Genomic DNA, 56,528 nt, shown 5'->3' on the forward strand with positions numbered 1-56,528 from the left:
AGGGCTTATCCAATTAGCAAGTTGTAAATCGCATGTTTCGTTTCGAATCTAGTTTTCAGAGAACAACCACTCTGAAATGTAAGCACAGCTATGCGTTTGGTGGCGATGGCGGAGGGGTTCCACACGTACCCATCCCGAACACGACCGTTAAGCCCTCTAGCGCCGATGGTACTTGGACCGCAGGGTCCTGGGAGAGTAGGACGCCGCCAAGCGAAGAACCACTGCCGATGTTATTCGGTGGTGGTTTTTATTTGTTTATTTAAGGAGATGCGTAAGCATCTCTTATTTGACTTTGTAGGAATCCTCTGACACACTCAAAGGGGTACATATATCAGATATCAGGCCATGATTTGGATTGATAATAACTCTAGCGAATGGGGTGTAGGACGACATGGAAATTCAGAAATTGACGGTAGATGATTTTGAACCGGCGATGGCACTCTCCGAATATGCTTTTCAAGTGGTAATGAGTGAAGAACAAAAAGAAAAACGGCGGAGTCAATTTTCTTCACAGGATATATGGGGTGTATATGAAGACGGGCAGCTAGGAGCCAAACTTCACATTATTCCTTTTCAAACCTATATTCATGGCAGATCGTTCGAGATGGGCGGTATTGCGGGTGTAGCCACCTGGCCAGAGTATAGACGCAAAGGCTGGGTAGCGGGTCTGCTGAAGCATGCGTTGGAAGAAATGAATCGTAACAAACAGAGCATATCATTCTTGCATCCATTCTCTTTTGGCTTCTATCGGAAGTATGGATGGGAGACGTATGTTGAATTTAAACGTTATAAAGTACCTACAGCTCATTTGCCTATGAAAAAAGCGACACCTGGAACGATTCGGCGTGGGGATCCGGGCCTCAGCATATTAAAGGAAGTTTACAGTGCTTATGCTGAGCGTTATAACGGAACTCTGGTTCGGGATGATGCAAGGTGGGAGAATTCAGTTCTTGTTAATGGGACCAGCCAGAAGGCTGTATATTACGATGAAGCTGATGCAGCACAAGGTTATCTTTTATATGAGGTTAAGGAAAATAAGTTTACCATTAAAGAGATCATCTATCTCAATGAAGAGGCTAGGCAAGGACTGTGGACCTTCATTGCCAACCATGATTCCATGATCCAGGAAGTTACGTTGCAGGCGCCTGCCAGTGATACGCTTGCCTTCCAATTGGATAACCCACGGATTCAGCAGGAGATTGTACCTTATTTTATGGCACGTATCGTTAGTGTAGAGCAGTTTATATCCCAGTATCCTTTTGCAAGCCAGGACTCACCGGTGCAGATTGCTCTACAGGTAGAGGATACCCACGCTCCGTGGAATGAAGGATTATGGCAATTAAACGTAGCGATGAACGGAACAGCGTCCATATGGAAAACTTCGGAGCCAATTAATGATGATCAGATCATTAAGTTGGATATTCAATCCCTTACCGCGGTGCTGATGGGATATCGCAGACCAACGGAAATGGCACGAATCGGAAGAATTCACGGACCGAACACAGCAATCCATGCTTTGGAACAAGCGATTCCTGAACGGGAAACCTATTTACTCGATTTCTTTTGATGACTATTCCCATTGCTCCATTTAACTTGATTAGCTTATATAGAAATACGGCGTGATTGAAAGACGAATGAACTTCTCCAGCAATTTTGGAGAGGTTTTTTTGTATCTGGGGAATATTTCGTGTAAAATCGTAAAAAATGAATAGTGACCCCACTTGGCAAAACCACAAAATATGCTATAATGGTTATAAAGTCAAAGAAAGTCAAAGTCAACTAAAGGTTTAATACTTAAGTAGCTTTCTTTCAACAATCTGATGCATGATCGCCAATATGCGGGATTCATTTCATCGGAGGATCAAGGTAATATTAAAGGACCTTCGTGCTTCCTTCGCTCTCCTGATGACACCTGTGGAAGCAAGATTCGCTGTTTCCCTGATTGGTTAAATGGGTAGAGAAGGTGTACTCTGTGGGGGCGTGTGGGTCCTTATTGACTTAACGTTTCAGACAGTGGAGGATGATTGGATGCGTAATATCTCTGATATTATCGAACGATATCTGAAGAGTATTTTGCATGAAAGTCCCGAAGGAATGGTTGAAATTCAGCGTAATGATCTGGCAGATCAATTCTCATGTGTACCTTCCCAGATCAATTATGTCATCAGCACACGTTTTACACTCGAGAAGGGATACCTGGTTGAGAGTAAACGTGGCGGTGGTGGTTATGTTCGCATACAGCGCATTGAATTACCGGCCCAATCAGCTCTGCATAACCATTTGCACCATAGTATTGGTGATGAGATTGGGCAGACAGCTGCCGAAGGTCTGATCTATCAATTGGAAGAAGCACGTTTCTTGAGCAAACGTGAAGCCGGGTTGATGCGAGCTGCTGTATCTAGAGAGGTTATTATGGTCAAACTTCCTTACCGGGATCAAATTCGTGCCAGAATGTTAAAGGCGATGTTAATATCTTTGCTCGGTAAATGAAAACTATCGGGGTCAAAGGAGGTACATCAATATGCTGTGCCAAGAATGCAATAAACGTCCGGCGACACTTCATTTTACGAAGATTGTAAATGGAGAGAAGACGGAATTCCATATTTGTGAGTCATGTGCCCGTGAAAAAGGGGAAATGATCCCTGGAACAGCAGGTGGGTTTTCCATTCACAACTTGTTGTCCGGGTTGCTCGATTTTGATCCAGCTGGGAAAAGTGGATCTGCAGGATCACCGCCTGCAAAAGCACTTCAATGTGAAGAGTGCGGTATGACGTACTCACAATTTAGCAAGATAGGCCGATTCGGCTGCAGTTCATGTTATAAATATTTTGACAGCCGTCTGGATCCTTTGTTCAAGCGGGTTCATGGCAATACGTCCCATGTAGGCAAAGTGCCTGCACGAGCTGGTGGTCGCATCAAGGTGAAACGGCAAATCGCCGATCTGAAGCGTGAGCTTCAGGAGAGTATCGCGCAAGAGGAATTTGAAGAGGCGGCTCAGATCCGTGACCAGATTAGAGGACTTGAAAAAGGAATAGCTGAGGAGTAAAGTTTGTCATGAGTAGGAGGGATTCGTAATGCCTAATCTGCGCTTTACAGAGAAGGCGCTCAGCGACTGGATGCGCAGTGATGCGGTTGATTCCGAAATCGTCATTAGCAGCCGTGTCCGGATCGCACGCAACCTTCAGCATGTTCCTTTTCCGATGCTGGCTTCCAATGAGCAATCGGAAGAGGTGCTGAATAAGCTGAGCGAAGTACTTCAATACGATGACGTTCATGCCTTTGGGGATTTTCATACGCTGGATCTGCTCGATATTGACGAACTCGACAAACGGGTGCTGGTTGAGAAACATCTCATCAGTCCAAGTCTTGCGAACGAATCGAGGAATGGTGCGGTTATTCTCAGTGAGGATGAGTCTGTCAGTATTATGATCAATGAAGAGGATCATCTTCGTATCCAGTGCCTCTATCCGGGGTTCCAGGTGAAAGAAGCCTGGGAGAAAGCTTCCGCAATAGATGATGCTTTTGAAGCGCATGTGGATTATGCTTTTGATGATCGCAGAGGATACTTAACCAGCTGTCCTACCAATGTAGGTACAGGTGTCAGAGCATCGGTTATGATGCACTTGCCTGCCCTGGTGATGACACAACAGATTGGCCGCATTTTAACCGCAGTTTCCCAAGTGGGATTGACGGTAAGAGGAATATACGGTGAAGGTAGCGAGGCGATGGGGAACCTGTTCCAGATCTCGAACCAGATTACATTGGGACAGACCGAACAGGAAGTCATCGAGAACCTGCACGGTGTTGTGTTACAGATGATTGGTCATGAACGTACAGCTAGAGAACGGTTGATTACCGACTCCAGACTTCGGATTACGGATCGTGTCATGCGTTCTTACGGCATATTGTCTCATGCAGCTATTGTTGATTCCAAGGAAGCTGCACAGCGCTTATCGGATGTACGCCTTGGCGTGGATCTCGGCTTGTTGGATGGACTGTCCATTACGGTAATGAATGAGTTGAATGTGATGACACAGCCGGGATTTTTGCAGAAAACATTCGGGGAAGATATGCGCACAGATGAACGTGACATTTACCGTGCCCAGTTGATTCGTGATACGATCAATGCAGCGAAGCAGCCCTAGCTTAGCCTGATATTGTATTGAATTATGGTTTCATGCCGCATTGCGGCTTTTATATAATAAGGCATGTACGAATGCCAAATGACTTTATTCGCAGCATGGCTGCAAACAGAAATGATATGAAGAATACGACGGGAGTTGTTTGAACTCGCTCGTTTTATCCAAAACCATGGAGGTGCAGGAGATATGATGTTTGGAAGATTTACGGAACGGGCCCAAAAGGTGCTCGCACTCGCGCAGGAAGAAGCTGTCCGTCTCGGTCATAATAACATCGGTACTGAGCATATTCTGCTCGGCCTCATTCGTGAAGGCGAAGGCATCGCAGCCAAAGCACTGATCGGCTTGGGACTCGGATTGGAAAAAATTCAGGATGAAGTAGAAACGCTGATTGGCCGTGGCCAGGAGCAACCTACCAACATTGCATATACGCCACGTGCGAAAAAAGTAATTGAACTGTCTATGGACGAAGCTCGTAAATTGGGCCACACCTATGTAGGCACAGAACATATCCTGCTCGGATTGATTCGTGAAGGCGAGGGTGTTGCAGCACGTGTGCTCAATAACCTGGGTATTAGCCTGAACAAAGCACGTCAACAAGTGTTGCAATTGCTTGGCAGCAGTGAAGCTGTATCCAGTCATAATGGCACACCTGCCAATGTCAGCACACCAACGCTGGACAGTCTGGCACGTGACCTCACAGCATACGCCAGAGAGAATAACCTTGACCCAGTCATTGGACGTAGTAAAGAAATTGAACGTGTCATCCAGGTGCTCAGCCGTCGTACCAAGAACAACCCGGTATTAATCGGTGAGCCAGGTGTAGGTAAAACAGCGATTGCTGAAGGTCTTGCACAAAAAATCATTGCAAATGAGATTCCGGAAACATTGCGCGACAAACGTGTAATGACCTTGGATATGGGTTCAGTAGTCGCTGGAACCAAATATCGTGGTGAGTTCGAAGATCGTCTGAAAAAAATCATGGATGAGATTCGCCAAGCAGGTAACATTGTCCTGTTTATCGACGAATTGCATACCTTGATTGGGGCAGGCGGAGCTGAAGGTGCCATCGATGCTTCTAACATTTTGAAACCGGCTCTGGCCCGTGGAGAATTGCAATGTATCGGTGCGACAACACTGGATGAATATCGTAAATACATCGAGAAGGATGCAGCGCTTGAGCGTCGTTTCCAACCGATTACTGTAGATCAACCTTCTCCGGAAGAAGCGATTCAAATCTTACACGGCTTGCGTGACCGTTATGAGGCGCATCACCGCGTGAAAATTACGGATGAAGCAATTGTGCAGGCGGTTAAACTGTCTGACCGTTACATCACAGACCGTTTCCTGCCAGACAAAGCGATTGACCTGATTGACGAGGCGGGCTCCAAAGTAAGATTGAACTCTTACACGATCCCACCAAACCTGAAACAACTGGAAAGCCGTCTGGAAGATATCCGTAAGGAAAAAGACGCAGCAGTTCAAAGTCAGGAGTTCGAAAAAGCAGCAGCGCTTCGTGATACGGAACAAAAAATCCGTGAAGAGCTGGATGTAACGAAGAATCAATGGAAAGAAAAACAAGGCCGCACGGATTCCGAAGTAACACCTGAGGATATCGCACAAGTGGTAGCCAACTGGACAGGAATTCCGGTGAACAAGCTAAAAGAAGAAGAGACACAGCGCCTAATGAATCTGGAATCCATTCTGCATGAACGTGTTATCGGCCAGGATGAGGCTGTGAAATCTGTCAGTCGTGCAGTTCGTCGTGCTCGTGCGGGACTTAAAGATCCAAAACGTCCGATGGGTTCATTTATTTTCCTCGGTCCTACAGGGGTAGGTAAAACAGAACTTGCTCGTGCTCTGGCTGAAGCGATGTTTGGCGATGAAAATGCAGTGATCCGTATCGATATGTCCGAGTATGGTGAGAAGCATTCGACTTCCCGACTCGTCGGAGCGCCTCCAGGATATGTTGGATATGAAGAAGGTGGCCAGCTGACAGAGAAAGTTCGTCGCAAACCATATTCTGTTGTCCTGCTCGATGAAATCGAGAAAGCACATCCGGAAGTATTCAATATCTTGCTGCAAGTGCTTGAGGATGGTCGTCTGACGGATTCCAAAGGTCGCGTTGTTGACTTCCGGAATACGCTGATTATCCTGACATCCAACGTGGGTGCTGAAGCGATCAAACGTAACTCAACACTCGGCTTCACAGCGGTTGTGGATGCAGGTGCGGATTACGATAACATGAAGGGTAAAGTCATGGATGAGCTGAAGAAAAGCTTCCGTCCAGAGTTCCTTAACCGGATTGATGAAATTATCGTATTCCACTCTCTGGAACAGAAACACATTGCAGAGATTGTTACCCTCATGAGTGAGGAGCTTCGCAAACGGCTGCGTGAATACGAGGTTGACTTCGAACTCACCGACAATGCCAAGGATTTCCTTGCCAAAGCCGGCTTTGATCCAGCTTACGGTGCGCGTCCGCTTCGTCGGGCAATCCAGAAGCATATCGAAGACAAATTGTCTGAGGAGTTACTCACAGGTAATGTAATCAAAGGAGATTCGTTGCTCATTGACGAAGAGAACGGTGCACTGTCTGTAACGAAAAAAGACGTGGTAGTTCCTTCTAATGAGGAAATCGAAACCAAATAATATATAGTAACCTTTGGAGCTAAACTCCAGCTTGTATTGATCCTTAATAAACCTTCTCGGCTTCGGCCGAGAAGGTTTGTTTGCATTTTGGACAGAAGACGGACATGATTATGGCGTGAACATGTGTAAAGTTTGCGATAATCCTTTACGAAAAATCTCAAACAATGGTAAACTTTTAGTAACCCTGCACGTCAGAGAGTTTGGGTGAAATTCGTCGAATAATGCAATATGCTGTTATAAAACTAAATTATAGGAGTGCTGAAGTGGCCAAAGTTAAAACCAAGTTTCAATGTACGGAATGCGGCTATGAAGCCCCCAAGTGGTACGGTAAGTGTCCGGGTTGTCAGTCATGGAATTCAATGGTGGAAGAGACAGAGACGGTGGTCAAAACACAAGGGAGAAATTCTCCTCTATTTGACAGTAAAGATAAACCGCTTCCTATCATAGATATAGATAGCGGTCAGGAACCGCGTGTACAGACTGGAATCGGAGAGTTGAACCGGGTATTGGGTGGCGGAATCGTTCCGGGTTCACTCGTTCTGGTGGGCGGAGATCCGGGTATCGGTAAATCAACGTTGATGTTGCAGACGTCCCATGCTTTAACGCACTCGGGTTTACGTGTGTTATATGTTTCCGGTGAGGAATCAGTCAAGCAAACCAAACTGAGGGCGGACCGTCTCGGGGCACTGTCTGCCGAGTTGTATGTGCTGTGTGAAACCAATATGGAACGTGTAGAGGAAGCGGTGGATCAGATCCAGCCGCATTTTCTTGTCATCGACTCCATTCAGACGGTATATCTTCCCGAAGTTACCAGTGCGCCTGGTAGTGTTGCACAGGTAAGGGAATGTACGTCAAGATTCATGCGGATTGCCAAAGGCAGAGGCATTGCAACGGTTCTTGTGGGGCATGTTACCAAAGAAGGTGCCATTGCCGGTCCACGTATGTTAGAACATATGGTGGATTGCGTGCTTTATTTTGAAGGAGAACGGCACCATACGTATCGCCTGCTGCGTGCGGTGAAGAACCGTTTTGGTTCCACCAATGAGATTGGCATTTTTGAAATGGGCGAGGATGGACTTCGTGAGGTGGGCAATCCGTCCGAACTCTTTTTGTCAGAACGTCCACTGGGTGTAGCAGGTTCAACGGTAGTTGCCAGTATGGAGGGGACTCGTCCTCTGCTCGTGGAATTGCAGGCGTTGATCTCGACTACCCATTTTCCTTCTCCCCGCCGCATGGCAACAGGGGTAGATCTGCATCGATTAAATCTGATCATTGCAGTGCTGGAGAAACGGATGGGCATGTTTTTACAGACCCAGGATGCATATCTGAACGTGGCTGGTGGAGTACGGTTGGATGAGCCCGCTGTAGATTTGGCGGTTGCTGTCAGCATTGCATCTAGTTTGAGAGATGTACCGACCAAGCCGGACGACGTCATCTTCGGCGAGATCGGTCTCACAGGTGAAGTTCGAGCCGTATCACGAGCCGAACAACGAGTGAAGGAAGCCGCGAAGCTGGGCTTCAAGCGAGTCATTTTACCGGAAAAAAGCTTAAAGGGCTGGAAACATCCTCGCGGGATACAACTGATCGGTGTGAATACCGTGGCAGATGCACTAGCGGTTGCTTTAGATTAGGGGGCATAACAAGATGAAAGATTCGAGCCAACTGGATAATATGAATGAATTGTTAAGGCTGACTGCACCAGGTACACCTTTCCGCGAAGGTCTGGAAAATGTGCTGCGCGCCAAGACGGGCGCACTGCTTGTTGTAGGATACAGCCCTGAAGTAATGGAAGTGGTGGATGGGGGATTCTCGATTAACTGTGATTTCTCCCCCAACTATCTGTACGAACTCGCCAAGATGGATGGAGCCATTATTCTTAGCGAGGATTTGAAGCGTATTCTTTACGCCAATACCCAGTTAATCCCGGACTCTTCGATCTCTTCATCAGAGACGGGGATTCGTCACCGGACGGCAGAGCGTGTAGCAAAGCAAACGGGTAAACTGGTCGTATCCATATCACAGCGCCGGAATATCATTACCTTGTATCAGGGAACACTTCGTTATTCCCTCAAGGAAATCGGGGTTATTTTGACCAAAGCGAATCAAGCGATTCAAACCCTGGAGAAATACAAAGCGGTATTAACACAGTCCCTTACGAATCTGAGTGCCTCTGAATTTGAGGAACTGGTGACGATTCCTGAAGTGGTTAATGTGATTCAGCGGACCGAAATGGTGATGCGGATTAAAACGGAAATCAAACGATACATTCATGAACTCGGGAATGAGGGACGACTCATTTCCATGCAAATGGAAGAGCTTGTGGGTACAACGGAAGAAGAAGCCTGGTTATTGTATAAGGACTATGCCCGTGACGACAGTGATGACAAAATCCGTGAAATTATCGTGGGACTGAAAAGATTGTCGGATGATGAGTTGCTGGATGCACATCATATTGTCCGTCTTCTCGGCTATCCTTCATCAGCAGCTACTTCAGAGGATTCGGTTGCCCCTCGTGGATTCCGGGTATTAAATAAGATCCCCCGCCTGCCCAATGTCATTATCCATAATCTGGTGGATCAATTCGAACACTTGCCTCATGTTATTATGGCTACAATTGAAGAACTGGACGAAGTGGACGGTATTGGTGAAGTTCGTGCCCGGACCATTAAGGAAGGCCTCAAACGTTTGCAGGAGCAGATGTTTATCGACAGACAGATGTAAGGGTTTGCCTATATAAAGGCTTGAAATGGATGAGGTGAAACAACAATGCTAACCAGATTCATTCCGAATCTCTTTACCCTGGGTAATCTGTTTCTTGGAATGATGGCAATTTTGCTTGCGATTGATGGAAATTACAGTTTGGCTGCCATTATGGTCATTGTAGCGATGCTGCTGGATGGTCTGGATGGCCGAGTGGCACGTGCACTCAATGCTCAAAGTGAATTCGGCAAGGAACTGGATTCCTTGTCTGACATGGTTTCCTTTGGTGCAGCACCAGCCCTGATCATATTTATGGTGTCGTTTCAAGATTCGATGCCGATCCTCGCCTGGATCGCAACAGCGGCTTTTCCGATCTGTGGATCCATTCGTCTTGCACGGTTTAACGTTCGTCCGGGTATTCCCGGATACTTCACAGGTCTGCCGATTCCGGCAGCTGGCGGGGTGCTGGCTACACTGTCCTTGTTCAATAAGGATATTGGGCCGGTTAGCATGATGATTGCTACGTTGCTGTTATCGTATCTGATGGTGAGTTCGCTTAAATACCCCAATCTCAAAAAGGTCGGTTTGCCACGCAAGGCAATCTGGATTGCTCCTTGGGTTGTGTTATTTGCAATAGCTGTAGCCGTTATTTTCCCGGAGCAGTTATCCAAATTGATCTTTATTCCGCTGGTGTTATACGCCTTGTATGGAATGAAGCATAATGTGCGAACAGCGGCCTCACGTAGTCGGGCGAAAAAGCGCAAGGATGAGAAATCTTCCCGTCCTTCCGATCGTTAAGTCGCCTTGGGGACAGACACTATACAAAGAAAGCACGTACTCTCCTCAACTGGAGAATGCGTGCTTTTTGTATATTCAGATCTATTTACGGTAAAAGAAACCCTTACGGACGATATACATATCTTCTTACGACAGATTAAACATCCCTAACGTTGAACACTTCTGTGATTCGTGATTCACGACCTCTTCCATGTTAATGTCCAGCAGATTACAGAGAGCCGACATGTAGAACAGGTTCCGCCCTAACTCAGAGCTGATGACCTCCCTGCAGTTCTCACACAACGCACCTTCCACATGCGTTTCTAGCAGGCCCTTGGTTTGAGCAATATCGCTCTCCGGGGCATATTTCTGCTTGGTGGCGTGCAGCTCGATGCAACCGCATTCGGTAATGGCTTTGGACACCGCACGGTTAACAGACGCTCCGGCTTGTCCTGTTTTGGATAGTACATCAATCAGACTGCGATGACGCAGCAACAGTTCAGAAACTTGATCCTGGAAAGCCTGTAAACTTAGCGTACTCATTTTGCCACTCACCTCGGGATATGAATTGAATTCATTATATGCCAATAATTTACCTACTTTCAACTGACGATTGCAACATTTCCAAAAAGTTCTTCCAGATGGGATTAGCAATTTAGAAATTGGATCATACTGGATATAAAGATCAAGATACATTGAAGGAGGTGCAGGGACTAATGTGGAAAAAAGGCATTTTAACTTTTACAGGATTGTGCGGTGCATGGTTCGGCTACACGGCATATCATCTGGCAGGAAAATCGGTCCCATGGATGGCGGAGTGGATTCAGTCAGCAGGATTACTGGGAGCTGGTATATCGACGTTGCTGGGAGCTGTAATGTTTATGGCTGTATGTAATATTGGTGGAACATTGATGGCAGACAGGCTGCATAGTGGAATCAATTCATTGGCAAAAGTGCCTATGAACGAACTGGCGGCAGGTGCCGCAGGTGCCGTTGCCGGGTTACTGGTGGCCTTGTTGCTCTACCCTGTTGTGGGATGGATGGGGACGGCAGGAGAAGTGCTGCAAGTGGCGCTGACGGTGATTAGTGCTTATTCTGGTTATACCCTTGCCATGGCGAAGAAAGACGATCTGGGGGCCTTCTGGATGTCTGGACGATGGGGTCATCCCGAGGTGGACGAGGATAGACGGATGGAAGAACATAAGATTCTGGATACCAGTGTTATTATCGATGGGCGCATTGCTGATATATGCAAAACCGGATTCATTGAAGGCACGATCGTAATTCCGGAATTTGTTCTGGAGGAGCTGCAGCATATTGCCGATTCATCGGATCTTCTCAAGCGGAACAGAGGACGGCGTGGACTGGACATATTGAACAAAATCCAGAAGGAACTCGATGTAAAAGTTCTGATCTACGAGGGGGATTTCGAGGAAATCTCCGAGGTCGACAGCAAACTGGTTAAACTGGCTAAAGTGCTTCAGGGCAAAGTGGTCACCAATGACTTTAACCTGAACAAAGTGTGCGAACTCCAGGGTGTATCTGTGTTGAACATTAATGATCTCGCCAATGCGGTTAAGCCAGTTGTTCTGCCAGGTGAGGAGATCATGGTGCAGATCATCAAGGATGGCAAGGAACATGGTCAAGGTGTAGCCTATCTGGATGATGGCACAATGATCGTTGTGGAGGGCGGACGCGAGTATATCGGCATGATGATGGAAGTGTTGGTAACCAGTGTGTTACAGACTTCAGCGGGACGAATGATTTTTGCCAAGCCGAAACTGTTGGAAAAAGCCCAATAAAGCGGTATGATGGGTAGTGTATCGTTGAATGATATTGTATATCTTTGGACGATAAACTGACAGACAAGGCAGGGATTGCGGCATGGATAAAGGGTGGGGCGTTGTCATTGTGGCAGCAGGTCGCGGAACCCGGATGGGGACGACCGAGAGCAAACAGTATCTGTTGCTGCAGGACAAGCCCGTTTTCATACATACGCTTGAGGTATTTGCTGCGCTGGACGAGATCCGCGAGATGGTGCTGGTCACAGGAGTTGCAGATGTTGAACGCTGCCAGGATTGGGTAAAAGAATACCAACTGGATTCACGTGTCCGTGTTATCCCCGGAGGGAAAGAGAGACAACATTCTGTCCATAAAGGCCTTGAGGCACTTGGGACGGATTGGGTTCTCGTTCACGACGGGGTACGTCCTTTTGTGAACCATGAGCAGATCAAGGGATGCATGGCGGCCGCCATATCCGGTGGTGGAGCAGCTGTACTGGCGGTTCCCGTGAAGGATACGATCAAACAAGTGAATGCGGAGGGAGTCGTTACGGCGACACCAGACCGCAGCAGTCTGTGGAGCATTCAAACCCCGCAGGCTTTTCGTCTTTCTTCCCTGCTCTCCGCCTACGAATCAGCCGAGCAGGACGGATTTCTGGGGACAGATGATGCCATGCTGGCTGAACGTCAGGGAATGTCGGTCAAGGTTGTGGAAGGCAATTATACCAATATCAAATTAACAACGCCGGAAGATTTGCAATACGCTGCGTTTTTGCTGGGGGGAGAGAAGAAGCGATGATACGTGTAGGACAGGGATTTGATGTACATCAGCTGGTAGAGGGACGCCCGTGTATTATTGGCGGAGTAACGATTCCTTATGAAAAAGGACTGCTGGGTCACTCGGACGCAGACGTGCTGTTGCACGCGATCAGTGATGCCATTTTGGGTGCGCTGGCACTAGGGGATATTGGCAAGCACTTCCCGGATACCGATCCGGAATTCAAAGATGCCGACAGCCTGAAATTGCTGGAGCATGTATGGCAGCTTGTGAAAGATCGCGGGTATAAGCTAGGGAATATCGATTCAACGATTATTGCCCAGAAGCCAAAGATGGCTCCTTATATCCCACAGATGGCTGAGGTTATTGCCAAGGCATTAGAAGCGGATGTAACACAGGTGAACGTGAAAGCAACAACGACAGAGCAACTGGGATTCCCGGGACGGGGAGAGGGCATTGCCGCTCAATCCGTTGTTTGCCTTGTACGTGTGTGATATCATCAATCAATTAGTGACGGAGGGGATCATATGAGCACGGATATTCGTGTGCGTTACGCGCCGAGCCCAACGGGACACCTGCATATCGGGAATGCCCGTACGGCGTTGTTTAACTATTTATATGCCAAACATAATAACGGTAAATTCATTATTCGTATTGAAGATACGGACGTGAAACGGAATATTGCCGGTGGTGAAGAAAGCCAACTGAAATACCTGAAATGGCTCGGAATTGAGTGGGACGAAAGTATTGACGTGGGCGGAGAATACGGACCATACCGTCAAACGGAACGCCTGGACCTCTATCGTAAATATACGCAGGAATTGCTGGATAAAGGTCTGGCTTACCGTTGCTTCTGCACGGAAGAAGAATTGGAGCAAGAGCGTGAGGAACAGTCCGCACGTGGAGAAACACCGCGTTATTCGGGCAAACACCGTGATCTGACTCCAGAGCAGATTAGTGCGTTTGAAGCGGAAGGCCGCGTAGCGAGTATTCGTTTCCGTGTGCCGGAAGAGCGCACATATACGTTTGATGATATGGTTAAAGGCACAATCTCGTTCAACAGCAAGGAATCCGGTGACTTCGTCATTGTGAAAAAAGATGGCATTCCCACGTACAACTATGCCGTTGCTGTGGATGATCACTTGATGAAGATCTCCCACGTCCTGCGCGGGGAAGATCACATCTCGAACACGCCGCGTCAACTGATGATCTATGAAGCGCTCGGCTGGGAGCCGCCGCAATTCGGTCATATGACGCTGATCGTGAATGAAAATCACAAGAAGCTGAGTAAACGGGATGAGTCCGTTATTCAGTTTATTGAGCAGTATGATCAGCTCGGCTATTTGCCTGAAGCGATGTTTAACTTCATTTCCTTGCTTGGCTGGTCGCCGGAAGGGGAAGAAGAGATCTTCTCGCAAGAGCAGTTGATCTCCATTTTTGATACGAAACGTCTGTCCAAGAGCCCGGCGGTATTTGATACACACAAGCTGGCTCACTTGAACAACCACTATATCAAACATGCTGACCCGGAACGTATTGCTGAAATGGCCATTCCGCATCTGCAAAAGGCTGGACTTATCTCTTCCGAGCTGTCTGCTGAACAAAAAGAATGGGCGTATACTCTGGTACACCTGTACCAGGAGCAGATGAATTCTGCCTCCGATATTGTCGAATTGTCCGAAGTGTTCTTCCGTTCGGAGATTGAGCTGGAAACTGAAGGTGCCGCAGTTCTCGCTGAAGAGCAAGTACCAACCGTGCTGAAGGCATTTGCTGATAAAGTGCAGGCAAGTGAAGAGTTCACGCCAAGCAAAATGGCTGCTTTGATCAAGGAAGTACAGAAAGAAACCGGCTTTAAGGGCAAACAGCTCTTTATGCCAATTCGTGTAGCCTTGACTGGACAGACGCATGGACGGGATCTGAACCAAACGATCGTGCTTCTTGGTCGTGATACGGTGATCGAGCGTTTGCTTGCGCGAGTAAATAAGCTTATTCAATGACATTCCGTTTATTTGGAATTCGAACACAGTCTTATGATGGATGGATTACGTAGGAGGCTGTTGTCAGTCTGAGGCCTTTTCGCTATAATAACAACACAACGATTAAATGATATGATTTATCTAATAGAACAGCAAAGATCGGGAGGAGTAGACTGACCCGGACAGATTCAGAGAGGATGGTCCCGCAGCAAAGAGAGATCTCTTTGGTTGCGGTGGCTGCGAACCATCCACTGTCCAGCAGTCGAAATGCGCCCGTGAGCTGCACAGCCGAATCCAGCCCCGCCTTTGTCAGCATGACATGGGAAAACGTTAGGATAGGTTGCGACGATTGGTTTCCGTTACCAAACCGCTTGAGGGCTCATTCTATCTGAGAATGAACCGAGCAGAGTGGGACCGCGATAAACGCCTCTGCAGCTAAATGCTGCAGGGGCGTTTTTTGTTTTAGGCGAGTGTGCAGTACACTACCAAGGAACGCGCCGTCCGGTAAGCCGGAGGACGGGAACCTGAACAAGAGGGGAACGAGCATGTTCAAGAAGATCAGATCAGATATCCAGGCGGTGTTCGAAAACGATCCGGCAGCTCGGGGATGGTTTGAAGTGGTATTTACCTACTCAGGGCTGCATGCGATATGGGCACACCGGATCGCTCACTTTTTATACAAGCGAAGATGGTTCTCGTTTGCCCGGTTCATTTCGCAGGTTAGTCGTTTTATGACAGGAATTGAGATACACCCTGGAGCTACGATCGGAAATCGGTTGTTTATTGACCATGGAATGGGCGTCGTTATTGGAGAAACATGTGAGATTGGCGATGATGTTGTCATCTATCAGGGGGTTACCCTTGGCGGAACAGGGAAAGAAAAAGGAAAGAGACATCCGACCATTGGTAATAATGTGGTTATCTCGTCTGGAGCCAAAGTGTTGGGCTCATTTAGCGTGGGGGATCAATGTAACATTGGTGCCAACTCCGTTGTGCTTAAGGAAGTGCCTTCCAATAGTACCGTGGTAGGTATACCGGGCAGAATTGTTAAACAGGATGGCCGACGGGTAGATCGCCTCAGTCAACAATTGCCCGATCCGGTCATTGACTCCTTGCGCAGTATGCAACAAGAACTCGAACGATTGCAGGAAGAAGTACGTACACTGCAGAATGCCCGTGCCAATGAGACTGTGCATGATACGTGATACAATAAATAAAGGCAGTATAGGATGAAAGGATAAGTGACCATGACGCTTCAGATTTATAATACGATGAGTCGTACCAAAGAGGAATTTGTTCCCCAGGAGCCAGGGAAAGTGAAAATGTATGTCTGCGGACCAACGGTATATGACTACATTCATATCGGGAATGCCCGCCCGGTTATCTTTTTCGACACGGTTCGTGGATACCTGGAACAGACAGGACATGATGTGAACTATGTGGTGAACTTCACGGATGTGGACGATAAGCTGATTCGCAAAGCAGAACAACTTGGAACAGATGTTCCTCACGTGGCTGAGAAATTTATTGCTGCCTATTATGAAGACCTTGAGGGATTGGGTATTCCCAAGGCAAGCAGCAATCCGAGAGTAACGGAAAACATGCCGCTGATCATTGATTTTATCCGTGAGCTGGTTGAAAAAGGATTTGCGTATGAAAATGGCGGTGACGTCTATTACCGTACAGGCAAATTCAGCGAGTATGGCAAGCTGTCGAAGCAAAATTTACAGGAGCTGCAATTCGGAATCCGTGTGGGTGTGGACGAGCGCAAAGAGCATCCCGAAGATTTCGTGCTCTGGAAGGCTGCCAAACCAGGTGAGATCTATTGGTCCAGTCCTTGGGGTGATGGTCGACCAGGTTGGCATATCGAATGCTCCGCCATGGCTAGGGAGTACCTTGGGGATACGCTGGACATTCATGGGGGTGGACAGGATCTGCAGTTCCCGCACCATGAGTGCGAATGCGCCCAATCCGAGGTATTAACAGGTAAACCGCTTGCCAACTACTGGATGCATAATGGTTTTATCCGAATCGATAACGAGAAGATGTCGAAATCACTCGGTAATGGTGTTCTTGTTAAAGATTTGCGGAATCAATATAAACGCGAAGCGATTCGTTATTTCATGTTGTCTACCCACTATCGCAACCCATTGAACTTCACGGATGATACGATGGAGCAGGCACAGAACAGTGTGGACCGGATTGCGAATGCGGTAGGTAACCTGAACCATCGTCTGAATGCAGTAACTGTTGATCGGGATATCACAGCAGAGTTTACGGCAAGACTCGACCAAATTCGTCAGCAGTATCACGAGAAGATGCAGGATGATTTCAATACTCCTGATGCAATTACTGCTATGTTTGAGTGGGCAGGGGAAGCCAACCAACTGTTGCAACAAGAGGTAGTTAATGCGGCAGACATTCGCGCGCTCCTCGAGTTGTTCAGTGAATTGAATGCTGTGCTGCGCATTTATACTGACGCAGAGCCAGAACTTCTGGATGAGGAAGTAGAACGTCTGATTGAAGAGCGTGTAGAAGCGCGCAAGTCCAAAAACTGGACAAGAGCGGACGAAATTCGCGATGAATTGTCTGCACGTGGCATTCTGCTTGAAGATACGGCCCAGGGCATGAGATGGCGGCGCAAATGAACGAAGGACATCCAAATACACCCAAACAACAGGAACAGGTCACAGAGGGAGGATGGTTCCCGTATCCTCCTTCCAGACCTGCCAGGTTGATTCCACCTATTGCACTGGCCTATATTGGTGATGCGGTATATGAGGTAGCTGTTCGTCAATATCTGTTGTCGAAGGCAAACATGCGTCCCAATTATTTGCACCGTAGTGCAACCGGGTTGGTATCAGCGAAGGCACAGAGCCGCATACTTACAACGATTGAGGCTGAACTGACAGAGGAAGAACGTGATATCGTCCGGCAAGGGCGGAATGCCAAGTCGGGTAGTGTACCCAAAAATGCAGATGTGTTGGAATATAGACATGCCACGGCTTTTGAATGTCTCATTGGTTACCTCTACAGCAGTGGTCATCATGATCGCATGATTGAACTGATCGGGCTTGGTATTGAGCACTCGGAACAACAATCGCCATCGCCGACAAAAAGATAGAAATTTCAACAAAACAACGCATTACAGAGAGGATCGAACAACGATGGAAGAAGAATGGATCGCCGGTAAACACTCCGTGACGGAGGCGCTGCGTTCAGGCCGGACCATTAATAAAATATGGATTGCCGATACAGCACAGAAACATCTGACTCAACCTATTATCTCGGAAGCTAAAAAGCTAGGTATTGTTATTCAACACGTAGACAAGCGTAAGCTGGATCAAACGGTACCAGGCATTCAGCATCAGGGGGTAGTTGCTCAAGCGGCACCTTATGCTTATGTGGAGGTAGAAGACATTCTTGCTGCAGCAAAAGCGAAGAATGAGCATCCTTTCTTGATCCTGCTGGATGAGATTGAAGATCCTCATAACCTGGGGTCGATTTTGCGGACAGCAGATTGCACGGGTGCGCATGGCGTCATTGTACCCAAACGTCGCTCGGCAGCGGTAACCGTGACAGTATCCAAAACATCAGCAGGCGCTGTGGAGTACGTGCCAGTGGCTCGGGTAAGTAATCTTGGCCAGACCATCGATCGCCTCAAAGAGGAAGGTGTATGGGTTGTAGGGACAGATGTAACGGCACATGAAGGTGTCTTTGGTAATGGAGTCTTTACTGGCCCTGTGGCATTGGTAATCGGAAATGAGAATAAGGGAATGGGACGACTTATTCGTGAGAAATGCGATGTGCTGATCAAATTACCAATGCAAGGTCAGATTAATTCCCTGAATGCTTCCGTGGCAGCCGGGGTTGTCATGTACGAAGTGCTCCGCTCGCGTCAAGCGCAGGAATAGAAGGTATGGCTGATTCCCGTGATGTGCTTCTGGTAGACGGGTACAACATGATTGGCGACTGGCCGGAATTAACCAAACTTGCGGAAAGTGGGCTGGAAGAGGCGCGCAACAGGCTTCTCTTTCGTCTTGCAGATTACCAGGCTTTCTCCGGCCGGCGAGTCATTGTTGTGTTTGACGCCTACCTCGTGCCTGGACTCGGTAAATCCTTTACTCAGAGCAAAGTGCAGATCTATTTTACAAAGGAAAAAGAGACGGCAGACGAATGCATTGAGAGACTCGTTCGGGAACTAAGCATGCGAAGACGCCAAATCTATGTGGCTACGAGCGATATGGTAGAGCAACATGTCATATTCGGACAGGGGGCGCTGCGCATATCTGCAAGGGAGTTGCTGATTGAAGTAGAGCAGAACGAAAAAGAGTTAAAGAAACGACTGGAAGAAGATCAGGCGAAGACCACGCGTAACACACTCGGGGGCAAGTTGAGTCCGGATGTATTAAAAGAGTTTGAGCGATGGCGCCGGGAATAACAGTGAGTTTTACAAAATTTAGAATATTGAAACTCTTGACATTTATGTTATTGATGTTCTTTTTTAGGCAGAGCGTGGTTGACGGTGTGAGGTACCATCATATATACTGATCCTATATTTCATAGAGTAGAGTAACGGGGTACCTTGCGTTGCAGCCGGAGGGATTGTCTGTGAGTGTCGACCTCAAAGATATCATGTTATCCAAGTATGATTACCAAAGTGACGAAGACATTGTCGAAGCTTTCCGTGAAGGCGAAAGCGAAGCGTTAGAGTTTTTGATTAACAAATATCGTAACTTTGTACGCGCCAAGGCAAGATCTTATTTTCTGATTGGGGCAGACCGGGAAGATATTATTCAAGAAGGAATGATTGGCCTCTACAAATCCATTCGAGATTTCAAAGGGGACAAACTGGCTTCGTTCAAGGCTTTTGCCGAACTGTGTATTACAAGACAGATCATCACGGCGATTAAGACAGCGACACGTCAGAAGCATATTCCGCTTAATTCTTATGTATCTCTGGACAAGCCTATTTATGACGAAGAGTCTGATCGTACGTTACTCGATGTGATTTGTGGAACCCAGGTCAGTGATCCGGAAGAACTTATCATCAATCAGGAAGAGTTCGTGGGCCTGGAAGATAAAATGTCCGAGATTCTGAGTGATCTGGAACGTAAAGTATTGATGTTGTATCTGGACGGGAGATCTTATCAAGAGATTGCAGTAGATTTGGACAGACATGTGAAGTCCATTGATAATGCACTTCAGCGCGTCAAGCGCAAACTTGAAAAGTACCTGGAAGTTCGAGATAATTAAACACATGTTGTCGTTGACGGAAAAGGCTCGGTATTTGAGTCTTTTTTTAGTGTCTCAAGTTTATAAAATCTAAGAATGTTTATACTAGTAATCGCTCGGTCCATGCAGGAGAAGAGAAAAAACAGAGATGAGAAACGAATGTACGTTGTACGGAAGTAATACCCAATGAATGAAAGGCTATTCTTTCATTGACATGGTTATACCCTTGTGATAAAGTGTTTTAGGTAGGCCTAAATTTGTGGCTTTTTTTCAGGATCAATTTAGAGACTCTGCTTGAATGTGGAAGTCTTCGGGAGGTGTACATCATGCGGGTAATTATTACTTTGGCTTGTACTAACTGCAAACAAAGAAATTACACTACGACAAAAAACAAGCGTAATCACCCCGACCGCATGGAGATGAAGAAATTTTGCAAGTTTTGTAACGAGCAGACTTCTCATCGCGAAACCAGATAGTTTTTGGAGGTGTCGGCGTGAAACGAAGTTTCAAATCTCTGATTTCCTTTTTCTCAGAAAGCTGGGCTGAACTTAAAAAAGTTCGCTGGCCTAATCGTAAAGAGCTGACCAACTACACATTGATCGTACTTGGTACTGTTGTGGTTATGACGCTGTTTTTTTGGGTCATTGACATTGGCATCTCCTTTGTGATCGAAGCGATTATTTAAGAAGGGTTCCGGTGGCTTGATATGGAAAAAAGATGGTACGTCGTTCATACCTATTCAGGGTATGAGAACAAGGTCAAAGCCAATTTGGAAAAACGCGTAGAGTCTATGGGCATGGAAGACAAGATATTCCGCGTGCTTGTTCCTATGGAAGAAGAAGTGGTAAACAAGGACGGTAAGAAAAAAACCGTTATGCGTAAAGTTTACCCCGGTTATGTCTTGGTGGAAATGGTACAGACGGATGATTCTTGGTATGTTGTTCGCAACACACCGGGTGTTACAGGATTTGTCGGTTCGACAGGTTCTGGGTCCAAACCAACTGCTTTGTTGCCTGAAGAAGTGGAACAAATTCTTAAGCACATGGGAATGGTTGAACCTAAGCCGAAAATTGAGTTCGATATTAAGGAATCCGTACGTATTAAAGTCGGTCCTTTTGCGAATTTCGTAGGCTCCGTGGAAGAAATTTTGGTAGACAAAAGCAAGTTGAAAGTGCACGTGAACATGTTTGGACGGGAAACGCCGCTTGAGTTGGAATACACGCAAGTGGAGAAGATATAGTCTCTTCGAGTTTCTTGTGGGAGGGTTGAAAAACCCGTTAACCACTATTTTGCAAGGAGGTGTCAATCATGGCGAAAAAAGTTATTAAAATGGTAAAACTGCAGATTCCAGCAGGTAAAGCAAACCCAGCACCACCAGTAGGTCCAGCTTTGGGTCAAGCAGGTGTCAACATCATGGCATTCTGTAAAGAATTCAACGCTCGTACAGCTGATCAAGCGGGATTGATTATTCCAGTTGAAATTTCTGTATTCGAGGACCGTTCCTTTACTTTCATCACTAAAACTCCACCGGCAGCAGTTCTGTTGAAAGTGGCAGCTAAAGTTGAAAAAGGATCCGGCGAACCGAACAAGAAAAAAGTTGCTACTGTTAAACGTGATGCGGTTCGTCAAATCGCAGAAACAAAAATGCCTGACCTGAATGCAGCAGACGTTGAGTCCGCTATGCGTATGGTCGAAGGTACTGCCCGCAGCATGGGTATCACCATCGAAGACTAATTTTCATAAGAAACATGGCTTCGTAAAACCGGTCGATTCGCGACCGGTTGATGTGGGAGGTATATCCGCTAACACCACAAAGGAGGAATAAAACATGGCTAAACACGGTAAAAAATACCTGGAAGCTGCTAAGCTGATTGACAGCGAAGCAACTTACGAGCCTTCAGAAGCTGTAGAGCTTGTGAAAAAGGCAGCTACTGCAAAATTCGATGAAACAATCGAAGCAGCGGTTCGTTTGGGTGTAGACCCTCGTAAGCAAGACCAGGCTGTACGTGGTGTTGTTGTCTTGCCACACGGCACAGGTAAAACACAACGCGTATTGGTATTTGCAAAAGGTGACAAAGCGAAAGAAGCGGAAGCGGCTGGCGCGGACTATGTTGGTGATGCAGACATGATCAACAAAATCCAACAAGGCTGGTTCGAATTCGACGTCTGCGTAGCGACACCAGATATGATGAGTGAAGTAGGTAAATTGGGCCGACTGCTCGGCGGTAAAGGTCTGATGCCTAACCCTAAAGCCGGAACGGTAACTTTCGATGTAACTAAGGCTGTTCAAGAAATCAAAGCTGGTAAAATCGAATATCGTCTGGATCGTGCAGGTCAAATTCATGCACCGATTGGTAAAGCTTCTTTCTCTTCTGAGCAACTTAATGAGAACTTCAAAGCTCTCATGGAAGCTCTGAATCGTGCTAAACCAGCGGCAGCAAAAGGTGTTTATCTGAAGAATGTTAGTCTTTCTTCCACGATGGGCCCTGGCGCACGCGTGAACGCAGCAGCTTTTAGATAATATCTCTTGACAGGCTTGTCCTGTTATTGATATACTTTGAAAGTTGTGAGTCCGAGTGACTGACCGTTGACATTTGAATATGCTTACCGTAGACAGTAGGTGCCATTTGGCTTAATTTCCTGCCGAGGTGTGATTATAGAACTTAGAACGATGCAAATCGATGATGAGTATATATCAAGCCTTCGTGATTCTACGGAGGCTTTTCTTAATGGGATAAATTTGATCAGGAGGTGTACAGATTGGCAAACGCAAAAGTGATTCAAGCAAAACAAGAATCCGTTGATGCAGTAACAGCAAAATTGCGCGAGAGCGTTACAACTGTTGTTGTTGACTATCGTGGATTGAACGTTGCCCAAGTAACTGAGTTGCGAAAGCAACTTCGTGAAGCGGGGATCGAATTCCAAGTGCTGAAAAACTCGTTGCTTCGCCGTGCAGCTGCAGCAGCAGAACTGACAGAACTCGATAGTGTTCTTACAGGTCCTACTGCAATTGCATTCAGCGTAGATGACGTTGTGGCTCCAGCTAAAATTCTGAACGACTTCGCGAAAAAGAACGATGCACTGGAATTGAAAGGTGCAGTTGTAGAAGGTCGCGTAATCGGAGTAGAAGAAGTTAAGGCATTGGCAGAACTGCCATCCCGCGATGGACTCCTCTCCATGCTCCTCAGCGTGCTTCAAGCGCCAGTGCGCAACTTCGCGCTTGCGGTTAAAGCAGTTGCAGAAAAAGAAGAACAAGGCGCGTAAACAACTTGATCTGAATGCTGCTTAGGCGGCAAATGAATTAAAAAAAATAATATTATATATGGAGGTTCACTCATGAGTAAAGAGCAAATCTTGGAAGCAATCAAAGGCATGACTGTACTGGAATTGAACGATCTTGTTAAAGCAATCGAAGAAGAATTCGGCGTAACTGCTGCAGCTCCAGTCGCTGCTGCAGGTGCAGTAGCTACTGCTGAAGCTGAGCAATCCGAGTTCGACGTAATCTTGACTAACGCTGGTGCTTCCAAAATCAACGTTATCAAAGCAGTTCGCGAAATCACAGGTCTTGGCCTGAAAGAAGCAAAAGAACTGGTTGACAACGCTCCAAAAGCATTGAAAGAAAAAGTTGCCAAAGAAGAAGCAGAAGCGGTTAAAGCTAAGCTTGAAGAAGCTGGCGCTACAATCGAAGTTAAATAATTTAGCTTTTATAAGCTAGATGAACAAAACAACAAACCCCTTGACTTATATCAAGGGGTTTGTTGCTGTAATTGTAAATGGAAAGTGAGTGAGGGCATGTCCAATCATTATTATTCGGACAAACCGCAAGTAGCACATGATCGCAGAGCAACTGAAACGGTTCTTCGCGGATTCAGTCTGCGATTCGTGACGGATGCCGGTGTATTTTCCAAAAACGGAATCGATTATGGCAGCAGAGTATTGATTGATGCGATAGAGTTGCCATCAGGGGCTCATGTTCTCGATGTGGGATGTGGATACGGACCGATGGGTCTTACAGCAGCTAAACTTGTACCGGATGGGCATGTCACCATGATCGATATCAACGAGAGAGCCGTTGAACTTTCCAAGGAAAATGCAAAAGCGAACGGAATTAACAATGTTACGGTATTGCAAAGTAATCTACTGGCTGAAGTAAAAAAGCAAGATTATGACGTTATTCTAACCAATCCGCCTATACGGGCTGGGAAAGAGACGGTTCATACTATTTTCGAACAGGCACATCGCCATCTGAAAGTAGGCGGTTCGTTGTGGATTGTCATTCAGAAGAAACAAGGGGCCCCATCAGCAAAAGCGAAATTGGAATCTTTGTTTGGAAGAGTGGAAGAAGTGACGAAGGACAAAGGTTATCGGATTTTCAAAGCGGTGAAATCGGAAGAGGGTTCTACTAAAAGCTGAATCCGATGTTTGTAAAGTAAGCAGGGGATCATTTTTTTTTGCAATAGGACTATTGACTTGAAATTCAGGCCGTGGTATTATTGTAAAATGTCAGTATTAAGATGCCCTATTTGGCTTTAGCTAACTATAAATGTCAACCTTTTTTTACGCCGAACGGGCTTATTATGCCTACGTTTGGCGTATAATATGTACATTTTGGGCAAACTGGGGATAAGAATGATTTGGAAAGACATCCGCCGATCAAAGTTGCTCTTTTTTCGAACGACATTTCGAGTAAGGGCTTTTCTTTATTTGTGGATACATTGCTTTGCTCTGTATGTGTACCATTATAAGGTTACAAACAGAGGTTCGCAACGAAATTTTTAAAGTGAGTAGACATTGAGGGGTGAGTTTAAGTTGGCAGGACATCTTGTTCAATATGGTCGACGCACTCGGCGCAGTTATGCACGAATTAACGAGATACTCGAAGTTCCGAACCTGATTGAAATCCAACAAAAATCCTATGATTGGTTTTTGGAGGAAGGGTTGCGCGAAATGTTCCAGGATATCTCGCCGATCCAGGATTTTACAGGTAACTTAATTTTGGAATTTATCGATTACAGTCTCGGTGAACCGAAGTATACAGTAGACGACGCGAAAGAGCGTGACGTTACGTATGCAGCGCCGCTTCGGGTCAAAGTCCGGCTCATTAATAAGGAAACCGGCGAAGTCAAAGAGCAGGAAGTATTCATGGGAGATTTCCCGCTGATGACCAACACGGGCACATTTATTATTAATGGTGCGGAACGGGTTATTGTCAGCCAGTTGGTTCGCTCTCCTAGCGTTTACTTCAGTACCAAAGTAGATAAAAACGCCAAAAAAACGTATACCGCTACAGTTATTCCTAACCGCGGCGCTTGGCTCGAACTGGAGATGGACGCGAAGGATGTTGTTTACGTCCGGATCGACCGTACACGTAAAATACCGGTTACGGTTCTCCTGCGTTCACTTGGTTTTGGCACAGATGCTGAGATTTTGGATCTGCTCGGTAATGACGAATATATCCGCAACACACTGGACAAAGACAACACGGATTCCACGGAGAAAGCACTCATTGAGATCTATGAGCGTCTTCGTCCGGGCGAGCCTCCAACGCTGGATAATGCGAAAAGCTTGCTCGTAGCACGTTTCTTTGATCCAAAACGTTATGACCTGGCTAATGTAGGTCGTTACAAAATGAATAAAAAACTTCACATCAAAAACCGCTTGTTTAACCAGCGCTTGGCTGAGTCACTTGTTGACACTGAGACAGGTGAAATCATTGCTGAAGCAGGTCAAATGGTTGATCGTCGTTTGTTGGATGAAATCATGCCGTATCTGGAGAAAAGCGTTGGATTCCGCACGTATCATGTGGGTAACGGCGTTTTGGATGCCAATGATATCCCTATGCAAACGATTGATGTGTTCTCACCAACTGAAGATGGTAAAGTGGTCAAACTGATTGCCAATGCAAACATTGACAAGTCCGTCAAAAACGTGACACCGGCGGATATCATTTCGTCCATCAGTTATTTCCTTAACCTTCTGCAGGGAATTGGTAGCACGGATGATATCGATCATTTGGGTAACCGTCGTTTGCGTTCGGTGGGTGAACTCCTGCAGAACCAGTTCCGTATTGGCTTGTCCCGTATGGAGCGTGTGGTTCGTGAGAGAATGTCCATTCAGGATGCTAACGTAATTACACCACAGGCTTTGATTAACATACGTCCTGTTATTGCATCGATCAAAGAGTTCTTTGGTAGCTCTCAGTTGTCACAGTTTATGGATCAAACGAACCCGCTGGGTGAGTTGACACATAAACGTCGTTTGTCCGCACTTGGACCCGGTGGTTTGACGCGTGAGCGCGCAGGTATGGAAGTACGTGACGTCCATCCATCCCACTATGGCCGTATGTGTCCAATCGAGACGCCAGAGGGACCAAACATCGGTTTGATCAACTCCTTGTCTACGTTCGCCCGTGTGAATGAATATGGCTTCATTGAAGCTCCATATCGTTGGGTTGATCCGAAAACAGGTATTGTAACCGAGCAAATTGATTACCTGACAGCGGACGAAGAGGACAACTATGTTATCGCGCAAGCGAATGCGAAGTTGAACGAAGACGGTACATTTGAAGAAGAAGCGATCATTGTACGTTACAACAAACAGTCGGATAACATCCTTACGATGCCGAGTGAGCGAGTTGACTACATGGACGTATCTCCTAAACAGGTTGTATCCGTCGCTACAGCGCTGATCCCGTTCCTTGAGAACGATGACTCCAACCGTGCACTCATGGGATCTAACATGCAGCGGCAGGCGGTTCCACTCTTGATTCCTAAAGCACCACTTGTAGGAACAGGTATGGAGCACAAAGCTGCAAAAGATTCTGGTGTATGTATTGTCTCCGATTATGACGGAATTATTGAACGTTCTTCTGCGAACGAAATTTGGCTCCGTCGAGTTGAAGAAGTGGACGGTCAGGAAGTTAAAGGCGATATCGTTAAATATAAATTACACAAATTTATGCGTTCGAACCAAGGAACATGCATTAACCAGCGTCCGATTGTCAAAAGAGGTGCCGCTGTCAAAGCTGGCGATATCCTCGCTGATGGTCCTTCAACGGAAATGGGTGAATTGGCTCTGGGACGTAACGTTGTTGTTGCCTTCATGACTTGGGAAGGTTACAACTACGAGGATGCGATCTTGCTCAGTGAAAAACTCGTTAAGGAAGATGTATACACATCCATCCACATCGAGGAGTATGAGTCAGAAGCACGTGATACTAAGCTCGGACCTGAAGAGATCACACGTGACATCCCTAACGTTGGGGAAGAAGCGCTGCGTAACTTGGATGAGCGCGGTATTATCCGCATTGGTGCTGAGATCAGTGCTGGCGACATTCTGGTTGGTAAAGTAACACCTAAGGGTGTAACAGAGCTGACTGCAGAAGAACGTCTCTTGCATGCGATCTTTGGTGAGAAAGCACGTGAAGTACGTGATACTTCGTTGCGTGTACCACATGGTACTGACGGTATCGTAGTAGACGTGAAAGTATTTACCCGTGAAAACGGTGATGAGCTGCCTCCAGGTGTTAACCAACTCGTTCGTGTATATATCGCTCAAAAACGGAAAATTTCCGAGGGTGATAAAATGGCCGGACGTCACGGTAACAAAGGGGTCGTGGCCCGCATCTTGCCGGAAGAAGATATGCCTTTCCTGCCAGACGGTACACCGGTTCAGATCGTTCTTAACCCACTGGGCGTACCTTCCCGGATGAACATCGGTCAAGTGCTCGAGGTTCACTTGGGTATGGCGGCGATGCAACTGGGTATTCACGTCGCAACTCCTGTATTCGACGGAGCGAAGGAGTATGACGTCTTCGATACGATGGAAGAAGCAGGTATGCAACGTAATGGTAAAACTGTCCTGTATGATGGTCGTACAGGTGAAGAGTTTGAACGTGAAGTTACCGTAGGTGTCATGCACATGATCAAATTGGCACACATGGTTGATGATAAAATCCATGCCCGTTCCACGGGTCCTTACTCACTTGTTACGCAACAGCCATTGGGTGGTAAAGCCCAATTTGGTGGACAACGTTTCGGGGAGATGGAAGTATGGGCGCTTGAGGCTTACGGTGCTGCTTATACACTGCAAGAAATCTTGACCGTTAAATCCGATGACGTTGTTGGTCGGGTTAAAACGTATGAATCCATCGTCAAAGGTGAGAATGTTCCGGAACCAGGCGTTCCAGAATCATTTAAAGTATTGATCAAAGAGCTGCAAAGCTTGGGTATGGACGTTAAGATTTTGAGCGAAGATGAGCAAGAGATTGAAATGAGAGAAATGGACGATGAAGATGACGCTGCGAGCGATAAGCTCAGCCTCAACCTTGAGGGTACAGAGGTCGGAGCGGAATAAACCGCTTCGAGCGCATGATGACCGGCGTTTTTCATCAGGCTCGCATCTTCTCCGGCTTCGGCCGGAGAGGGCGTAACCTAGAATACAGGAATTGGTTAAGGAGGGTTGCTCCTTGTTGGACGTCAACAATTTCGAATACATGAAGATCGGGCTTGCTTCCCCAGAGAAAATTCGTTCTTGGTCCCGCGGAGAAGTGAAAAAACCGGAAACGATCAACTATCGTACGTTGAAACCGGAAAAAGAAGGGCTGTTCTGCGAAAAGATTTTTGGCCCTACAAAAGACTGGGAATGTCATTGCGGTAAATACAAACGCGTCCGTTATAAAGGCGTTGTCTGTGATCGTTGTGGCGTTGAAGTAACACGTGCGAAAGTACGCCGCGAACGGATGGGCCATATTGAGCTCGCTGCTCCGGTATCGCATATCTGGTACTTCAAAGGTATTCCGAGCCGTATGGGTCTTGCTCTGGATATGTCTCCAAGATCTCTTGAAGAGATTATTTATTTTGCATCATATGTTGTAACTGATCCAGGAGAAACTCCACTGGAGAAAAAACAGCTGTTGTCCGAGAAAGAATACCGCAGCTACCGTGAAAAATACGGCTATGGTTTCCAGGCTGGCATGGGCGCAGAAGCGGTTAAAAAATTGCTTCAAGACCTTGACATAGACAAAGAGCTCGAGTTCCTGAAAGAAGAGCTCCGGACTGCGCAAGGACAACGTCGTAATCGTGCAATTAAACGTCTGGAAGTTATCGAAGCATTCCGCAACTCCGGCAATAAGCCAGAGTGGATGATCATGGATGTACTTCCTGTTATCCCGCCGGAACTTCGTCCAATGGTACAGTTGGATGGTGGACGTTTTGCAACGTCTGACCTGAATGACTTGTATCGCCGTGTAATCAACCGGAACAACCGTCTGAAACGTCTGCTTGATCTGGGCGCGCCAGATATTATCGTGCAAAATGAAAAACGGATGTTGCAGGAAGCTGTTGACGCATTGATCGATAATGGTCGTCGTGGACGCCCGGTGACGGGTCCTGGTAACCGTCCATTGAAATCTCTCAGCCACATGCTGAAAGGTAAACAAGGACGTTTCCGTCAAAACTTGCTCGGTAAACGGGTTGACTATTCTGGTCGTTCCGTTATCGTTGTTGGACCTTACCTGAAAATGTATCAGTGTGGTCTGCCAAAAGATATGGCACTTGAATTGTTCAAGCCTTTTGTTATGAAAGAGCTTGTAAATAAAGGGCTTGCCCACAACATCAAGAGCGCGAAACGTAAAGTTGAACGTGTAAGTCCTGAAGTATGGGATGTTCTTGAAGAAGTAATCAAGGAGCATCCGGTTCTGTTGAACCGTGCCCCTACGCTTCACAGACTCGGTATTCAAGCATTTGAACCGATTCTCGTTGAAGGTAAAGCAATTCGTCTTCACCCGCTCGTATGTACGGCATACAATGCCGACTTTGACGGTGACCAAATGGCCGTGCACGTTCCGTTATCCGCTGAAGCTCAAGCGGAAGCACGTATCCTGATGCTTGCATCAGGTAACATTTTGAACCCGAAAGACGGTAAACCGGTTGTTACTCCTTCCCAGGATATGGTGCTTGGTTCTTATTACCTCACTATGGACAACAAGGAAGAAAAGGGCACAGGTATGATCTTGCGTACAGTTAACGAAGCTGTATCCGCATATCAACGTGGTACTGCTGGTCTGCATGCGCGTGTAGCTATTCCGGTTAAGGCGCTTGGTAAAACAAGCTTCACGGAAAAACAGCAAGAAGGAATGTTGCTGACAACGATCGGTAAAATTATCTTCAATGAAATTTTCCCGGCAAGCTTCCCGTATATCAATGATGCGACTCGTGCTAACCTATACCAAGGTACTGCAGATCACTCATTTGTATATGAAAAAGGCGCTGATCTCAGAGAAGCTATTATGAATGCTCCTCTGGCTGGCGGTGTCGGTAAAGAATACCTCGGCTCCATCATTGCACGTTGTTTTGAAATTTATCACACAACGGAAACAGCCGTTATTTTGGATAAAATCAAACAACTTGGATTCACATACTCTACACGTGCCGGTATTACGGTTGCGGTATCTGATGTTATCGTTCCGCCTGAGAAGTTTGAAATCCTTAGACAATCTGAGGAAAAAGCACAAATCGTTACGAATCAGTACCGTCGTGGTCTGATTACGAATGAAGAGCGCTATGACCGTATCATTGATATCTGGTCAAAATCCAAAGATGACATCACTGAGATTCTGATGAAATCAATGGATCGTTACAACTCGATTATGATGATGGTAGACTCCAAAGCACGGGGTAACAAATCGCAAATCACCCAATTGGGCGGTATGCGTGGTCTGATGGCCAACCCATCCGGTCGAATTATCGAACTCCCAATCAAATCGAACTTCCGTGAAGGTCTGACGGTACTGGAGTACTTTATCTCCACTCACGGAGCGCGTAAAGGTTTGGCGGATACAGCCCTGCGTACAGCCGATTCAGGTTACCTGACTCGTCGTCTCGTAGACGTAGCCCAAGACGTAATCGTGCGTGATGATGATTGTGGTACAGATAAAGGCTTTACGGTAAGTCGTATTCAGGATGGTAAAGAGGTTATCGAAGATCTCTACGACCGTATTGAAGGCAGATATTGCTTCGAGACTCTTCGTCATCCGGAAACGAAAGAAATCATTGTAGGTCGCAATGAATTGATTGACTCCGATAAAGCAGAAGCGATCATCAAAGCAGGTATTACTAAATTGCAAATCCGATCCGTCCTCAGCTGCCGTGCAAGTCATGGTGTCTGCAAGAAGTGTTATGGTCGCAACCTCGCGACAGGTAAACACGTGGAGATTGGTGAAGCAGTTGGTATTATTGCAGCACAGTCCATTGGTGAGCCGGGAACACAGCTTACAATGCGTACATTCCACACCGGTGGTGTAGCCGGAGACGATATTACGCAAGGTTTGCCGCGTATCCAGGAGTTGTTTGAAGCTCGTAATCCTAAGGGTCAAGCAACAATCAGTGAGATTGATGGTGTAGTTAAAGAGATTCGCGAAGCGAAAGATCGTCGTGAAATCGAAATTCAAGGTGAAGCGGAATCCAAAGTATACGCCGTTACCTACGGTTCCCGTGTGCGCGTAAGCGAAGGCATGGAAATTGAAGCGGGTGACGAGTTGACAGACGGTTCCATCGATCCAAAAGAAATGCTGCGCATTAAAGGCATACGTGGCGTACAAAACTACATTTTGCAGGAAGTACAACGCGTATACCGTAACCAAGGCGTAGAAATCAATGACAAACACGTTGAAGTTATGATCCGTCAAATGTTGCGTAAAATCCGCATCGTTGATGCAGGAGATACAACACTGTTGCCAGGGTCGTTCGTGGATATGCATGAGTACGAAAGAGCTAACAAAATAGCGATCCTTAGTGATAAAGAGCCAGCGGTTGCAAAACCAATCCTGCTCGGTATTACGAAAGCATCCTTGGAAACAGACTCCTTCCTCTCGGCGGCTTCGTTCCAAGAAACTACACGTGTATTGACAGATGCGGCGATCAAAGGTAAAGTCGATCAGTTGCTCGGTCTGAAAGAAAATGTAATCATCGGTAAATTGATTCCTGCTGGTACAGGTATGCACCGTTACCGCAGCATCAAATTTGCTGAGCCAGAAGATGGTCAATCTTCAGTAGAAGAACTTGAGCCAGTTTCGGTTGATTAAATAGATGCCTCTCATTTAGAGGGGAATGAAAGTTATGTGCGTCAGGAGGCGGACGCTTGTATAATGCAGGCGGACGAATCCTGATGTGCGTAAACTTTAAAAAAATGTTTTAGGATTAGCATTGACAATGCTTGCGCTAGATGCTAATATATCAAAGGTGCGTGGGCAGCTGATTGTACATGGTTCTATTCGGAGGAATGCACAATGTCTAATGAAAAAGCCTTGCAAGATGCTCATGTCAAAATAGGTACCAAACAGACCATGCGGATGGTGCAGACAGATATGGCTTCTGAAGTCTATGTCGCAGAAGATAGTGATCCGCAGCTCACTTCCAAAATCATTGCTTTGTGTGAACAACACAATGTGAAGTATACGAAAGTGGATACAATGAAAAATCTCGGCAAAGCTTGCGGGATTGGAGTGGGAGCAGCTATGGTTGCTGTCGTAAAATGATAGTGTAAGGAACGTTTTTGTCCGAGAACTTTTAGGGATTCTCCAAGGCAAAAACTTTTCATTTGTCTTTTTATGAACCGCCTGGGTCTGTGGACTTAGCGAAAAGAGGTTTATAAAGAAACATGAATATTTGAGGAAGGGGGTGGCAATCACATGCCAACTATTAATCAACTGGTTCGTAAAGGACGTCAAGCAAAAGTTGAGAAGTCAAAATCTCCAGCTTTGCAAAAAGGATTCAACGCTTTGAAACGTGAATCTACTAACATCAGTGCCCCACAAAAACGTGGTGTCTGCACTCGTGTAGGTACAATGACTCCACGTAAACCAAACTCTGCACTTCGTAAGTATGCCCGTGTTCGTCTGACGAACCGTCTCGAGGTTACTGCTTATATCCCGGGAATCGGACATAATCTTCAAGAGCACAGTGTGGTATTGATCCGCGGAGGTAAAGTTAAAGACCTTGCAGGAGTTCGTTATCACATCGTTCGTGGAGCTCTCGATACTGCAGGCGTAAACAACCGTATGCAAGCTCGTTCGAAATACGGTGCAAAACGTCCAAAAGCTAAAAAAGCCTAAACCATTATAAGCAGAGAACCTGAGAGCCTTCTGGCTTAGGTTTGGAAGGTACAGGGTCTGCTGAACAAGAAAGAAAGGGGGATATCCATGCCACGCAAAGGTCCAGTTACGAAAAGAGACGTGTTGCCTGATCCGTTATACAACAGCAAGTTGGTTACTCGTTTAATCAACCGCATCATGATCGGCGGAAAACGCGGTGTTGCTCAAAGCATTCTGTATAATGCGTTCAAGTTGATTCAAGAACGTACGGGTAATGACCCTATGGAAGTATTTGAAGCAGCGATCAAGAACATCATGCCAGTCCTGGAAGTTAAAGCTCGCCGTGTCGGCGGTGCCAACTACCAAGTACCAATCGAGGTGAAACCAGAGAGACGTACTGCTTTGGGATTACGTTGGCTCGTGAACTACTCCCGCAACCGCGGTGAGAAAACAATGGAAGAGCGTTTGGCGGCTGAGATCATCGACGCTTCCAACAACACAGGCGCTTCCGTTAAAAAACGCGAAGATACGCACAAAATGGCTGAAGCGAACAAAGCGTTTGCTCACTACCGTTGGTAGGATTCAGTTCACAATAAAAAAAACTTCAATTTTGAAGGGAGACCCATTTCATGGCTAGAGAGTTCTCCTTAAAAAATACACGTAATATCGGGATCATGGCTCATATTGATGCGGGTAAAACCACGACAACTGAGCGGATTCTGTTTTACACAGGACGTACGCACAAAATCGGTGAAGTACACGAAGGCGCTGCGACAATGGACTGGATGGAACAGGAACAGGAGCGCGGAATTACGATTACTTCCGCTGCAACTACCGCTGCTTGGAAAGGCCACCGCGTTAATATTATTGATACCCCGGGACACGTTGACTTCACTGTTGAAGTTGAACGTTCCCTTCGTGTATTGGACGGAGCAGTTGGTGTATTCAGTGCGAAAGAAGGCGTCGAGCCTCAGTCCGAAACCGTATGGAGACAGGCTGACAAGTACGGCGTACCTCGTATCGCATATGTAAACAAAATGGATATCATCGGTGCTGACTTCCTGAACGTTGTATCTGACATGCGTGATCGCCTTCAGGCAAACGCTGTTGCGATTCAACTTCCAATCGGCGCTGAAAATGATTTCACTGGTATCATCGATATCGTTGCACAAAAAGCTCATATGTACAAAGATGATCTTGGTCAAGATATCGAAGAAACCGACATTCCTGCAGAATTTGCAGATCAAGTTGAAGAACTTCGCAACGAGTTGATTGAGCGCGTTGCTGAACTGGATGAAGATTTGACAATGAAATACCTGGAAGGCGAAGAAATCACAATTGATGAGATCAAAGCCGTACTCCGTAAAGGTGTTGTAGATGTTAAGATCTTCCCGGTTATCTGTGGATCCTCGTATCGTAACAAAGGTGTTCAGCTGATGTTGGATGCTGTTATCGATTACTTGCCAGCTCCAACAGACGTTCCTTCGATCACTGGTCATCTTGAAGATGGAACTGAAGCAGTCCGTCAGTCATCCGATGAAGAGCCTTTCTCCGCACTGGCATTCAAAATCATGACGGACCCTTACGTTGGTAAATTGACATTCTTCCGCGTATACTCTGGTGTTCTTCAATCCGGATCATATGTATTGAATGCCACTAAAAACAAACGTGAGCGTATCGGTCGTATCCTTCAAATGCATGCGAACAGCCGTCAAGAAATCACTGTAGTTTACTCCGGTGATATTGCAGCTGCCGTAGGTTTGAAAGATACGGGTACAGGTGATACACTATGTGATGAGAAAAATCCGGTTATCCTGGAGTCAATGAACTTCCCTGATCCGGTTATCGAAATCGCCGTTGAACCTAAAACCAAAGCTGACCAAGATAAAATGGGTGTTGCTCTCGGTAAGTTGACTGAAGAGGATCCAACTCTTCGTGCTCATACTGACGAAGAAACAGGTCAAACAATCTTGGCAGGTATGGGTGAGCTTCACCTTGATATCATCATCGACCGTATGCGTCGTGAGTTCAAGGTTGAAACTACTGTGGGTAAACCACAAGTAGCTTACCGTGAAACATTCCGTGCTCCAGCGCGCGTTGAAGGTAAATTCGTACGTCAATCCGGTGGTCGTGGTCAATACGGTCACGTATGGGTTGAATTCGAACCTCTCGAGCCGGGTACAGGCAGCCAGTTCGAAAGTAAGGTTGTCGGTGGTTCCGTACCAAGAGAATACATTCAACCTGCACTGTCAGGGATTGAAGAGCAAATGAAAAACGGCGTTATTGCAGGCTTCCCGCTTGTTGACGTTAAGGCTACAATTGTAGACGGATCTTACCATGATGTCGATTCCAATGAGATGGCATTTAAAATTGCCGGATCCATGGCGCTTAAAGCGGCTAAAGACAAGTGTAAGCCAGTTCTGCTTGAGCCTATCATGAAAGTAGAAGTAACTGTTCCGGAAGAGTACATGGGTGACGTAATGGGTATGTTGAACTCCCGTCGTGGCCGCATTGAAGGTATGGATTCCCGTAGTGGAGCTCAAATCATCCGTGCTAAGGTACCTTTGTCTGAAATGTTTGGTTACTCTACAACTCTTCGTTCCGGTACTCAAGGACGCGGCGTATTCTCCATGGAACTCTCTCACTATGAAGAAGTTCCTAAGAGCATTGCTGAAGAAATCGTTGCCAAAACAAAAGGCACCGAGTAGTAGTTTTCTCACACTGGATGCAAGTGCATAAGAATTCATTTCGGAGCACTTCATTCAGTGAAAACATAAAATTATAATTCTAAGGAGGCCACGTTCAAATGGCAAAGGCTAAATACGAACGTAATAAACCCCACGTTAACATCGGTACTATTGGTCACGTCGATCACGGTAAAACAACTCTGACTGCTGCAATCACAACTGTATTGTCCAAAACTTACGGTGGTGCTGCTGTAGCATTCGACCAAATCGACAAAGCTCCAGAAGAGCGCGAGCGCGGTATCACTATCTCCACAGCACACGTTGAGTACGAAACTGATACTCGTCACTACGCTCACGTTGACTGCCCAGGTCACGCCGACTATGTTAAAAACATGATCACTGGCGCGGCTCAAATGGATGGAGCTATCTTGGTAGTATCCGCAGCTGATGGCCCAATGCCACAAACTCGTGAGCATATCTTGCTCTCCCGTCAAGTAGGCGTACCTTACATTGTTGTATTCTTGAACAAATGTGACATGGTTGAAGACGAAGAGTTGTTGGAATTGGTTGAGATGGAAGTTCGCGACCTTCTTAACGAATATGAGTTCCCAGGTGACGATACTCCAATCACTCGTGGATCCGCTCGTGAAGCACTGGCAAACCCAGATGGCGAATGGGCTCAAAAAATCGTTGAGATGTTCAAAGAGATCGACACTTACATCCCACTGCCTGAACGTCAAACTGACAAGCCTTTCTTGATGCCTGTCGAGGACGTATTCTCCATCACTGGTCGTGGTACTGTTGCTACTGGCCGTGTAGAGCGTGGTACTGTTAAAGTCGGCGAAGAGATCGAAATCGTTGGTATCACTGAAGAAACTAAAAAATCTGTTGTAACAGGCGTTGAGATGTTCCGTAAATTGCTGGATTCCGCTCAAGCGGGTGACAACATCGGTGCGTTGTTGCGTGGTGTTGACCGTAATCAAATCGAGCGTGGTCAAGTACTTGCAAAACCAGGTTCTGTTAAGCCACACACAGAATTCACAGCTCAAATCTACGTTCTGACAAAAGAAGAGGGCGGACGTCACAAACCATTCTTCACTGGTTACCGTCCACAGTTCTACTTCCGTACAACTGACGTAACAGGCATCATCAACTTGCCTGAAGGTACTGAAATGGTAATGCCTGGTGATAACATCACTGTTACTGTTTCCCTGATCTCCCCAATCGCGATTGAAGAAGGAACTAAATTCTCCATTCGTGAAGGCGGACGTACAGTTGGTGCCGGTTCCGTAGCATCTATCCAAAAATAATTCGGCTTATGCTGAATAAAGCATATGTAACAGTGTACTGGAACGAGTAACATTGTATTGTAACGAAGCTTCGGAAGAGTTCTTTATCCGACATCGGATAGAGAACTCTTTTATTATGTTTAAAGTTCGGAACCTACGTCATACGAAATGAACATCATTTAGGAGTTTAGAAGGATTGGCAAGGCAGCCTGGATATTGAAGATAAACACTGCAATAAACGAAGTCATTTCATCAGAAAAGATAAGTTTAAATGTTTTTCTTAAATATGCTTGCAATACGCCTATCTTTTCTATATAATAATAAATGTTGTTCTGTGACGTTGCGATGATGTGAGAGGTTACTGGCACACCCGGCCCCTTTGCCATGGGAGAGTGGCTAGAAAATTTTCACGGAGTATGTCCGATAAAAAATTGGGCGATAGAAGGAGGGACTAAAATGGCAAAGCAAAAAATTCGTATTCGTTTGAAAGCTTACGACCACAGAATTCTTGATCAATCCGCGGAGAAAATTGTTGAAACAGCAAAACGTTCGGGTGCTGGTGTATCCGGTCCGATTCCGCTTCCTACTGAAAAACAAATCATTACTATTCTTCGTGCGGTGCACAAGTACAAGGATTCTCGGGAACAATTCGAACAACGTACACATAAACGTTTGATCGACATCGTTAACCCGACTCCACAAACTGTGGATGCCTTGATGCGCTTGGATCTGCCGTCCGGTGTAGATATCGAAATTAAATTGTAATACAAGCTATAACAAAGACCATGTATAAAGGAAAAGAGGTGTCAACATGAAAGCAATCTTAGGAAAAAAACTCGGGATGACTCAAGTATTTACTCCTGAAGGTAACGTCGTTCCAGTAACGGTTATCGAAGCAGGCCCTTGTGTTGTTTTGCAAAAGAAAGACATTGAGAACGATGGCTACGAAGCAATTCAAATCGGTTACTCCGATAAGAAAGAAAAAAATGCTAACAAGCCAGAAGCAGGTCACGCTAAAAAAGCGAACACTGCCCCTAAGCGCTACGTTCGTGAAGTTCGCGGTATCAACATCGCAGAATATGAAGTTGGCCAAGAACTGAAAGCTGACATTTTTGCTGAAGGCGAATTCGTTGACGTAACGGGTATTTCTAAAGGTAAAGGTTTTGCCGGCGTTATCAAGCGTTGGGGACAAAGCACTGGACCTATGTCACACGGTTCGCGTTACCACCGTGGCCCTGGTTCAATGGGTTCGATCCAAGCTAACCGCGTTCCTAAAGGCAAACGCCTGCCAGGACACATGGGACATGATACTATTACAATCCAACGTCTTGAAGTAGTTAAAGTAGACGCTGAGCGTAACGTGTTGCTCGTGAAAGGTTCCATTCCTGGACCGAAAAACAGTCTCATTAGAGTTAAAGAAACGGTGAAAAAATAACCACTGAAGAAAGGAGGAACACAAAATGCCAAAAGTATCAGTTTACAATGTAGATGGTAGCCAAGTAGGCGAAGTTGAATTGAACGATGCGGTTTTCGGAATTGAGCCGAACCAACACGTTCTGTACGATGCAGTTCTTATGCAACGTGCTTCCCTTCGTCAAGGTACCCACAAAGTAAAAGGACGTTCTGAAGTACGTGGCGGTGGACGTAAGCCTTGGAAACAAAAAGGTACAGGTCGCGCTCGTCAAGGTTCAATTCGTTCACCACAATGGAAAGGCGGCGGTATCGTATTTGGTCCAACACCACGGAGCTATGCGTATAAACTGCCTAAGAAAGTTCGCCGCTTGGCGATCAAATCAGCCCTTTCATCCAAAGTGCTTGACAATGACATTATCGTTTTAGACGCTCTCACGTTGAGTACGCCTAAAACTAAAGAATTCGCAGCCATCTTGAGTAACCTCAAAGTGGGACGTAAAGCTTTGATTGTAGCTCCTAGCTATGATGATAATGTAGCTCTTTCCGCACGGAATATTCCAGGCGTGAAATTCGTAGCTGCTGACGGCATTAATGTTCTTGACGTGCTTTCGCACGACAAATTGATCATTACGAAAGAAGCAGTTCAGAAGGTAGAGGAGGTGCTCGCGTAATGAAGGATCCTCGTGATATTGTAAAACGTCCGATTATTACGGAACGTACTGCTGACATGATGAACGACTTGAAATATGTATTTGAAGTCGATATCCGTGCAAACAAAACCGAGATCAAAAAGGCAGTAGAAGCTATTTTCAATGTAAAAGTGAAAAACGTGAACACGCTTCGTGTTCCAGCTAAGCCGAAACGGTACGGACGTTATTCCGGATATACTAGCGAATGGAAAAAAGCGTTTGTAACGCTGACAAAAGACAGCAAAACGCTTGAGTTCTTTGAAACTGTATAATTGAATTTTTGAAGTAAGGAGGGAAACCCAGTGCCAATCAAAAAGTATAAACCAACATCCCCGGCAAGACGGAACATGTCCGTTTCTACATTTGAGGAAATCACCACAAATCAGCCGGAGAAATCGTTGTTGGCCCCGTTGAGCAAACAAGCAGGCCGCAATAACCAAGGTAAAATTACAGTTCGTCACCATGGTGGTGGACACAAACGTAAATACCGTATCATTGACTTCAAACGTACTAAAGATGGAATACCGGGCCGCGTTGCTACGATTGAGTATGACCCGAACCGTACATCCAACATCGCTCTGATTCACTATGCTGATGGTGAGAAACGTTATATCATCGCTCCTAAAGGTTTGAAAGTTGGAGATCAAGTATTCTCCGGACCTGAATCGGACATCAAAATCGGTAACGCACTGCCACTCGAAAACATTCCAGTAGGTACCGTTATCCACAACATCGAGTTAAAACCAGGTAAAGGCGGACAATTGGTTCGTGCTGCTGGTACAGAAGCTCAATTGCTTGGTAAAGAAGAAAAATACGTTTCCGTTCGTCTCTCTTCCGGAGAAGTTCGTCGTATTTTGAAAGTTTGCCGCGCGACAATCGGATCTGTTGGTAACCAAGACCACGAGCTCATTAAAATCGGTAAAGCCGGTCGTAGCCGTTGGTTGGGTAAACGTCCTGAGGTTCGTGGTGTAGTAATGAACCCTAACGATCACCCACACGGTGGTGGTGAAGGTCGTGCTCCAATCGGACGTAAATCGCCAATGTCACCATGGGGTAAACCTACTCTTGGTTACAAAACGCGTAAGAAAAATAAAGCTTCTGATAAATACATCATTCGCCGCCGCACGAAGTAATACACACTGTGCATAACTTCGTGAGGCATCTGCGGATGCATAATAGCTACGTTTGAAGGGAGGATCTCCACATGGGTCGCAGTTTGAAAAAAGGGCCATTCATTGATGGCTACATGCTCAAAAAGGTAGAAGAGATGGAAGCTTCAGGTAAGAAGAACGTAATCAAAACCTGGTCCCGTCGTTCTACAATTTTCCCGCAATTCATCGGACACACATTTGGCGTTTACGATGGTCGTAAACACGTGCCAGTGTATGTAACTGAGGACATGGTCGGACACAAACTGGGTGAGTTCGCTCCAACCCGTACGTACAAAGGCCATACTGATGATGATAAGAAAACAAGAAGATAAATGAACATCTTTAATGTTTGAGAGGAGGTTACACAATGGAAGCAAAAGCACATGCTAAGTTTATCCGGATTGCTCCTCGTAAAGTTCAACTCGTTGTTGACTTGATTCGCGGCAAGCAAGTAGGTGAGGCGGTTGCCATTCTCCGTCACACTCCGAAATCCGCTTCTCCAATCGTTGAGAAGTTGCTTAACTCCGCTATTGCGAATGCGGAACATAACTATTCTTTGGATGTTAACAACTTGGTTATCTCGCAAGCTTACGTGAACCAAGGACCGACAATGAAACGTTTCCGCCCTCGTGCAATGGGACGTGCAAGTCGTATTAATAAACGTACTAGCCACATTACTTTGGTGGTATCTGAGAAGTAGAAGGAGGGGAAATGTGTGGGCCAAAAGGTAAATCCAGTCGGACTCCGTGTCGGAATTATCCGTGACTGGGAATCTAAGTGGTATGCAGGCAAAGACTTCGGTGATCTTTTGATGGAAGACGTGAGAATTCGTGAATTCCTGAAAAATAAATTGAAAGACTCCGCTTTATCTCGTGTAGAAATTGAGAGAGCGGCTAACCGCGTAAACGTAACGATTCACACTGCTAAACCAGGTATGGTTATTGGTAAGGGTGGTTCGGAAGTTGAAAATCTTCGTAACCAAATTACGAAAATTGCTGGCGGTAAAAAAGTACACATCAACATTTCTGAAATTAAGAACCAAGACTTGGACGCTGTTCTTGTAGCTGAAAACATTGCACAACAATTGGAACGTCGTGTTTCTTTCCGTCGTGCTCTGAAACAAGCAATTCAAAGAACTATGCGCTCCGGTGCTAAAGGTATCAAAACTCAAGTAGGCGGACGTCTTGGCGGTGCTGAGATCGCACGTTCTGAGGGCTACAGCGAAGGAACTGTTCCACTGCACACACTGCGTGCTGACATTGACTATGGTACAGCAGAGGCTCATACTACTTACGGACTTATCGGCGTAAAAGTATGGATCTATCGTGGAGAGGTTCTTCCTACGGCTAAGAAACAAGCTGCTAAGGAAGGAGGCAACTAATCATGTTGGTACCAAAACGCGTAAAACACCGTAAGCAACAACGTGGACATATGAAAGGCCAAGCTAAAGGCGGAACGACTCTGAACTTTGGCGAATACGGTCTGCAAGCTACGGAACCGGCTTGGATTACGAACCGTCAAATCGAAGCGGCTCGTATTGCAATGACTCGTTACATCAAACGTGGTGGTAAAGTTTGGATCAAAATTTTCCCAGACAAACCAATCACTCAAAAGCCTCTCGAGGTTCGGATGGGTAGCGGTAAAGGTAACGTAGAAAAATGGGTTGCAGTAGTGAAACCAGGTAAGATCATGTTTGAACTTGCTGGTGTACCGGAGGAAATTGCACGCGAAGCAATGCGTCTTGCCGCTCACAAACTGCCAATCAAAACGAAGTTCGTGAAACGTGAAGAATTGGGTGGTGAAGCAAATGAAAGCTAGTGAATTTCGCAACCTAACCTCTGCTGAAATCGAGCAAAAGATTGCCGGATTTAAAGAAGAACTCTTTAACCTCCGCTTTCAATTAGCTACCGGTCAGCTGGATAACCCGACTCGCATCCGTGATGTGCGGAAAGAAATAGCTCGTGCTAAAACCATTATCCGTGAGAGAGAATTGGGAATCGGTTAATTAGGGATAGGATGGACAATCCGTCCGTAATCAGGAAGGAGGCCAACAATGAGCGAAGAACGTAACGCACGTAAAGTGCAAACTGGTAAAGTGGTCAGCGATAAAATGGACAAAACGATTGTTGTTGCTGTAGAAACTTACAAAAAACACAACTTGTACCATAAACGCATTAAGGTTACTAAAAAATTCAAAGCGCATGACGAAGAAAACACTGCGAAAATCGGTGACACGGTGAAAATCATGGAGACTCGTCCGCTTTCGAAAGATAAACGCTGGAGACTTACTGAAATCGTAGAAAAAGCGGTTATCATCTAATGCATCAGCAGCATTGCTGAAAGGAGGAATACTAAATGATTCAACCATTTACACGTTTGACTGTGGCCGACAACTCCGGTGCGAAGGAACTGATGTGTATCCGCGTACTCGGCGGTACGGGACGTCGTACAGCTCAAATCGGTGATCTGATCGTTTGTTCTGTTAAACAAGCAACACCAGGCGGCGTTGTCAAAAAAGGTGATGTAGTTAGAGCGGTTGTCGTTCGTACGAAACGTTCTGTACGTCGTAAAGACGGTTCCTACATCGGTTTTGATGAAAATGCAGCGGTTGTTGTAAAAGACGACAGAAGCCCACGTGGAACACGTATTTTCGGACCAGTTGCTCGTGAACTTCGCGATAAAGACTTCATGAAAATCGTTTCCTTGGCTCCAGAAGTTATCTAAAGCTTAATCTCGTGATGTTAGAAACAGGAGGTGTACGAAATGCCAAGAGTGAAAAAAGTTCTGGAATCCCATAACAACAAACTTCACGTAAAAAAGGAAGATACGGTTATGGTGATCAGCGGTAAAGACAAAGGTAAAAAAGGCCGTGTCATCGCTGCTTATCCTCGTGAGAACCGCGTCCTTGTGGAAGGTGTTAACATGGTGAAAAAACACCAGAAGCCTAACCAGCAAAATCCGCAAGGCGGCATTATCGAGAAGGAAGCTCCGATTCACGTTTCCAACGTAATGCACATCGATCCGAAGAGCGGAAAAGTAACCCGTGTGGGTTACAAAGTTTTGGATAACGGAAAGAAAGTGCGCGTTGCTAAACGTTCCGGAGAAATTATCGACTAATTGAACCGAATGAGAAAGGAGGGCTATGATTCATGGCATCAAGAATGAAAGAACGTTACCTGCAAGAAATCGCTCCTGCTTTGATGCAGAAGTTTAACTATACAACGGTAATGCAAGTGCCGAAAATCGAGAAAATCGTTATCAACATGGGTGTGGGCGACGCTGTCCAAAACTCTAAAGTGTTGGATTCCGCAGTCAGCGATTTGCAACTGATCGCAGGTCAAAAACCTGTAATCACTCGTGCTAAAAAATCTATCGCAGGATTCAAACTGCGTGAGAATATGCCTATCGGTGTGAAAGTAACATTACGCGGTGAGCGTATGTACTTCTTCCTAGATAAATTGCTCAACGTAACGCTTCCTCGTGTCCGCGACTTCCGCGGTGTATCGAATAAAGCTTTCGATGGACGTGGTAACTACACACTGGGTCTGAAAGAGCAACTGATCTTCCCAGAGATCGAGTATGATAAAGTTGATAAAGTCCGCGGTATGGATATTGTCATCGTAACAACGGCGAAAACAGACGAAGAGTCCCGCGAATTGCTCACGCAAATGGGAATGCCTTTCGTTAAGTAATGTTGGCATAACGTTTCCGGGTGTCTGGAAAGACTCCCTTTTCTCCGAAATTATTTAGGAGGTGTCAGGCTAAGTGGCAAAAACTTCGATGAAAGTTAAACAACAACGTACACCTAAGTTTAAAGTACGTGCATATACACGCTGTGAGCGTTGCGGACGTCCACATTCGGTCCTGCAAAAGTTCAAAATTTGCAGAATTTGTTTCCGTGAATTAGCTTATAAAGGTCAGATCCCTGGCGTGAAAAAAGCAAGCTGGTAAAAAGTCCTGAACGGGAAGGAGGTTAACTCACAATGACTATGTCTGATCCAATTGCAGATATGCTTACTCGTATTCGTAACGCGAACACTGTTCGTCACGAAACGGTAGAAATGCCTGCTTCGACAATGAAAAAACAAATCGCCGATATCCTGAAGCGTGAAGGTTTCATCCGTGACGCTGAAGTTATCGATGATAACAAACAAGGGATTATCCGTGTTTTCCTGAAATACGGTCAAAATAACGAGCGCGTTATCACTGGTCTGAAAAGAATCAGTAAACCTGGTCTTCGTGTTTACACGAAAAGCAACGAAGTACCTCGTGTACTTGGTGGCCTGGGAATCGCGATTATCTCGACATCTAAAGGTATCATGACGGACAAAGAAGCTCGTCAATCGAAATCCGGCGGAGAAGTCGTTTGCTACGTTTGGTAATATAACGTCACAAGATAGGAGGTGCAACATATGTCTCGTATTGGTCGCAAACCAATCACAGTACCAAGTGGTGTAGACATCACCCTGGACAACACCGTTATTACGGTAAAAGGACCTAAAGGAACTTTGACTCGTGAGCTTCATAAAGACATGAAGGTTACAGTTGAAAATAACGAAATCACAGTTGTGCGTCCTTCCGATAACAAAACTCACCGTTCTTTGCACGGCACAACGCGTAGCGTTGTAAACAATATGGTGAGCGGCGTTACTGAAGGATTCGCGAAATCTCTGGAATTGGTTGGGGTCGGATATCGTGCAAGCAAATCCGGAGATAAAATCGTTCTGAACGTTGGCTACTCTCACCCGGTTGAAATTACACCGGAAGCGGGAATTGAATTCGAAGTACCTTCGAATACAAAAATCATCGTTCGCGGAATCGACAAAGAGCGTGTAGGTGCTTACGCTGCTAAAATCCGTTCCGTACGTGAACCTGAGCCGTACAAAGGTAAAGGTATTAAATATGAAGGCGAGCGTATCATCCGTAAGGAAGGTAAAGCCGGTAAGAAGAAATAAGATTTCTCTTACCGCCTTTGCGCGGCTTTCGGCTTGCTTGCTTCGTGTGTTTCTAATATACCCCGTGGCTTCTGCTTTGAAGCCAGCGAGGTAACCTGAAAGGAGTGAATCTTTGAGATGATTACGAAACCAGATAAAAATAAGGCTCGTCTGAAAAGACACCTTCGTGTTCGTAAGAAAATCCAAGGAACGGCAGCACGTCCTCGTTTGAACGTATTCCGTTCTGGTAAACATATGTATGCTCAAATCATCGATGATGTTGCTGGTGTAACAATCGCTTCCGCGTCTACCGTAGACAAAGAATTGAGCACTGACATCAAAAATGGTGCATCTGTTGAATCAGCTCGTAAAGTTGGCGAACTCGTTGCTAAACGTGCGAAAGACAAAGGTGTTTCCAACATCGTATTTGACCGTAGCGGTTATCTGTACCATGGTCGTATCGCAGCATTGGCTGAAGCGGCTCGTGAAGCAGGACTTGAGTTTTAAGATATTTTTCAAAAGGAGGTTAACGACTTGCGTGTAGATCCGAATACTTTGGAACTGACTGAAAGAGTTGTAAATATTAATCGCGTAGCTAAAGTAGTAAAAGGCGGACGCCGTTTCAGCTTTAGCGCACTGGTTGTAGTCGGCGACGGCAACGGCTGGGTTGGAGCTGGTATCGGTAAAGCGGGCGAAGTACCTGATGCAATTCGCAAAGGTATTGAAGACGCTAAGAAAAACCTTGTACACGTTCCACTCGTAGGAACATCGATTCCTCACTTGGTAACAGGTAAGTTCGGCGCAGGACGCGTGCTGTTGAAACCAGCATCTGAAGGTACTGGTGTTATCGCTGGTGGTCCTGTACGTGCGGTTCTCGAACTTGCTGGTGTAGGTGACATTTTGACAAAATCTCTGGGTTCTTCGAATTCCATGAACATGGTCAATGCGACTTTGGAAGGTTTGTCCCGTTTGAAGCGTGCTGAAGACGTGGCTAAACTGCGCGGAAAATCCGTCGAAGAGCTTCTGGGTTAAGGAGGGAATTCTCATGGCTAAATTAGAAATTACCCTCGTCCGCAGCTTGATCGGACGTCCGGAGACGCAAAGAACAACTGTGAAAACATTGGGTTTGCGCAAAATCAATAGCAAAGTGGTACAAAACGATAATCCTGCCATCCGTGGTATGATTAACAAAGTAAGCCACTTGGTTGCTGTTAAAGAAGTAGAAGCTTAATATCGGGTTAATCCCACAAATCTTTAAGGAGGTGCAACGAACGATGAAGTTACATGAGCTTTCACCATCTCCTGGATCCCGCAAAGAACGCAAACGTGTTGGTCGCGGTCCAAGTAGTGGTACAGGTAAAACATCAGGTCGCGGTCACAAAGGACAAAACAGTCGTTCTGGCGGTGGAGTACGTCCAGGCTTCGAAGGTGGACAAAATCCATTGTATCGTCGCTTGCCAAAACGTGGTTTTGTAAACCCAACTCGCAAAGAATATGCAGTTGTGAATACTGAAGACCTGAACAGTTTTGCTGCGGGTACTGAAGTAACTCCAGAATTCTTGATGACGAACGGCGTAGTTAAAAACGCTAAATCCGGAATCAAAATCCTGGGTAACGGTGATGTCACTGTGAAGCTGACTGTTAAAGCTAACAAGTTTTCTCAATCTGCTATTGAGAAAATTGAAGCTGCCGGCGGTACAACTGAGGTGATTTAATGTTCAAGACCCTAAAGAATATCTGGCGGGTTGAAGATCTGCGCAAAAGGGTATTATTTACCCTTTTTGTACTGATCATTTACCGCATCGGCTCCTTTGTCCCTGTACCGGGAGTTAACAAAGATGTGTTCGAAGCGACAAATTCTGCGGGTAAAGAAGTTTTCGGACTTCTCAATACGTTCTCGGGTGGAGCGCTCTTCCAGTTCTCGATATTTGCGCTCGGGATCGTGCCTTACATCACTGCGTCTATCATAGTACAGTTGCTTTCCATGGACGTTATTCCTAAATTAGCGGAGTGGGCAAAGCAAGGTGAACAAGGTAAGAAGAAATCTGCACAGTTGACCCGTTATTTAACCATCGGGCTGGCATTGATTCAAGCGTTTGGTACGTCGATCGGATTTAACCGCTTGTACAATACAGAGATGGTGCCTAACGCTACATTTGCAGATTATATCTTGATCGCGATTGTACTTACGGCCGGTACTTCATTCCTGATGTGGCTTGGTGAGCAGATCACCGAGAAGGGCATAGGAAACGGGATTTCGATCTTGATCTTTGCGGGTATCCTATCTACGGTGCCTAACATTATCAAACAAACGATCGAATCTGACTTCATTCAACCTGATCAACTGTTTATGAATATTCTTAAAGGTGTTATCATCGCAATTGTTATTGTGTTGATCATCATAGGGGTCATTTACATTCAGCAGGCGATTCGGAAGATTCCGGTACAGTACGCTAAACGTGTCGTAGGTAACAAAATGTACGGTGGACAGAATACACATATCCCGCTGAAAATTAATGCAGCAGGTGTTATCCCTGTCATCTTTGCTTCATCGCTGTTGATGTTCCCAACGATCATCGCCAACTTCTGGGCAGATCGCCTCTGGGCACAGTGGATCGGACAGAATCTGACTACACACAAACCTCTGGGTATGTTGCTGTATGTCGTGATGATCTTTGGTTTCACATTCTTCTATACTTTCGTACAGATGAATCCACAGCAGATGGCTGATAATATGAAAAAGAACGGCGGTTACATCCCAGGCATTCGCCCGGGTAAAGCAACCGAGAAATATCTGACCCGTGTCATGACTCGTTTGACAATGGCCGGAGCCATCTTCTTGGCAGTCATTTCCGTTCTGCCTGTATTCTTAGGGGCACTTTCTGGTTTGCCTCAATCTGCGCAAATTGGAGGAACATCCCTCCTGATCGTTATCGGTGTTGCGCTGGATACGATGAAGCAAATCGAAAGCCAATTGATCAAACGCCACTACAAAGGTTTTATCAATAAATAGGCAATAGGTACCGGTCGAGTGAAGATTTACTTGCCGGCACCTATTGTGCTGTTTGTTGATGTAGGGTAGTCTTGGAGGGAGTGACATAACGTGAACATCCTATTCATGGGCCCTCCGGGGGCAGGAAAAGGAACGCAAGCAGACGTCATCGTGAAAGAGTTCGGTATTCCCCATATTTCAACAGGCGATGCATTTCGTCTCGCGATCAAACAGGGAACTCCCATTGGCATGAAAGCCAAGGAATATATGGATCAAGGATTGCTTGTACCAGATGATGTAACCATTGGCATCGTTGAAGAACGTTTGCAGCAGCCTGACTGCAGAGAAGGTTTCCTCTTGGACGGATTTCCAAGAACCCTTTCGCAAGCAGAAGCACTCGATGGCATTCTGGATCGATTGAACTCAGGTCTCGATCATGTAATCAACCTGAAAGTGGATCGCAACAAATTGCTCGCTCGTCTGACGGGGCGTCGAATTTGTAAAAACTGTGGTTCCACTTATCATGTGGTATTCAATCCGCCTAAGCAGGAAGGTATTTGTGATAAATGCGCTGGTGAGTTGTATCAACGCTCTGATGATAATGAAGAGAGTGTAGGTACACGACTGGACGAGTATATCAACAAAACAGCACCACTCCTCACGTTCTATGAGACTAAAGGTCTTCTTCGTCAAATGAACGGAGAACAGGATATCGATCAAGTTTCTCAAGAAATCGTGTCCTTACTGAGAGGTTAATTGATGATCATTGGTAAGTCCGAAACGGAACTGGGCTTGATGAGGGAAGCAGGGAGAATTGTTGCGGAAACGCATCGTCTCTTGGCAGAGCATATCGCTCCCGGTATTACGACTGGAGAACTTGACCATATGGCTGATCAATATATCCGCAGTCAAGGAGCTGTGCCGTCTTTCAAAGGTTATAACGGTTTCCCTGCCAGTGTGTGCGCTTCAGTCAATGAAGAGTTGGTACATGGATTTCCCGGCAAACGCAAGTTGAACGAGGGCGATATCGTTACGTTTGACATTGGCGCGCAGTACCAGGGGTATCATGGAGATTCCGCCTGGACTTATCCGGTCGGCCGTATTTCCGAAGAAGCCCGTCGTCTTCTGGACGTTACCGAGGCTTCGTTATACGCAGGTCTGGCGCTGGTAAAACCGGACGTTCGCTTGTTTACAATATCTCATGCGATTCAGAAATATATTGAAGATGAAGGGTTCTCCGTAGTTCGTGAATATGTCGGTCACGGCATAGGCGCAGATCTGCACGAAGAACCACAGATTCCGAACTATGGTCTTCCCGATCGGGGACCACGGCTTAAAGCGGGCATGGTGCTGGCCATAGAGCCGATGGTTAACGTAGGTAGACGGTATGTGAAAACGTTGGAAGATAACTGGACTGTCGTCACGGTTGATGGAACGTTATGTGCCCACTTTGAACACACCGTAGCAGTTACACCAGATGGTATGGAAATTTTCACGAAACTGAATGCGTAGGTGATGAGGCATGAACAGTCAGTCTAATCCGCAGCTCGGTCAACTTGTGAAGATCCGTAAAGGCCGCAATGCGGACCAAGCCGCAGTAATTGTTGCTATAGCGGACAGTAAGTTCGTATATATTGCGGATGGAGACAAACGTAAGTTTGATCAACCTAAGAAGAAGAATCTTCTTCATCTTGAACTCCAGCCCATGATTAGCAGCGAGGTTGTGAACAGTTTAAACGAGAGTGGTCGGGTGACAAATGGAAAGCTCCGTTACGCGGTTCATTCATTTCTGGAATCCACCAACATTCAAGCTGAAGAGAAAGGAGACTGACTAATGGCCAAGGAAGATGTCATTGAAGTGGAAGGTACGGTTCTCGAACCGCTACCGAATGCAACATTCAAGGTTGAGCTTGAGAACGGTCATCAAATTCTCGCTCACGTTTCCGGAAAACTACGGATGCACTTTATCCGTATCCTGACTGGAGACAAAGTAGTTGTTCAGTTGTCGCCTTATGATTTAACAAAAGGTCGCATAACTTACCGTAAATAGTAGTAGACAGTTGCAATGAACTGTGAAGCTTATGTAGCGGGTTTTGCCCGGCAAAACTTGCGAAAGCTTCGAAGCCGGTTTTACAATAGTAGAACAAGGTCAATGCTTACGAAGAGGGTTTTGCTTAGCAAAACTTTGAGGAGGTAATTCACATGAAGGTAAGACCTTCGGTCAAGCCGATTTGCGAAAAATGCAAAGTCATTCGCCGCAAAGGGAATGTTATGGTTATCTGTGAAAATCCGAAACACAAACAAAAACAAGGTTAAAGAAGGGGGTGTAGCGTAAAATGGCACGTATAGCTGGTGTGGATTTGCCACGTGATAAGCGCGTTGAGATCGCCTTGACTTATATTTTCGGAATCGGTAAAACGACTTCCCAGAAAATTCTGAGCACAACAGGCATCAATCCGGACACTCGTGTTCGTGATTTGACGGAAGATGAAGTCAGCAAATTGCGTGAAAGTATCGATAAAGAGGTCAAAGTAGAAGGTGACCTGCGTCGAGAAATCTCTTTGAATATTAAACGTTTGACGGAGATCGGTTGTTACCGTGGAGTTCGTCATCGTCGTGGTCTGCCTGTTCGTGGACAACGTACGAAAACGAATGCTCGTACTCGTAAAGGTCCTCGTCGTACAGTAGCGAACAAGAAGAAATAATAAGGGGGGATAAGAGAAAATGGCTAAACCGAAAAAAGTCGTACGTACTAAACGTCGTGACCGTAAGAATATTGAATCTGGCGTGGCGCATATCCGTTCCACTTTCAATAACACTATCGTTACTATTACGGATCCTCACGGAAATGCAATTTCGTGGGCAAGCTCCGGCGGTCTCGGATTCAGAGGTTCCCGTAAATCGACTCCGTTTGCTGCACAAATGGCTGCTGAGACTGCTGCCAAAGCTGCAATGGAACATGGGATGAAAGCCGTTGAGGTTATGGTTAAAGGACCAGGCGCAGGCCGTGAAGCAGCGATCCGCTCTTTGCAAGCTGCTGGTCTTGAAGTTAACCTGATCAAAGACGTAACTCCAGTCCCGCATAACGGATGCCGTCCTCCAAAACGTCGTCGTGTCTAATGAGATTTGCCCCTGCGTGTGGTATATTTCCGGCACAATCTGCTAATAATGGTTGTTTAGGCATACTACTACATGTTTTCGCAAGAGAAGGTAAATGTTTCATAGAGGACCGACGTTTTGAAGGAGGGGTATTGCAGTGATTGAAATCGAAAAGCCGAAAATTGAGACGGTAGACGTCAACGATGATGGCACCTATGGGAAATTCGTAGTAGAACCGCTTGAGCGCGGATACGGTACGACGCTTGGAAACTCGCTTCGCCGAATCTTGCTCTCGTCACTGCCGGGTGCGGCAGTGTCTTCGGTTCAAATCGATGGCGTTCTGCATGAATTTGCTACAGTTCCTGGCGTAATGGAAGATGTTACGGAGGTTATTCTTAACCTGAAAGCTTTGTCGCTTAAGATTCATTCGGATGAGGAGAAAGTGCTCGAGATTGATGCTGAAGGCGAAGGAGCAATTACGGCTGGAGATATCCGTGCTGACTCCGATGTGGAAATCCTAAACCCGGATTTGCACATTGCTACGCTCGGACCAGGTTCGAGACTTCACATGCGTATTTTTGCCAATCGCGGTCGCGGCTACGTCCAGGCAGATCGGAATAAACGCGATGACCAGCCGATCGGCGTCATCCCAGTCGATTCCATCTTCACCCCGATCAGTCGCGTTAACTACGCTGTGGAAAATACGCGTGTCGGTCAAGTGACCAACTATGACAAGCTCACGTTGGAAGTTTGGACTGATGGAAGTATTCGTCCTGAAGAGGCTGTAAGCCTTGGCGCTAAAATTTTGACTGAGCATTTGATGCTCTTCGTTGGTCTTACAGACGAAGCGAAAGATGCAGAGATCATGGTCGAAAAAGAAGAAGACAAAAAAGAAAAAGTACTCGAAATGACGATCGAAGAGCTGGATCTCTCTGTTCGTTCCTACAACTGCCTCAAACGTGCCGGTATTAATACCGTGCAAGAGCTGACTACGAAAACAGAAGAAGACATGATGAAAGTCCGTAACCTCGGACGCAAGTCTTTGGAAGAAGTTCAAGAGAAGCTTGAGGAACTTGGTTTGGGACTCCGTACAGAAGAATAGACAGCCGAGTGCTTGAAGTGAAGGAGGGAAAACAATGGCATACCAAAAGTTGGGCCGTAATTCCAGCGCACGTAAAGCTTTGTTCCGTGACCTGGTAACCGACCTGTTCTTATACGAACGCATTCAGACAACTGAAGCGAAAGCAAAAGAGGTTCGCTCTATTGCTGAAAAACTGATCACTAAAGCGAAAAAGGGAGATCTTCATGCCCGTCGCCAAGTGGCAGCATATGTTCGCCGCGAAACGATCGATGGTGAGCAAGATGCAATCCAAAAACTGTTTAGCGAATTGTCCGGTCGTTACGCTGAGCGTCCAGGTGGATACACTCGTATCCTGAAACTGGGACCTCGTCGTGGTGACGCAGCGCCAATGGTTTACTTGGAACTGGTAGACCGCGCGTAAAACAGATGAGATGAGGAAAGGGGACAGAATCAACGATTCTGGATTAACCCTTTTTTTCTCTTCATTTCGGAATTCGTGCTGTAATAGAAGCTCCGTAAGGGGCTTCTTTTGCTGTTCGGGATAGGGACATGTATAGTATGGAACAAAGGTGTGGTAATAATGCGGAACTTATGTATGACGTTAACTTATGATGGCACTGCCTATTACGGCTTCCAAGTACAGCCGGGTGGAAATACCATTCAGGATCATCTTGAAGATGCGATTCGTGCTTTAACCGGTGAAAAGGTTAAGATTACAGGTTCAGGCCGAACAGATGCAGGTGTTCACGCTCGCAGACAAATCTTCAATTTTCCTACGGAGTCCCAGATCCCGATTGAACGTTGGTGTATTGCACTCAACTCCAGATTACCCTCCGATATTGTCGTTATTGATGCGATTGAAGTTCCGGCTGATTTTCATTCTCGCTATGCAGCGAAAAAGAAAACGTATCGTTATACAGTCAATGCGAATCAATTTCCGGATGTATTCAACAGAAGACTGCAGTATCATCATCATGCGAAGCTTGATATTATGGCAATGCAGGAGGGCTTACGACATTTCATAGGGACGTATGATTTTACCTCTTTTGCTTCACGCAAGTCTCAGAAAGAGAATCATGTTCGTTCGGTATACGAAGCATGGATGGAAGTGGACCGATCAATGTGCAGAGACCATCCGCGCGATCAGGGTGTCATTCACATTTATGTGAGTGGTAACGGCTTTTTGCAGCATATGGTTCGTATCATTGTAGGGACACTGCTGGAGATCGGAGAGGGCAAACGGAAAGCCTCTGATGTACCGAATATGATTGCTGCATGTAATCGATCTGCTGCAGGACCTACTGCAGTTAGCTGCGGTTTAATGCTCTGGGATCTTGAATACAAAAAAGATTAAATTTGGTGAGTGAAAAGCTTAATTAACACTTGCGATTTAAGCGCTTATCCTGTAATATAAAAGTTGTGTTTTCTTAATGGCTTTCCCACAGCCCCAATTAAGAGGTTCACATCAAATTTACAATCCATCAACACCTAAAGTTATAACTTAACGAACGAAGATAAATGAAAATGATGATTTTGAACATTTTAAGGAGGAACTTTTCATGCGTACTACGTACATGGCGAAGCCTAACGAAGTTGAGCGCCAATGGCACATCATTGATGCTGAAGGCAAAACCCTCGGACGTTTGGCGAGCGAAGCAGCTGCTTTGATTCGCGGCAAACACAAGCCACAATTCACTCCACATGTGGACACTGGCGATTTCGTTGTTATCATCAATGCTGAGAAAATCGTATTGACTGGTAAGAAAATGCAAGGTAAAAAATACTACCGTCACTCCATGCACCCAGGTGGTTTGAAAGTAACTACAGCTGAAGAGATGGTTAAAAACAAACCTGAGCGTATGTTGGAATTGGCTGTTCGCGGTATGCTTCCTAAAACTCGCATGGGCGAGAAAATGAAGTTGAGACTTAAAGCGTACAGAGGCACTGAGCATCCACATGCAGCACAAAAACCAGAAGTTTACGAACTTCGCGGTTAATTAAAAGGAGGACAGTTTCATGGCACAAGTACAATACTATGGGACAGGTCGTCGTAAACATTCGGTAGCACGTGTTCGCCTTGTACCGGGTGAAGGACGCATTGTCATCAATAAACGTGATATTAATGAATACTTCGGTTTGGAAACACTCAAACTGATCGTAAAACAACCACTGAACTTGACAGAAACGCTCAACAACTATGACGTTCTTGTTATTGCTCATGGTGGCGGAATCTCCGGTCAAGCCGGCGCAATCCGTCATGGTATCTCCCGCGCTCTGCTCAAAGCAGATCCGGAATACCGTGCATCCCTGAAAAAAGCAGGATTCCTGACTCGTGACCCACGTATGAAAGAGCGTAAAAAATACGGTCTTAAAGCGGCTCGTCGCGCACCTCAGTTCTCCAAACGTTAATATTAAAAGCCTTTGGCCTCGGTCAAAGGCTTTTTTTTATATAATCTTGACTAATCCGCAATATATTGTATTAGTTTGTGCATTAGCTCTGTTAACTCTGATGTCTATCCTCATGCTTGTACAATTTCCTTCATTGCCTTTTCAATTTTCTCTTAATGTCCCTCAATACAGTCCTATAATACGTACGTTAATACATCTACATCTTCCTGAACCTTTCTAATCGTTTTAGTTCATTGGATTTGCTCTTACCCATCGCACACTGCACATTCTATATCAGCTCCTTATAAAATCATCTATTAGCGCTCATGCCAGATTCATTGAATGTCTCGGCATATTGTTTTTACACTTAAATCTTTGGTGCACAGCTTATCAGCATTTCTTATGGAAACGATAAAAGTCCCTTACATATCAACCGCTAAAAGTCGAAACGCTGCTCCCCTTAAATCTTCTGCTTTTCGTCATTCACTTTCAATCGATTAGTGATTTTTTTGACGTTGCTCTTGCCTGCAAGAACAGTCCAAACCCAGTAGCAGCAAAGCTTTCCAAGGCTAAGAGATGTATTATCATCTGCCCAATGACTTGGATCAACTTGAATAATTTTATCTGAATAACGAATAGATGCATAAATTGAACTAAAATATTCCCTGAAAGATACAGTTTAAAATGGACAGAAAGTGATCATTTTTTACCAGATGGTAGGCATTGACATCCTCAATGAAAGATTTATACTAAATATAATTCACATTTGATTAGTCGGCTTTAAGATTAAGATGTAATGAATTGCAGAATGGGGGAAATTTACAGATGAACTTGTTGGAGAAAGAAGAATTGGCACGGATGAAGGCAGAGGAACTGGAACATGCCAGTCCAGAGGATATTATTCGGTATGCTATTGAAACATTTCCTAATATCACTTTTGCATGTAGCTTTGGTGCAGAAGATGTTGTACTTGTAGATATGTTGCAGAAGATCAGCCCATCCACAGATATTTTTTATCTGGATACAGATTTTCACTTTAAAGAAACATACGAAACACGTGATAAGATGCAGGAGAATTACAACCTTGAATTTGTACGAGTGTCACCTAAAATTACTCCGGAAGAGCAGGCAGCTCAACACGGTGAAGAGTTGTGGAAGTCTGATCCCAATGGGTGCTGTAACATTCGCAAAGTCGAACCGTTAACACGTATTCTTTCTCAGTATGATGCATGGATTACAGGTATCCGTAGAGATCAAGCACCAACTCGTGCAAACTCGAAAAAGGTTGAATATGATTCCAAATTTGGCCTGATGAAGTTTAATCCGATTGCGCACTGGACGACGGAGGATGTATGGCAATATATTCGTGACAATAACGTTGTATATAACCCTCTTCATGATCAGAACTACCCAAGTATTGGTTGTGAGCATTGTACACGTCAGGTTATGCCTGGCGAGGACCCACGTGCTGGACGCTGGTCTGGTAATGATAAAACGGAATGTGGCCTTCATAAATAATAGATAACCAAGGAGCTGACAAGATGACATCGATTCTGCCTCATGGAGGTACGCTGGTTCAGCGTATCGTACAAGGAGAAGAACGGGAGCAATTGTTGCAAGAAAGTAAAAACTTATCCTCTTTGCGTATTAATACCTGGACGATATCAGATTTGGATC

Annotated in this window: 70 protein-coding genes, 1 rRNA gene and 1 other annotated feature (1 of these 72 running past the window's edge); of the genes, 70 read left to right on the top strand and 1 reads right to left on the bottom strand. The window is 45.9% G+C overall.

The window, feature by feature from the left end; all coding sequences use genetic code 11:
• Positions 1-95: 95 nt before the first annotated feature.
• The 9 genes from rrf (at position 96) to pssA (ending at position 10,289) form a co-directional block, all read left to right on the top strand.
• Positions 96-212: ribosomal RNA gene (rrf, locus tag J7E78_RS19465) — 5S ribosomal RNA — on the top strand.
• Between the two features lie 179 nt (positions 213-391).
• The gene (locus tag J7E78_RS19470; RefSeq protein ID WP_215077831.1) at positions 392-1,567 is read left to right on the top strand and encodes a GNAT family N-acetyltransferase; all 1,176 of its coding nucleotides are present in this window, start codon (positions 392-394) and stop codon (positions 1,565-1,567) included.
• 461 nt (positions 1,568-2,028) lie between these two features.
• The gene (locus J7E78_RS19475) at positions 2,029-2,490 is read left to right on the top strand and encodes a CtsR family transcriptional regulator (RefSeq protein WP_215077832.1); all 462 of its coding nucleotides are present in this window, start codon (positions 2,029-2,031) and stop codon (positions 2,488-2,490) included.
• Between the two features lie 31 nt (positions 2,491-2,521).
• Positions 2,522-3,046, top strand: a complete 525-nt coding sequence (locus J7E78_RS19480; protein WP_215077833.1) for a UvrB/UvrC motif-containing protein — start codon at positions 2,522-2,524, stop codon at positions 3,044-3,046.
• Between the two features lie 28 nt (positions 3,047-3,074).
• The gene (locus tag J7E78_RS19485) at positions 3,075-4,145 is read left to right on the top strand and encodes a protein arginine kinase (protein ID WP_215077834.1); all 1,071 of its coding nucleotides are present in this window, start codon (positions 3,075-3,077) and stop codon (positions 4,143-4,145) included.
• Between the two features lie 183 nt (positions 4,146-4,328).
• Positions 4,329-6,791 carry an ATP-dependent Clp protease ATP-binding subunit gene (locus J7E78_RS19490; RefSeq protein ID WP_215077835.1) on the top strand — a complete coding sequence of 821 codons (2,463 nt, stop codon included), beginning with the start codon at positions 4,329-4,331 and terminating at the stop codon, positions 6,789-6,791.
• A 263-nt stretch (positions 6,792-7,054) separates the two neighbouring features.
• Positions 7,055-8,422 (top strand): DNA repair protein RadA, encoded by a 1,368-nt coding sequence (gene radA, locus J7E78_RS19495; RefSeq protein ID WP_036671578.1) that lies wholly within the window; start codon positions 7,055-7,057, stop codon positions 8,420-8,422.
• A 13-nt stretch (positions 8,423-8,435) separates the two neighbouring features.
• On the top strand, positions 8,436-9,512 hold the full coding sequence (gene disA / locus J7E78_RS19500) for a DNA integrity scanning diadenylate cyclase DisA (RefSeq protein ID WP_215077836.1): 1,077 nt from the start codon (positions 8,436-8,438) through the stop codon (positions 9,510-9,512).
• Positions 9,513-9,557: 45 nt separating this feature from the next.
• Entirely contained in the window at positions 9,558-10,289 is a 732-nt protein-coding gene (pssA, locus tag J7E78_RS19505; protein ID WP_215077837.1) for a CDP-diacylglycerol--serine O-phosphatidyltransferase, read from the top strand.
• Positions 10,290-10,415: 126 nt separating this feature from the next.
• On the opposite strand, the gene J7E78_RS19510 is transcribed toward pssA, so the two are convergent.
• Positions 10,416-10,811 carry a nucleoside triphosphate pyrophosphohydrolase family protein gene (locus J7E78_RS19510; protein WP_215077838.1) on the bottom strand — a complete coding sequence of 132 codons (396 nt, stop codon included), beginning with the start codon at positions 10,809-10,811 and terminating at the stop codon, positions 10,416-10,418.
• A 173-nt stretch (positions 10,812-10,984) separates the two neighbouring features.
• Between J7E78_RS19510 and J7E78_RS19515 the strand changes: the two genes are divergently transcribed.
• The 61 genes from J7E78_RS19515 to sat form a co-directional block, all read left to right on the top strand.
• Positions 10,985-12,070 (top strand): PIN/TRAM domain-containing protein, encoded by a 1,086-nt coding sequence (locus tag J7E78_RS19515; protein WP_215077839.1) that lies wholly within the window; start codon positions 10,985-10,987, stop codon positions 12,068-12,070.
• An 82-nt stretch (positions 12,071-12,152) separates the two neighbouring features.
• Positions 12,153-12,848, top strand: coding sequence for a 2-C-methyl-D-erythritol 4-phosphate cytidylyltransferase (gene ispD, locus J7E78_RS19520; protein WP_215077840.1), 696 nt, complete (start codon positions 12,153-12,155; stop codon positions 12,846-12,848).
• Complete coding sequence (gene ispF, locus J7E78_RS19525; protein WP_017692052.1) at positions 12,845-13,321, top strand: 2-C-methyl-D-erythritol 2,4-cyclodiphosphate synthase; 477 nt, start codon at positions 12,845-12,847, stop codon at positions 13,319-13,321. The genes ispD and ispF overlap by 4 nt, the downstream gene beginning before the upstream one ends.
• Positions 13,322-13,354: 33 nt before the next feature.
• Complete coding sequence (gltX, locus tag J7E78_RS19530; RefSeq protein ID WP_215077841.1) at positions 13,355-14,824, top strand: glutamate--tRNA ligase; 1,470 nt, start codon at positions 13,355-13,357, stop codon at positions 14,822-14,824.
• Between the two features lie 524 nt (positions 14,825-15,348).
• Positions 15,349-16,008, top strand: coding sequence for a serine O-acetyltransferase (gene cysE / locus J7E78_RS19535; RefSeq protein ID WP_215077842.1), 660 nt, complete (start codon positions 15,349-15,351; stop codon positions 16,006-16,008).
• 42 nt (positions 16,009-16,050) lie between these two features.
• Positions 16,051-17,451 (top strand): cysteine--tRNA ligase, encoded by a 1,401-nt coding sequence (gene cysS / locus J7E78_RS19540; RefSeq protein ID WP_215077843.1) that lies wholly within the window; start codon positions 16,051-16,053, stop codon positions 17,449-17,451.
• Positions 17,448-17,927: a Mini-ribonuclease 3 gene (locus J7E78_RS19545; protein WP_215077844.1), complete on the top strand. Its 480-nt coding sequence runs from the start codon at positions 17,448-17,450 to the stop codon at positions 17,925-17,927. Before cysS ends, J7E78_RS19545 begins: the two co-directional genes overlap by 4 nt.
• 43 nt (positions 17,928-17,970) lie before the next feature.
• Complete coding sequence (rlmB, locus tag J7E78_RS19550) at positions 17,971-18,717, top strand: 23S rRNA (guanosine(2251)-2'-O)-methyltransferase RlmB (protein WP_017692057.1); 747 nt, start codon at positions 17,971-17,973, stop codon at positions 18,715-18,717.
• A gap of 5 nt (positions 18,718-18,722) precedes the next feature.
• Positions 18,723-19,244, top strand: a complete 522-nt coding sequence (locus tag J7E78_RS19555; RefSeq protein WP_215077845.1) for an NYN domain-containing protein — start codon at positions 18,723-18,725, stop codon at positions 19,242-19,244.
• 170 nt (positions 19,245-19,414) lie between these two features.
• Positions 19,415-20,059 (top strand): RNA polymerase sporulation sigma factor SigH, encoded by a 645-nt coding sequence (sigH, locus tag J7E78_RS19560; RefSeq protein WP_017692059.1) that lies wholly within the window; start codon positions 19,415-19,417, stop codon positions 20,057-20,059.
• 305 nt (positions 20,060-20,364) lie between these two features.
• Entirely contained in the window at positions 20,365-20,514 is a 150-nt protein-coding gene (gene rpmG, locus J7E78_RS19565; RefSeq protein WP_072735843.1) for a 50S ribosomal protein L33, read from the top strand.
• Between the two features lie 17 nt (positions 20,515-20,531).
• Positions 20,532-20,723 carry a preprotein translocase subunit SecE gene (gene secE / locus J7E78_RS19570; protein ID WP_017692060.1) on the top strand — a complete coding sequence of 64 codons (192 nt, stop codon included), beginning with the start codon at positions 20,532-20,534 and terminating at the stop codon, positions 20,721-20,723.
• Positions 20,724-20,744: 21 nt separating this feature from the next.
• Positions 20,745-21,278 carry a transcription termination/antitermination protein NusG gene (nusG, locus tag J7E78_RS19575; RefSeq protein WP_024633599.1) on the top strand — a complete coding sequence of 178 codons (534 nt, stop codon included), beginning with the start codon at positions 20,745-20,747 and terminating at the stop codon, positions 21,276-21,278.
• Between the two features lie 68 nt (positions 21,279-21,346).
• Positions 21,347-21,772, top strand: coding sequence for a 50S ribosomal protein L11 (gene rplK / locus J7E78_RS19580; protein WP_017692062.1), 426 nt, complete (start codon positions 21,347-21,349; stop codon positions 21,770-21,772).
• A 94-nt stretch (positions 21,773-21,866) separates the two neighbouring features.
• The gene (rplA, locus tag J7E78_RS19585; RefSeq protein ID WP_017692063.1) at positions 21,867-22,559 is read left to right on the top strand and encodes a 50S ribosomal protein L1; all 693 of its coding nucleotides are present in this window, start codon (positions 21,867-21,869) and stop codon (positions 22,557-22,559) included.
• Between the two features lie 68 nt (positions 22,560-22,627).
• Positions 22,628-22,774, top strand: a sequence feature (ribosomal protein L10 leader region).
• Positions 22,775-22,798: 24 nt separating this feature from the next.
• Complete coding sequence (gene rplJ, locus J7E78_RS19590) at positions 22,799-23,302, top strand: 50S ribosomal protein L10 (protein WP_017692064.1); 504 nt, start codon at positions 22,799-22,801, stop codon at positions 23,300-23,302.
• A 72-nt stretch (positions 23,303-23,374) separates the two neighbouring features.
• Entirely contained in the window at positions 23,375-23,734 is a 360-nt protein-coding gene (gene rplL, locus J7E78_RS19595) for a 50S ribosomal protein L7/L12 (RefSeq protein ID WP_215077846.1), read from the top strand.
• 96 nt (positions 23,735-23,830) lie between these two features.
• Entirely contained in the window at positions 23,831-24,451 is a 621-nt protein-coding gene (locus J7E78_RS19600) for a class I SAM-dependent methyltransferase (protein WP_215077847.1), read from the top strand.
• 396 nt (positions 24,452-24,847) lie between these two features.
• Positions 24,848-28,393, top strand: a complete 3,546-nt coding sequence (gene rpoB / locus J7E78_RS19605) for a DNA-directed RNA polymerase subunit beta (protein WP_215077848.1) — start codon at positions 24,848-24,850, stop codon at positions 28,391-28,393.
• Positions 28,394-28,505: 112 nt separating this feature from the next.
• Positions 28,506-32,120: a DNA-directed RNA polymerase subunit beta' gene (gene rpoC / locus J7E78_RS19610; RefSeq protein ID WP_215077849.1), complete on the top strand. Its 3,615-nt coding sequence runs from the start codon at positions 28,506-28,508 to the stop codon at positions 32,118-32,120.
• Positions 32,121-32,324: 204 nt separating this feature from the next.
• On the top strand, positions 32,325-32,573 hold the full coding sequence (locus J7E78_RS19615; RefSeq protein ID WP_215077850.1) for a ribosomal L7Ae/L30e/S12e/Gadd45 family protein: 249 nt from the start codon (positions 32,325-32,327) through the stop codon (positions 32,571-32,573).
• A gap of 153 nt (positions 32,574-32,726) precedes the next feature.
• Complete coding sequence (gene rpsL, locus J7E78_RS19620) at positions 32,727-33,149, top strand: 30S ribosomal protein S12 (RefSeq protein ID WP_017692070.1); 423 nt, start codon at positions 32,727-32,729, stop codon at positions 33,147-33,149.
• Between the two features lie 87 nt (positions 33,150-33,236).
• The gene (gene rpsG, locus J7E78_RS19625) at positions 33,237-33,707 is read left to right on the top strand and encodes a 30S ribosomal protein S7 (protein ID WP_017692071.1); all 471 of its coding nucleotides are present in this window, start codon (positions 33,237-33,239) and stop codon (positions 33,705-33,707) included.
• Positions 33,708-33,757: 50 nt separating this feature from the next.
• Entirely contained in the window at positions 33,758-35,836 is a 2,079-nt protein-coding gene (fusA, locus tag J7E78_RS19630) for an elongation factor G (RefSeq protein ID WP_215077851.1), read from the top strand.
• A gap of 98 nt (positions 35,837-35,934) precedes the next feature.
• Entirely contained in the window at positions 35,935-37,125 is a 1,191-nt protein-coding gene (gene tuf / locus J7E78_RS19635; RefSeq protein ID WP_215077852.1) for an elongation factor Tu, read from the top strand.
• 435 nt (positions 37,126-37,560) lie between these two features.
• Positions 37,561-37,869 (top strand): 30S ribosomal protein S10, encoded by a 309-nt coding sequence (gene rpsJ, locus J7E78_RS19640; RefSeq protein ID WP_017692074.1) that lies wholly within the window; start codon positions 37,561-37,563, stop codon positions 37,867-37,869.
• A gap of 46 nt (positions 37,870-37,915) precedes the next feature.
• Entirely contained in the window at positions 37,916-38,539 is a 624-nt protein-coding gene (gene rplC / locus J7E78_RS19645) for a 50S ribosomal protein L3 (protein ID WP_017692075.1), read from the top strand.
• A gap of 25 nt (positions 38,540-38,564) precedes the next feature.
• Entirely contained in the window at positions 38,565-39,188 is a 624-nt protein-coding gene (rplD, locus tag J7E78_RS19650; RefSeq protein WP_017692076.1) for a 50S ribosomal protein L4, read from the top strand.
• Positions 39,188-39,478, top strand: coding sequence for a 50S ribosomal protein L23 (gene rplW, locus J7E78_RS19655; protein WP_017692077.1), 291 nt, complete (start codon positions 39,188-39,190; stop codon positions 39,476-39,478). Before rplD ends, rplW begins: the two co-directional genes overlap by 1 nt.
• Before the next feature lie 30 nt (positions 39,479-39,508).
• Complete coding sequence (rplB, locus tag J7E78_RS19660; protein ID WP_017692078.1) at positions 39,509-40,339, top strand: 50S ribosomal protein L2; 831 nt, start codon at positions 39,509-39,511, stop codon at positions 40,337-40,339.
• Positions 40,340-40,410: 71 nt separating this feature from the next.
• Positions 40,411-40,689: a 30S ribosomal protein S19 gene (gene rpsS, locus J7E78_RS19665; protein WP_062836183.1), complete on the top strand. Its 279-nt coding sequence runs from the start codon at positions 40,411-40,413 to the stop codon at positions 40,687-40,689.
• A gap of 35 nt (positions 40,690-40,724) precedes the next feature.
• Positions 40,725-41,057 carry a 50S ribosomal protein L22 gene (gene rplV / locus J7E78_RS19670; RefSeq protein ID WP_024633583.1) on the top strand — a complete coding sequence of 111 codons (333 nt, stop codon included), beginning with the start codon at positions 40,725-40,727 and terminating at the stop codon, positions 41,055-41,057.
• Positions 41,058-41,072: 15 nt separating this feature from the next.
• Positions 41,073-41,738: a 30S ribosomal protein S3 gene (rpsC, locus tag J7E78_RS19675; protein ID WP_215077853.1), complete on the top strand. Its 666-nt coding sequence runs from the start codon at positions 41,073-41,075 to the stop codon at positions 41,736-41,738.
• 2 nt (positions 41,739-41,740) lie between these two features.
• Positions 41,741-42,175: a 50S ribosomal protein L16 gene (gene rplP / locus J7E78_RS19680; RefSeq protein WP_017692082.1), complete on the top strand. Its 435-nt coding sequence runs from the start codon at positions 41,741-41,743 to the stop codon at positions 42,173-42,175.
• Positions 42,165-42,362 (top strand): 50S ribosomal protein L29, encoded by a 198-nt coding sequence (rpmC, locus tag J7E78_RS19685; RefSeq protein ID WP_017692083.1) that lies wholly within the window; start codon positions 42,165-42,167, stop codon positions 42,360-42,362. Before rplP ends, rpmC begins: the two co-directional genes overlap by 11 nt.
• Before the next feature lie 48 nt (positions 42,363-42,410).
• Positions 42,411-42,677: a 30S ribosomal protein S17 gene (rpsQ, locus tag J7E78_RS19690; protein WP_017692084.1), complete on the top strand. Its 267-nt coding sequence runs from the start codon at positions 42,411-42,413 to the stop codon at positions 42,675-42,677.
• Between the two features lie 35 nt (positions 42,678-42,712).
• Positions 42,713-43,081, top strand: coding sequence for a 50S ribosomal protein L14 (rplN, locus tag J7E78_RS19695; protein ID WP_017692085.1), 369 nt, complete (start codon positions 42,713-42,715; stop codon positions 43,079-43,081).
• A 39-nt stretch (positions 43,082-43,120) separates the two neighbouring features.
• Positions 43,121-43,474 carry a 50S ribosomal protein L24 gene (rplX, locus tag J7E78_RS19700; protein WP_017692086.1) on the top strand — a complete coding sequence of 118 codons (354 nt, stop codon included), beginning with the start codon at positions 43,121-43,123 and terminating at the stop codon, positions 43,472-43,474.
• A gap of 32 nt (positions 43,475-43,506) precedes the next feature.
• Positions 43,507-44,049, top strand: coding sequence for a 50S ribosomal protein L5 (gene rplE, locus J7E78_RS19705; RefSeq protein WP_215077854.1), 543 nt, complete (start codon positions 43,507-43,509; stop codon positions 44,047-44,049).
• Positions 44,050-44,122: 73 nt separating this feature from the next.
• Positions 44,123-44,308, top strand: coding sequence for a type Z 30S ribosomal protein S14 (locus J7E78_RS19710; RefSeq protein WP_013312154.1), 186 nt, complete (start codon positions 44,123-44,125; stop codon positions 44,306-44,308).
• Positions 44,309-44,340: 32 nt separating this feature from the next.
• Positions 44,341-44,739, top strand: coding sequence for a 30S ribosomal protein S8 (gene rpsH, locus J7E78_RS19715; protein WP_017692088.1), 399 nt, complete (start codon positions 44,341-44,343; stop codon positions 44,737-44,739).
• Between the two features lie 30 nt (positions 44,740-44,769).
• Positions 44,770-45,312, top strand: a complete 543-nt coding sequence (gene rplF / locus J7E78_RS19720; RefSeq protein ID WP_017692089.1) for a 50S ribosomal protein L6 — start codon at positions 44,770-44,772, stop codon at positions 45,310-45,312.
• 117 nt (positions 45,313-45,429) lie between these two features.
• Complete coding sequence (gene rplR, locus J7E78_RS19725; protein WP_017692090.1) at positions 45,430-45,798, top strand: 50S ribosomal protein L18; 369 nt, start codon at positions 45,430-45,432, stop codon at positions 45,796-45,798.
• A 27-nt stretch (positions 45,799-45,825) separates the two neighbouring features.
• Positions 45,826-46,323, top strand: a complete 498-nt coding sequence (gene rpsE / locus J7E78_RS19730) for a 30S ribosomal protein S5 (RefSeq protein ID WP_017692091.1) — start codon at positions 45,826-45,828, stop codon at positions 46,321-46,323.
• A gap of 13 nt (positions 46,324-46,336) precedes the next feature.
• Positions 46,337-46,522, top strand: coding sequence for a 50S ribosomal protein L30 (gene rpmD, locus J7E78_RS19735; protein WP_017692092.1), 186 nt, complete (start codon positions 46,337-46,339; stop codon positions 46,520-46,522).
• 43 nt (positions 46,523-46,565) lie between these two features.
• Complete coding sequence (rplO, locus tag J7E78_RS19740) at positions 46,566-47,006, top strand: 50S ribosomal protein L15 (protein WP_091020538.1); 441 nt, start codon at positions 46,566-46,568, stop codon at positions 47,004-47,006.
• Positions 47,006-48,304, top strand: coding sequence for a preprotein translocase subunit SecY (gene secY, locus J7E78_RS19745; RefSeq protein ID WP_047841120.1), 1,299 nt, complete (start codon positions 47,006-47,008; stop codon positions 48,302-48,304). Before rplO ends, secY begins: the two co-directional genes overlap by 1 nt.
• A 90-nt stretch (positions 48,305-48,394) precedes the next feature.
• Positions 48,395-49,039 (top strand): adenylate kinase, encoded by a 645-nt coding sequence (locus J7E78_RS19750; protein WP_036607188.1) that lies wholly within the window; start codon positions 48,395-48,397, stop codon positions 49,037-49,039.
• 3 nt (positions 49,040-49,042) lie between these two features.
• Positions 49,043-49,795 (top strand): type I methionyl aminopeptidase, encoded by a 753-nt coding sequence (gene map / locus J7E78_RS19755; protein ID WP_062836189.1) that lies wholly within the window; start codon positions 49,043-49,045, stop codon positions 49,793-49,795.
• Between the two features lie 10 nt (positions 49,796-49,805).
• Complete coding sequence (locus J7E78_RS19760) at positions 49,806-50,114, top strand: KOW domain-containing RNA-binding protein (RefSeq protein ID WP_091039171.1); 309 nt, start codon at positions 49,806-49,808, stop codon at positions 50,112-50,114.
• Between the two features lie 3 nt (positions 50,115-50,117).
• Positions 50,118-50,333, top strand: coding sequence for a translation initiation factor IF-1 (gene infA, locus J7E78_RS19765; RefSeq protein WP_017692098.1), 216 nt, complete (start codon positions 50,118-50,120; stop codon positions 50,331-50,333).
• 152 nt (positions 50,334-50,485) lie between these two features.
• On the top strand, positions 50,486-50,599 hold the full coding sequence (rpmJ, locus tag J7E78_RS19770) for a 50S ribosomal protein L36 (RefSeq protein WP_003333770.1): 114 nt from the start codon (positions 50,486-50,488) through the stop codon (positions 50,597-50,599).
• A gap of 20 nt (positions 50,600-50,619) precedes the next feature.
• Positions 50,620-50,988 carry a 30S ribosomal protein S13 gene (gene rpsM, locus J7E78_RS19775; RefSeq protein ID WP_062329455.1) on the top strand — a complete coding sequence of 123 codons (369 nt, stop codon included), beginning with the start codon at positions 50,620-50,622 and terminating at the stop codon, positions 50,986-50,988.
• A gap of 19 nt (positions 50,989-51,007) precedes the next feature.
• Positions 51,008-51,403: a 30S ribosomal protein S11 gene (rpsK, locus tag J7E78_RS19780; RefSeq protein WP_017692100.1), complete on the top strand. Its 396-nt coding sequence runs from the start codon at positions 51,008-51,010 to the stop codon at positions 51,401-51,403.
• Positions 51,404-51,539: 136 nt separating this feature from the next.
• Positions 51,540-52,484, top strand: coding sequence for a DNA-directed RNA polymerase subunit alpha (locus tag J7E78_RS19785; protein WP_017692101.1), 945 nt, complete (start codon positions 51,540-51,542; stop codon positions 52,482-52,484).
• 34 nt (positions 52,485-52,518) lie between these two features.
• On the top strand, positions 52,519-52,884 hold the full coding sequence (gene rplQ / locus J7E78_RS19790) for a 50S ribosomal protein L17 (protein ID WP_017692102.1): 366 nt from the start codon (positions 52,519-52,521) through the stop codon (positions 52,882-52,884).
• Positions 52,885-53,043: 159 nt separating this feature from the next.
• Positions 53,044-53,817, top strand: coding sequence for a tRNA pseudouridine(38-40) synthase TruA (truA, locus tag J7E78_RS19795; protein WP_215077855.1), 774 nt, complete (start codon positions 53,044-53,046; stop codon positions 53,815-53,817).
• Positions 53,818-54,022: 205 nt separating this feature from the next.
• Positions 54,023-54,460 carry a 50S ribosomal protein L13 gene (gene rplM, locus J7E78_RS19800; RefSeq protein ID WP_024633564.1) on the top strand — a complete coding sequence of 146 codons (438 nt, stop codon included), beginning with the start codon at positions 54,023-54,025 and terminating at the stop codon, positions 54,458-54,460.
• Between the two features lie 19 nt (positions 54,461-54,479).
• Positions 54,480-54,872: a 30S ribosomal protein S9 gene (rpsI, locus tag J7E78_RS19805; RefSeq protein ID WP_017692105.1), complete on the top strand. Its 393-nt coding sequence runs from the start codon at positions 54,480-54,482 to the stop codon at positions 54,870-54,872.
• Positions 54,873-55,676: 804 nt separating this feature from the next.
• Positions 55,677-56,369, top strand: coding sequence for a phosphoadenylyl-sulfate reductase (locus J7E78_RS19810; protein WP_215077856.1), 693 nt, complete (start codon positions 55,677-55,679; stop codon positions 56,367-56,369).
• Between the two features lie 23 nt (positions 56,370-56,392).
• Positions 56,393-56,528 carry the beginning of a sulfate adenylyltransferase gene (gene sat, locus J7E78_RS19815; RefSeq protein WP_215077857.1) on the top strand. Its footprint extends 1,034 nt past the window's final position, so the window shows 136 of its 1,170 coding nt (coding positions 1-136); its start codon is at positions 56,393-56,395; the stop codon falls past the right edge of the window.

This window comes from Paenibacillus polymyxa (assembly GCF_018614975.1).
GTDB lineage: Bacteria > Bacillota > Bacilli > Paenibacillales > Paenibacillaceae > Paenibacillus > Paenibacillus polymyxa_E.

Coding starts and splice junctions, on each gene's coding strand:
- rpmG (WP_072735843.1), top strand. CDS start 20,365: ATGCGGGTAATTATTACTTTGGCTTGTACTAACTGCAAACAAAGAAAT.
- rpsQ (WP_017692084.1), top strand. CDS start 42,411: ATGAGCGAAGAACGTAACGCACGTAAAGTGCAAACTGGTAAAGTGGTC.
- J7E78_RS19615 (WP_215077850.1), top strand. CDS start 32,325: ATGTCTAATGAAAAAGCCTTGCAAGATGCTCATGTCAAAATAGGTACC.
- rpsS (WP_062836183.1), top strand. CDS start 40,411: ATGGGTCGCAGTTTGAAAAAAGGGCCATTCATTGATGGCTACATGCTC.
- J7E78_RS19600 (WP_215077847.1), top strand. CDS start 23,831: ATGTCCAATCATTATTATTCGGACAAACCGCAAGTAGCACATGATCGC.
- rplV (WP_024633583.1), top strand. CDS start 40,725: ATGGAAGCAAAAGCACATGCTAAGTTTATCCGGATTGCTCCTCGTAAA.
- rplO (WP_091020538.1), top strand. CDS start 46,566: ATGAAGTTACATGAGCTTTCACCATCTCCTGGATCCCGCAAAGAACGC.
- disA (WP_215077836.1), top strand. CDS start 8,436: ATGAAAGATTCGAGCCAACTGGATAATATGAATGAATTGTTAAGGCTG.
- rplR (WP_017692090.1), top strand. CDS start 45,430: ATGATTACGAAACCAGATAAAAATAAGGCTCGTCTGAAAAGACACCTT.
- secY (WP_047841120.1), top strand. CDS start 47,006: ATGTTCAAGACCCTAAAGAATATCTGGCGGGTTGAAGATCTGCGCAAA.
- rplX (WP_017692086.1), top strand. CDS start 43,121: ATGCCAAGAGTGAAAAAAGTTCTGGAATCCCATAACAACAAACTTCAC.
- J7E78_RS19510 (WP_215077838.1), bottom strand. CDS start 10,811: ATGAGTACGCTAAGTTTACAGGCTTTCCAGGATCAAGTTTCTGAACTG.
- rplQ (WP_017692102.1), top strand. CDS start 52,519: ATGGCATACCAAAAGTTGGGCCGTAATTCCAGCGCACGTAAAGCTTTG.
- cysE (WP_215077842.1), top strand. CDS start 15,349: ATGTTCAAGAAGATCAGATCAGATATCCAGGCGGTGTTCGAAAACGAT.
- J7E78_RS19555 (WP_215077845.1), top strand. CDS start 18,723: ATGGCTGATTCCCGTGATGTGCTTCTGGTAGACGGGTACAACATGATT.
- J7E78_RS19545 (WP_215077844.1), top strand. CDS start 17,448: ATGAACGAAGGACATCCAAATACACCCAAACAACAGGAACAGGTCACA.
- rpmC (WP_017692083.1), top strand. CDS start 42,165: ATGAAAGCTAGTGAATTTCGCAACCTAACCTCTGCTGAAATCGAGCAA.
- rplW (WP_017692077.1), top strand. CDS start 39,188: ATGAAGGATCCTCGTGATATTGTAAAACGTCCGATTATTACGGAACGT.
- J7E78_RS19515 (WP_215077839.1), top strand. CDS start 10,985: ATGTGGAAAAAAGGCATTTTAACTTTTACAGGATTGTGCGGTGCATGG.
- J7E78_RS19485 (WP_215077834.1), top strand. CDS start 3,075: ATGCCTAATCTGCGCTTTACAGAGAAGGCGCTCAGCGACTGGATGCGC.
- rpsJ (WP_017692074.1), top strand. CDS start 37,561: ATGGCAAAGCAAAAAATTCGTATTCGTTTGAAAGCTTACGACCACAGA.
- ispF (WP_017692052.1), top strand. CDS start 12,845: ATGATACGTGTAGGACAGGGATTTGATGTACATCAGCTGGTAGAGGGA.
- ispD (WP_215077840.1), top strand. CDS start 12,153: ATGGATAAAGGGTGGGGCGTTGTCATTGTGGCAGCAGGTCGCGGAACC.
- J7E78_RS19480 (WP_215077833.1), top strand. CDS start 2,522: ATGCTGTGCCAAGAATGCAATAAACGTCCGGCGACACTTCATTTTACG.
- J7E78_RS19810 (WP_215077856.1), top strand. CDS start 55,677: ATGAACTTGTTGGAGAAAGAAGAATTGGCACGGATGAAGGCAGAGGAA.
- fusA (WP_215077851.1), top strand. CDS start 33,758: ATGGCTAGAGAGTTCTCCTTAAAAAATACACGTAATATCGGGATCATG.
- rpmJ (WP_003333770.1), top strand. CDS start 50,486: ATGAAGGTAAGACCTTCGGTCAAGCCGATTTGCGAAAAATGCAAAGTC.
- rplM (WP_024633564.1), top strand. CDS start 54,023: ATGCGTACTACGTACATGGCGAAGCCTAACGAAGTTGAGCGCCAATGG.
- rplK (WP_017692062.1), top strand. CDS start 21,347: ATGGCGAAAAAAGTTATTAAAATGGTAAAACTGCAGATTCCAGCAGGT.
- rpsK (WP_017692100.1), top strand. CDS start 51,008: ATGGCTAAACCGAAAAAAGTCGTACGTACTAAACGTCGTGACCGTAAG.
- J7E78_RS19470 (WP_215077831.1), top strand. CDS start 392: ATGGAAATTCAGAAATTGACGGTAGATGATTTTGAACCGGCGATGGCA.
- rpmD (WP_017692092.1), top strand. CDS start 46,337: ATGGCTAAATTAGAAATTACCCTCGTCCGCAGCTTGATCGGACGTCCG.
- map (WP_062836189.1), top strand. CDS start 49,043: ATGATCATTGGTAAGTCCGAAACGGAACTGGGCTTGATGAGGGAAGCA.
- infA (WP_017692098.1), top strand. CDS start 50,118: ATGGCCAAGGAAGATGTCATTGAAGTGGAAGGTACGGTTCTCGAACCG.
- rplD (WP_017692076.1), top strand. CDS start 38,565: ATGCCAAAAGTATCAGTTTACAATGTAGATGGTAGCCAAGTAGGCGAA.
- rplP (WP_017692082.1), top strand. CDS start 41,741: ATGTTGGTACCAAAACGCGTAAAACACCGTAAGCAACAACGTGGACAT.
- rplF (WP_017692089.1), top strand. CDS start 44,770: ATGTCTCGTATTGGTCGCAAACCAATCACAGTACCAAGTGGTGTAGAC.
- J7E78_RS19475 (WP_215077832.1), top strand. CDS start 2,029: ATGCGTAATATCTCTGATATTATCGAACGATATCTGAAGAGTATTTTG.
- truA (WP_215077855.1), top strand. CDS start 53,044: ATGCGGAACTTATGTATGACGTTAACTTATGATGGCACTGCCTATTAC.
- rpsL (WP_017692070.1), top strand. CDS start 32,727: ATGCCAACTATTAATCAACTGGTTCGTAAAGGACGTCAAGCAAAAGTT.
- J7E78_RS19760 (WP_091039171.1), top strand. CDS start 49,806: ATGAACAGTCAGTCTAATCCGCAGCTCGGTCAACTTGTGAAGATCCGT.
- J7E78_RS19490 (WP_215077835.1), top strand. CDS start 4,329: ATGATGTTTGGAAGATTTACGGAACGGGCCCAAAAGGTGCTCGCACTC.
- rpsI (WP_017692105.1), top strand. CDS start 54,480: ATGGCACAAGTACAATACTATGGGACAGGTCGTCGTAAACATTCGGTA.
- rplA (WP_017692063.1), top strand. CDS start 21,867: ATGGCTAAACACGGTAAAAAATACCTGGAAGCTGCTAAGCTGATTGAC.
- rpsH (WP_017692088.1), top strand. CDS start 44,341: ATGACTATGTCTGATCCAATTGCAGATATGCTTACTCGTATTCGTAAC.
- pssA (WP_215077837.1), top strand. CDS start 9,558: ATGCTAACCAGATTCATTCCGAATCTCTTTACCCTGGGTAATCTGTTT.
- nusG (WP_024633599.1), top strand. CDS start 20,745: ATGGAAAAAAGATGGTACGTCGTTCATACCTATTCAGGGTATGAGAAC.
- rplL (WP_215077846.1), top strand. CDS start 23,375: ATGAGTAAAGAGCAAATCTTGGAAGCAATCAAAGGCATGACTGTACTG.
- gltX (WP_215077841.1), top strand. CDS start 13,355: ATGAGCACGGATATTCGTGTGCGTTACGCGCCGAGCCCAACGGGACAC.
- rplC (WP_017692075.1), top strand. CDS start 37,916: ATGAAAGCAATCTTAGGAAAAAAACTCGGGATGACTCAAGTATTTACT.
- cysS (WP_215077843.1), top strand. CDS start 16,051: ATGACGCTTCAGATTTATAATACGATGAGTCGTACCAAAGAGGAATTT.
- rlmB (WP_017692057.1), top strand. CDS start 17,971: ATGGAAGAAGAATGGATCGCCGGTAAACACTCCGTGACGGAGGCGCTG.
- rplN (WP_017692085.1), top strand. CDS start 42,713: ATGATTCAACCATTTACACGTTTGACTGTGGCCGACAACTCCGGTGCG.
- rpsG (WP_017692071.1), top strand. CDS start 33,237: ATGCCACGCAAAGGTCCAGTTACGAAAAGAGACGTGTTGCCTGATCCG.
- rpsM (WP_062329455.1), top strand. CDS start 50,620: ATGGCACGTATAGCTGGTGTGGATTTGCCACGTGATAAGCGCGTTGAG.
- tuf (WP_215077852.1), top strand. CDS start 35,935: ATGGCAAAGGCTAAATACGAACGTAATAAACCCCACGTTAACATCGGT.
- rplE (WP_215077854.1), top strand. CDS start 43,507: ATGGCATCAAGAATGAAAGAACGTTACCTGCAAGAAATCGCTCCTGCT.